Origin of the sequence: Caballeronia arationis (assembly GCF_001544975.2) — a bacterium.
Taxonomy (GTDB): domain Bacteria; phylum Pseudomonadota; class Gammaproteobacteria; order Burkholderiales; family Burkholderiaceae; genus Caballeronia; species Caballeronia arationis.
Genome location: NZ_FCOG02000021.1, coordinates 1 through 56,557, shown reverse-complemented (window position 1 = coordinate 56,557; position 56,557 = coordinate 1). Strand labels below are relative to the sequence as shown.

Annotated in this window: 48 protein-coding genes, 1 tRNA gene and 1 riboswitch (1 of these 50 cut by a window edge); of the genes, 19 read left to right on the top strand and 30 right to left on the bottom strand. The window is 65.6% G+C overall.

Features of this window, described 5'->3' with window-relative positions; translation table 11 throughout:
• From AWB81_RS15220 to AWB81_RS15195, 6 genes are all read right to left on the bottom strand, one after another.
• Nucleotides 1–2,825 carry the 5' portion of an MdtB/MuxB family multidrug efflux RND transporter permease subunit gene (locus AWB81_RS15220; protein WP_062636691.1) on the bottom strand. The gene continues 298 nt to the left of window position 1, outside the view, so only the first 2,825 of its 3,123 coding nucleotides appear in the window; its start codon is at nt 2,823–2,825; the stop codon falls past the left edge of the window.
• A 19-nt stretch (nt 2,826–2,844) separates the two neighbouring features.
• Nucleotides 2,845–4,227 (bottom strand): MdtA/MuxA family multidrug efflux RND transporter periplasmic adaptor subunit, encoded by a 1,383-nt coding sequence (locus AWB81_RS15215; RefSeq protein ID WP_062636689.1) that lies wholly within the window; start codon nt 4,225–4,227, stop codon nt 2,845–2,847.
• A 367-nt stretch (nt 4,228–4,594) separates the two neighbouring features.
• Nucleotides 4,595–5,425, bottom strand: coding sequence for an IclR family transcriptional regulator (locus AWB81_RS15210; protein WP_062636687.1), 831 nt, complete (start codon nt 5,423–5,425; stop codon nt 4,595–4,597).
• Nucleotides 5,426–6,131: 706 nt separating this feature from the next.
• Nucleotides 6,132–6,932 (bottom strand): ATP-binding cassette domain-containing protein, encoded by an 801-nt coding sequence (locus AWB81_RS15205; RefSeq protein WP_062636685.1) that lies wholly within the window; start codon nt 6,930–6,932, stop codon nt 6,132–6,134.
• Nucleotides 6,932–7,873, bottom strand: a complete 942-nt coding sequence (locus AWB81_RS15200; RefSeq protein ID WP_235025811.1) for an ABC transporter permease — start codon at nt 7,871–7,873, stop codon at nt 6,932–6,934. The genes AWB81_RS15205 and AWB81_RS15200 overlap by 1 nt, the downstream gene beginning before the upstream one ends.
• A gap of 68 nt (nt 7,874–7,941) precedes the next feature.
• Nucleotides 7,942–9,066 carry a sugar ABC transporter substrate-binding protein gene (locus tag AWB81_RS15195; RefSeq protein ID WP_062636681.1) on the bottom strand — a complete coding sequence of 375 codons (1,125 nt, stop codon included), beginning with the start codon at nt 9,064–9,066 and terminating at the stop codon, nt 7,942–7,944.
• Between the two features lie 623 nt (nt 9,067–9,689).
• Between AWB81_RS15195 and AWB81_RS15190 the strand changes: the two genes are divergently transcribed.
• On the top strand, nt 9,690–10,604 hold the full coding sequence (locus AWB81_RS15190; protein ID WP_062636679.1) for a LysR family transcriptional regulator: 915 nt from the start codon (nt 9,690–9,692) through the stop codon (nt 10,602–10,604).
• Between the two features lie 4 nt (nt 10,605–10,608).
• Here AWB81_RS15190 and mdcH read toward each other — a convergent pair whose 3' ends face one another.
• The 9 genes from mdcH to mdcA form a co-directional block, all read right to left on the bottom strand.
• Nucleotides 10,609–11,547: a malonate decarboxylase subunit epsilon gene (gene mdcH / locus AWB81_RS15185; RefSeq protein WP_062636677.1), complete on the bottom strand. Its 939-nt coding sequence runs from the start codon at nt 11,545–11,547 to the stop codon at nt 10,609–10,611.
• Nucleotides 11,544–12,194 carry a malonate decarboxylase holo-ACP synthase gene (locus tag AWB81_RS15180; RefSeq protein ID WP_235025806.1) on the bottom strand — a complete coding sequence of 217 codons (651 nt, stop codon included), beginning with the start codon at nt 12,192–12,194 and terminating at the stop codon, nt 11,544–11,546. The genes mdcH and AWB81_RS15180 overlap by 4 nt, the downstream gene beginning before the upstream one ends.
• Before the next feature lie 19 nt (nt 12,195–12,213).
• The gene (madM, locus tag AWB81_RS15175; protein ID WP_062636673.1) at nt 12,214–12,981 is read right to left on the bottom strand and encodes a malonate transporter subunit MadM; all 768 of its coding nucleotides are present in this window, start codon (nt 12,979–12,981) and stop codon (nt 12,214–12,216) included.
• Between the two features lie 14 nt (nt 12,982–12,995).
• Nucleotides 12,996–13,391, bottom strand: coding sequence for a malonate transporter subunit MadL (gene madL / locus AWB81_RS15170; RefSeq protein ID WP_062636671.1), 396 nt, complete (start codon nt 13,389–13,391; stop codon nt 12,996–12,998).
• Nucleotides 13,392–13,453: 62 nt separating this feature from the next.
• Nucleotides 13,454–14,269: a biotin-independent malonate decarboxylase subunit gamma gene (gene mdcE, locus AWB81_RS15165; RefSeq protein WP_062636669.1), complete on the bottom strand. Its 816-nt coding sequence runs from the start codon at nt 14,267–14,269 to the stop codon at nt 13,454–13,456.
• On the bottom strand, nt 14,266–15,117 hold the full coding sequence (locus AWB81_RS15160; protein WP_062636667.1) for a biotin-independent malonate decarboxylase subunit beta: 852 nt from the start codon (nt 15,115–15,117) through the stop codon (nt 14,266–14,268). The genes mdcE and AWB81_RS15160 overlap by 4 nt, the downstream gene beginning before the upstream one ends.
• A 5-nt stretch (nt 15,118–15,122) precedes the next feature.
• A complete protein-coding gene (locus AWB81_RS15155) occupies nt 15,123–15,431 on the bottom strand; it encodes a malonate decarboxylase subunit delta (protein WP_062636665.1) in 309 nt (102 codons plus the stop codon).
• A gap of 8 nt (nt 15,432–15,439) precedes the next feature.
• Complete coding sequence (locus tag AWB81_RS15150) at nt 15,440–16,330, bottom strand: triphosphoribosyl-dephospho-CoA synthase (RefSeq protein WP_062636663.1); 891 nt, start codon at nt 16,328–16,330, stop codon at nt 15,440–15,442.
• Nucleotides 16,330–17,991 (bottom strand): malonate decarboxylase subunit alpha, encoded by a 1,662-nt coding sequence (gene mdcA / locus AWB81_RS15145; RefSeq protein WP_062636661.1) that lies wholly within the window; start codon nt 17,989–17,991, stop codon nt 16,330–16,332. Before mdcA ends, AWB81_RS15150 begins: the two co-directional genes overlap by 1 nt.
• Nucleotides 17,992–18,272: 281 nt before the next feature.
• Between mdcA and AWB81_RS15140 the strand changes: the two genes are divergently transcribed.
• Nucleotides 18,273–18,563, top strand: a complete 291-nt coding sequence (locus AWB81_RS15140) for a hypothetical protein (protein WP_235025805.1) — start codon at nt 18,273–18,275, stop codon at nt 18,561–18,563.
• A gap of 116 nt (nt 18,564–18,679) precedes the next feature.
• Here AWB81_RS15140 and AWB81_RS15135 read toward each other — a convergent pair whose 3' ends face one another.
• On the bottom strand, nt 18,680–18,988 hold the full coding sequence (locus tag AWB81_RS15135; protein WP_062636657.1) for a hypothetical protein: 309 nt from the start codon (nt 18,986–18,988) through the stop codon (nt 18,680–18,682).
• A gap of 187 nt (nt 18,989–19,175) precedes the next feature.
• A complete protein-coding gene (locus AWB81_RS15130) occupies nt 19,176–19,757 on the bottom strand; it encodes a DJ-1/PfpI family protein (protein WP_062636655.1) in 582 nt (193 codons plus the stop codon).
• Nucleotides 19,758–20,055: 298 nt separating this feature from the next.
• Between AWB81_RS15130 and AWB81_RS15125 the strand changes: the two genes are divergently transcribed.
• Both AWB81_RS15125 and AWB81_RS15120 read left to right on the top strand, forming a co-directional pair.
• On the top strand, nt 20,056–20,514 hold the full coding sequence (locus AWB81_RS15125) for a BCAL1086 family glycoprotein (protein WP_062636810.1): 459 nt from the start codon (nt 20,056–20,058) through the stop codon (nt 20,512–20,514).
• Between the two features lie 204 nt (nt 20,515–20,718).
• Nucleotides 20,719–23,412: a mechanosensitive ion channel family protein gene (locus AWB81_RS15120; protein WP_087134998.1), complete on the top strand. Its 2,694-nt coding sequence runs from the start codon at nt 20,719–20,721 to the stop codon at nt 23,410–23,412.
• 4 nt (nt 23,413–23,416) lie between these two features.
• On the opposite strand, the gene AWB81_RS15115 is transcribed toward AWB81_RS15120, so the two are convergent.
• Nucleotides 23,417–23,959: a cysteine dioxygenase family protein gene (locus AWB81_RS15115; RefSeq protein ID WP_062636653.1), complete on the bottom strand. Its 543-nt coding sequence runs from the start codon at nt 23,957–23,959 to the stop codon at nt 23,417–23,419.
• A 129-nt stretch (nt 23,960–24,088) separates the two neighbouring features.
• Between AWB81_RS15115 and AWB81_RS15110 the strand changes: the two genes are divergently transcribed.
• Together AWB81_RS15110 and AWB81_RS15105 are read left to right on the top strand one after the other, a co-directional pair.
• Nucleotides 24,089–24,565, top strand: a complete 477-nt coding sequence (locus tag AWB81_RS15110; RefSeq protein WP_062636651.1) for an Lrp/AsnC family transcriptional regulator — start codon at nt 24,089–24,091, stop codon at nt 24,563–24,565.
• Nucleotides 24,566–24,661: 96 nt separating this feature from the next.
• Nucleotides 24,662–24,871, top strand: a complete 210-nt coding sequence (locus AWB81_RS15105) for a hypothetical protein (RefSeq protein WP_062636649.1) — start codon at nt 24,662–24,664, stop codon at nt 24,869–24,871.
• 15 nt (nt 24,872–24,886) lie between these two features.
• On the opposite strand, the gene AWB81_RS15100 is transcribed toward AWB81_RS15105, so the two are convergent.
• Nucleotides 24,887–27,430, bottom strand: a complete 2,544-nt coding sequence (locus tag AWB81_RS15100; RefSeq protein ID WP_062636647.1) for an FUSC family protein — start codon at nt 27,428–27,430, stop codon at nt 24,887–24,889.
• 184 nt (nt 27,431–27,614) lie between these two features.
• Between AWB81_RS15100 and recC the strand changes: the two genes are divergently transcribed.
• The 4 genes from recC to arfB are packed head-to-tail and all read left to right on the top strand — an operon-like array spanning nt 27,615 to nt 37,118.
• Nucleotides 27,615–31,001 carry an exodeoxyribonuclease V subunit gamma gene (gene recC, locus AWB81_RS15095; protein ID WP_062636645.1) on the top strand — a complete coding sequence of 1,129 codons (3,387 nt, stop codon included), beginning with the start codon at nt 27,615–27,617 and terminating at the stop codon, nt 30,999–31,001.
• Complete coding sequence (gene recB / locus AWB81_RS15090; RefSeq protein ID WP_062636805.1) at nt 31,001–34,693, top strand: exodeoxyribonuclease V subunit beta; 3,693 nt, start codon at nt 31,001–31,003, stop codon at nt 34,691–34,693. Before recC ends, recB begins: the two co-directional genes overlap by 1 nt.
• Nucleotides 34,690–36,711 (top strand): AAA family ATPase, encoded by a 2,022-nt coding sequence (locus tag AWB81_RS15085; RefSeq protein ID WP_062636643.1) that lies wholly within the window; start codon nt 34,690–34,692, stop codon nt 36,709–36,711. Before recB ends, AWB81_RS15085 begins: the two co-directional genes overlap by 4 nt.
• On the top strand, nt 36,708–37,118 hold the full coding sequence (gene arfB / locus AWB81_RS15080; RefSeq protein ID WP_062636641.1) for an alternative ribosome rescue aminoacyl-tRNA hydrolase ArfB: 411 nt from the start codon (nt 36,708–36,710) through the stop codon (nt 37,116–37,118). The genes AWB81_RS15085 and arfB overlap by 4 nt, the downstream gene beginning before the upstream one ends.
• A gap of 90 nt (nt 37,119–37,208) precedes the next feature.
• Here arfB and AWB81_RS15075 read toward each other — a convergent pair whose 3' ends face one another.
• The 4 genes from AWB81_RS15075 to thiC all read right to left on the bottom strand — a co-directional run bounded on the left by AWB81_RS15075 (nt 37,209) and on the right by thiC (nt 42,696).
• Entirely contained in the window at nt 37,209–38,810 is a 1,602-nt protein-coding gene (locus tag AWB81_RS15075; RefSeq protein WP_062636638.1) for an L-lactate permease, read from the bottom strand.
• A 689-nt stretch (nt 38,811–39,499) separates the two neighbouring features.
• Nucleotides 39,500–39,964, bottom strand: a complete 465-nt coding sequence (locus AWB81_RS15070; protein ID WP_062636636.1) for a hypothetical protein — start codon at nt 39,962–39,964, stop codon at nt 39,500–39,502.
• Between the two features lie 201 nt (nt 39,965–40,165).
• Complete coding sequence (locus tag AWB81_RS15065) at nt 40,166–40,378, bottom strand: YMGG-like glycine zipper-containing protein (protein ID WP_062636634.1); 213 nt, start codon at nt 40,376–40,378, stop codon at nt 40,166–40,168.
• 386 nt (nt 40,379–40,764) lie between these two features.
• The gene (thiC, locus tag AWB81_RS15060) at nt 40,765–42,696 is read right to left on the bottom strand and encodes a phosphomethylpyrimidine synthase ThiC (protein WP_062636632.1); all 1,932 of its coding nucleotides are present in this window, start codon (nt 42,694–42,696) and stop codon (nt 40,765–40,767) included.
• Between the two features lie 154 nt (nt 42,697–42,850).
• A riboswitch (TPP riboswitch) is annotated at nt 42,851–42,946 on the bottom strand.
• Between the two features lie 342 nt (nt 42,947–43,288).
• Between thiC and AWB81_RS15055 the strand changes: the two genes are divergently transcribed.
• Together AWB81_RS15055 and AWB81_RS15050 are read left to right on the top strand one after the other, a co-directional pair.
• Nucleotides 43,289–44,251, top strand: a complete 963-nt coding sequence (locus AWB81_RS15055) for an EamA family transporter (RefSeq protein WP_087134997.1) — start codon at nt 43,289–43,291, stop codon at nt 44,249–44,251.
• 345 nt (nt 44,252–44,596) lie between these two features.
• Nucleotides 44,597–45,379 carry a DUF4397 domain-containing protein gene (locus AWB81_RS15050; protein ID WP_062636630.1) on the top strand — a complete coding sequence of 261 codons (783 nt, stop codon included), beginning with the start codon at nt 44,597–44,599 and terminating at the stop codon, nt 45,377–45,379.
• 234 nt (nt 45,380–45,613) lie between these two features.
• Here the strand turns inward: AWB81_RS15050 and AWB81_RS15045 are convergent, their stop codons facing one another.
• Together AWB81_RS15045 and AWB81_RS15040 are read right to left on the bottom strand one after the other, a co-directional pair.
• Nucleotides 45,614–45,748, bottom strand: coding sequence for an entericidin A/B family lipoprotein (locus AWB81_RS15045; protein ID WP_062636628.1), 135 nt, complete (start codon nt 45,746–45,748; stop codon nt 45,614–45,616).
• A 223-nt stretch (nt 45,749–45,971) separates the two neighbouring features.
• Nucleotides 45,972–47,456 (bottom strand): sensor histidine kinase, encoded by a 1,485-nt coding sequence (locus AWB81_RS15040; protein WP_087134996.1) that lies wholly within the window; start codon nt 47,454–47,456, stop codon nt 45,972–45,974.
• Nucleotides 47,457–47,639: 183 nt separating this feature from the next.
• Between AWB81_RS15040 and AWB81_RS15035 the strand changes: the two genes are divergently transcribed.
• The 5 genes from AWB81_RS15035 to AWB81_RS15015 all read left to right on the top strand — a co-directional run bounded on the left by AWB81_RS15035 (nt 47,640) and on the right by AWB81_RS15015 (nt 50,064).
• The gene (locus AWB81_RS15035; protein ID WP_087134995.1) at nt 47,640–47,816 is read left to right on the top strand and encodes a DUF1328 family protein; all 177 of its coding nucleotides are present in this window, start codon (nt 47,640–47,642) and stop codon (nt 47,814–47,816) included.
• 169 nt (nt 47,817–47,985) lie between these two features.
• A complete protein-coding gene (locus AWB81_RS15030; protein ID WP_087134994.1) occupies nt 47,986–48,147 on the top strand; it encodes a DUF1328 domain-containing protein in 162 nt (53 codons plus the stop codon).
• A 155-nt stretch (nt 48,148–48,302) separates the two neighbouring features.
• Complete coding sequence (locus AWB81_RS15025) at nt 48,303–48,878, top strand: ferritin-like domain-containing protein (protein ID WP_062636626.1); 576 nt, start codon at nt 48,303–48,305, stop codon at nt 48,876–48,878.
• 84 nt (nt 48,879–48,962) lie between these two features.
• Nucleotides 48,963–49,595: a response regulator gene (locus AWB81_RS15020; RefSeq protein WP_062636624.1), complete on the top strand. Its 633-nt coding sequence runs from the start codon at nt 48,963–48,965 to the stop codon at nt 49,593–49,595.
• A 40-nt stretch (nt 49,596–49,635) separates the two neighbouring features.
• Entirely contained in the window at nt 49,636–50,064 is a 429-nt protein-coding gene (locus AWB81_RS15015; RefSeq protein WP_200822506.1) for a response regulator, read from the top strand.
• 39 nt (nt 50,065–50,103) lie between these two features.
• Here the strand turns inward: AWB81_RS15015 and AWB81_RS15010 are convergent, their stop codons facing one another.
• Nucleotides 50,104–51,348, bottom strand: a complete 1,245-nt coding sequence (locus AWB81_RS15010; RefSeq protein WP_087134993.1) for an MFS transporter — start codon at nt 51,346–51,348, stop codon at nt 50,104–50,106.
• 184 nt (nt 51,349–51,532) lie between these two features.
• A complete protein-coding gene (locus tag AWB81_RS15005) occupies nt 51,533–52,345 on the bottom strand; it encodes a phosphodiesterase (RefSeq protein WP_062636622.1) in 813 nt (270 codons plus the stop codon).
• A gap of 231 nt (nt 52,346–52,576) precedes the next feature.
• Between AWB81_RS15005 and AWB81_RS15000 the strand changes: the two genes are divergently transcribed.
• Complete coding sequence (locus AWB81_RS15000; RefSeq protein ID WP_062636621.1) at nt 52,577–52,789, top strand: hypothetical protein; 213 nt, start codon at nt 52,577–52,579, stop codon at nt 52,787–52,789.
• A gap of 67 nt (nt 52,790–52,856) precedes the next feature.
• On the opposite strand, the gene AWB81_RS14995 is transcribed toward AWB81_RS15000, so the two are convergent.
• Both AWB81_RS14995 and AWB81_RS14990 read right to left on the bottom strand, forming a co-directional pair.
• Nucleotides 52,857–52,941: transfer RNA gene (locus AWB81_RS14995), tRNA-Leu, on the bottom strand.
• A 266-nt stretch (nt 52,942–53,207) separates the two neighbouring features.
• On the bottom strand, nt 53,208–53,516 hold the full coding sequence (locus tag AWB81_RS14990; RefSeq protein ID WP_062636620.1) for a DUF4148 domain-containing protein: 309 nt from the start codon (nt 53,514–53,516) through the stop codon (nt 53,208–53,210).
• Between the two features lie 193 nt (nt 53,517–53,709).
• Between AWB81_RS14990 and AWB81_RS14985 the strand changes: the two genes are divergently transcribed.
• Entirely contained in the window at nt 53,710–54,174 is a 465-nt protein-coding gene (locus tag AWB81_RS14985; protein ID WP_062636619.1) for a metallophosphoesterase family protein, read from the top strand.
• Nucleotides 54,175–54,279: 105 nt separating this feature from the next.
• Here the strand turns inward: AWB81_RS14985 and proP are convergent, their stop codons facing one another.
• Nucleotides 54,280–55,767: a glycine betaine/L-proline transporter ProP gene (proP, locus tag AWB81_RS14980; RefSeq protein WP_062636617.1), complete on the bottom strand. Its 1,488-nt coding sequence runs from the start codon at nt 55,765–55,767 to the stop codon at nt 54,280–54,282.
• Between the last annotated feature and the right edge of the window lie 790 nt (nt 55,768–56,557).

Below are 56,557 nucleotides of genomic sequence, written 5' to 3'. Positions count from 1 at the left end.
CCCTCGCGCTCGGCTTCGAGCGCGAAGTCGATCATCATGATCGCGTTCTTCTTCACGATGCCGATCAACAGCACGATGCCGATGATCCCGATGATGTCGAGATCGTGCCCGGTGATCATCAGCGAAAGCAGCGCGCCGACGCCTGCGGAAGGCAGCGTCGAGAGGATGGTGATCGGATGGATGAAGCTCTCGTACAGCACGCCGAGCACGATATACATCGTGACGATCGCGGCGAGGATCAGGAACAGCTCGTTCGAGAGCGACGCCTGGAACGCGAGCGCTGCGCCCTGGTAGCGGATCTGGAACGACGGCGGCAGGCTGATCTCGGCCTTCGCCTGCTCGATCGCCTTGACGGCAGCGCCGAGCGACGCGCCGGGCGCGAGGTTGAACGAAACGGTGGTCGCCGGGAACTGGCCGAGGTGCGTGACCAGAAGCGGCGCGGCGCGCTCGTGGAACTTCGCGATGGCCGAGAGCGGCACCTGTCCGCCCGACGCGGTGGAGGAGGGCAGGTAGATGCCGTTCAGCGTCTCGCTGTAGTGCGCATCGGTCGGCTCGGCTTCGAGAATCACGCGGTACTGGTTCGACTGCGTGAAGATCGTCGAGATGATGCGCTGGCCGAAAGCGTCGTAGAGCGCGTTGTCCACGGTCGCGGGCGTGATGCCAAAGCGCGCGGCGGTCGCCCGGTCGATCTCCACGTACACGGACTGGCCGTTTTCCTGAAGGTCGGTCGCAACATCGGCGAGTTCAGGCGCATGCTGCAAGCGCTCGACGAGCTTCGGTACCCACTGCGCGAATTCCGTCGCGTTCGGGTCGGTCAGCATGAACTGATATTGCGTCGGGCTGACGGTCGAATCGATCGTCAGGTCCTGCACCGGCTGCATGTAAAGCCGGATGCCGGGAATGTTCGCGACGTCGTTCTGCAGCGTGCGGATGACGTCGCTCGACGTATTGTTGCGGTCGTCGCGCGGCTTCAGGTTGATGAGCATCCGGCCGCTGTTCAGCGTGATATTCGTGCCGTCCACGCCGATGAACGACGTCAGGCTCTCCACATCCGGATTTTTCAGCACCTGCTCGGCGAGCGCCTGCTGCTGCTCGGCCACCGCCTGATAGGAGGCCGCCTGCGGCGCCTGCGTGATCGCCTGAATGACGCCTGTGTCCTGCGTCGGGAAAAAGCCCTTCGGAATCAACACATAGAGCAGCGCCGTGAGCACGAGCGTGAGCAAGGCGACTACGAGCGTCGCGCGCTGCCGGTCGAGCACCCACGTGAGCGCAACCGCGTAGCGCCCGATCACGTAGTCGATGAACTGGTGCGCGCGCGCCTCGAAGCGTTTGCTTTCCTTCGGCGGCGTGTGGCGCAGAAGCTTCGCGCACAGCATCGGCACGAGCGTGAGCGACACGATCGCCGAAATCACGATGGTGACCGCAAGCGTGATCGCGAATTCATGGAACAGCCGGCCTACGACATCGCCCATGAAGAGCAGCGGAATCAGCACGGCGATCAGCGAAACCGTCAGCGAGATGATCGTGAAGCCGATCTGTTTCGAACCCTTCAGCGCGGCTTCGAGCGGCGGATCGCCTTCCTCCACGTAGCGGGCGATGTTCTCGATCATCACGATGGCGTCGTCGACCACGAAACCGGTCGCGATGGTCAGCGCCATCAGCGAAAGGTTGTCGAGCGAGAAGCCGCACAAATACATGACCGCGAGCGTGCCGACGAGCGAGAGCGGCACCGAGAGGCTCGGAATCAGGGTCGCCCAGACGTTCGCGAGGAAGAGATAGATGACGAGCACGACCAGCACCACGGAGAGCGCGAGTTCGAACTGCACGTCGCGCACGGAGGCGCGGATGGTCGTGGTGCGGTCGGTGACGATGCGCACGTCGAGCGCGGCCGGCAGCGACGCCTGCAACTGCGGCAGGAGTTTCTTGATGCCGTCGACCACCTGGATGACGTTCGCGCCCGGCTGGCGCTGCACGTTCAGGATGATCGCAGGCGTGGAATCGACCCACGCGCCGAGCTTCGTGTTCTCCGGGCCTTCGACGATCGTCGCGACATCGGTCAGCATCACCGGCCGGCCGTTCTTGTACGCGACCACCGCGCTTTGATACGCCTTCGCGTCGGTCAGCTGGTCGTTTGCGTTGATCGTGTACGCGCGGCTCGGGCCGTCGAAATTGCCCTTCGGCGTGTTGACGTTCAGATTGGAAATGGTGGTGCGCAGGTCGTCGATGTTCAGGCCGTACGACGCGAGCGCGCGCGTGTTCGCCTGAATCCGCACGGCGGGACGGTTGCCGCCGCTCACCGACACGAGGCCGACGCCCGCCACCTGCGAGATTTTTTGCGCGAGGCGCGTGTCGGCGAGATCCTGCACCTGCGTGAGCGGGAGCGTCTTCGAGCTGATCGCGAGCGTGATGATCGGCGCGTCGGCGGGGTTGACCTTCGCGTAGATCGGCGGCGCGGGCAGGTCGGAGGGCAGCAGGTTGCCCGCCGCGTTGATCGCGGCCTGCACTTCTTGCTCGGCGATGTCGAGCGGCAGATCGAGGCTGAACTGCAGCGTGATGACCGACGCGCCCGCCGAACTCTGCGACGACATCTGGTTCAGGCTCGCCATCTGCCCGAACTGCTTTTCGAGCGGCGCGGTGACGGATGAGGTCATCACGTCCGGCGACGCGCCCGGGTAGAAGGTCTGGACCTGGATGGTCGGGTAGTCGACGGCGGGCAGGGCGGAGAGCGGCAGGAAGCGCAGCGCGACCAGGCCGACCAGCATGATGGCCGCCATCAGGAGCGCCGTGCCGACCGGGCGCAGGATGAATAGACGTGATGGGTTCATGCTTTACGTCGTCCGGCGGTCATTGTGGTTGCTGCTGGCGATGACGCCCGCCGTGATGCGCACCCGAAGCGCCGGAAGCCGCGCTGGCCGCCGTTGCAGCCGAGGCACCGGAAGCACCCGAAGCACCCGAAGCACCCGAAGCACCCGAAGCACTCTTGGCCTTGTCGGCTGGAATCGTGATCTTCGCGCCTTCTTTCAGGCGATCCGAGCCGTCGATCACCACGCGCTCGCCGACCTGCAGGCCGCTCTTGATGCTGGTGCGTTCGCCGTCGACCGGACCGACTTTCACGGTGCGCACGGTCACCGTGTTGTCCGGCTTCACCACGTAGACGAACGCGCCCGACGAACCGTTGAGCACCGCCGAGGTCGGCACGATGCTCGCGTTCCTGATCACGTCGACGAGCAGCTTGGTGTTCACGAACTGGTTCGGGAACAGCATGTTCTCCTTGTTCGGGAAGGTCGCGCGCAACTTGACCGTGCCGGTCGTGGTGTCGATCTGGTTGTCGACCGTTTCGAGGTAGCCTGCTTCGAGCGCGGTTGTGTTGGCGCGGTCGTAGGCGGTCACCGACATTTTCGAGCCCGCGCGCATCGGCTTCAGGATCGCCAGCAGGTTGTCTTCGGAGGTCGTGAAGATGACGCTGATCGGCTGCAACTGGGTGATCACGACCACACCGTTGGTGTCGCCGGTCGTCACGTAGTTGCCCGGATCGACCTGCCGCAGGCCGACGCGCCCCGACACCGGCGCCGTGATGCGCGCATAGGTGAGATCGAGCTTGTAGGTATCGACGTTCGCCTGATCGGACTTCACCGCGCCTTCGTATTGCTTGACGAGCGAGGCCTGCGTGTCCACCTGCTGCTTGGCGATGGAATCCTGCGAAAGCAGCGTCTGATAGCGCTGCAAGTCGAGCCGCGCGGTCTGCAGCAGTGCCTGGTCTTTCGCGAGCGTGCCCTGCGCGTTGCGCAGCGAGATTTCATACGGACGCGGGTCGATCTGCGCGAGCAGGTCGCCCTTCTTCACCATCTGGCCTTCCTGGAACGCGACGTCCATCAGCGTGCCGTTCAGTTGGGTCTTGACCGTGACATTCGCAAGCGGCGTCACCGTGCCGAGCGAGTTGATCACGACGGGCATCTCCCCTTGCACGACCGTCGCGACATGCACCGGCTGCGGCTGGTTGGCGAGTCCCGCGCCGCCGCGCCGCCCGCCCGCCGACGAGCCCGACTGCTGCGCGTTCGAGGCGTCGTTGCGGCTCCACGGGTGCCACCATGCGATCGCCCCGGCAATGATCAGGAGCGCCACGACGAGCCACCCGAAACGGCGGCGCCGGGCGGGACGGACAGAGGTGGGATAGATCGGGGAGTCGGTCTTCTGCGGCGGCGTCGGAGAGTTTTTCTGGTCGTCCATCGTTCGGTGGCTTGGCGTTTCGGTGACTGGCGTTGAAGCGGGATTCGATGTTTGATGCGGTGCTGGATTCGTTGCGCGCCGGTCTGCGGATGGGCGCCTCGGGCTCGGGCTCGCGGACGCAAGGCGCCGGCGAGCGCCTCGGGCGAGCCGATGCATGGTGAACCCCGGATGCGCCCGGAACGGTTCTCTGGAAAGCTTTGAAAGCAGGGCCCGGTGCGCGCGAAGCATGATGCTACGTCCCGCGCTTCGTAACAGTCCAGCTATCTTTCTTTCTGTTGATTACGAGTGTTACATGGCGTGCGGCAGCGTGCCGGGCCGGGCCGGGCACGGCCGGTTGCACCGTGCGGGCGCGCCCGGTCGGCAGGGTCTAGTCGCCGATCCGCGCGGACGGCGTGCCGCCGATCTCGTCGACGATCTTCGCGATGCAATCGAGCAGCGCGGGCGCGACGGTTTCGATCAGCGTCTCGCGCGGGCACTGGTGCGCGGCGCCGCCGCAATTGACCGCGTAGCGCTGGTCGGACGGCCCGGTGAAGCCCGCCGCGACGGCGTTCAGGCCGTGATGCCATTCGCCCGTCGAGATCGCGAAACCGAGACGGCGCATGTCGTCGAGCCCCGACTGCAAGCCGCCGGCGACGGTCGGCCAGTCGTCGCCGGAAGCGGTCTGCACGCTGGCGATCAGCGTCTGCCGCTCGGCCTGCGGCAGGACCGCGAGATACGCGCGGCCGACGGCCGTCCGGCACAGGTCCATGCGCCCGCCCACTTCGAGCCGCGATACGAGAACGGCGGAGCGCGGCCGGATCGCGTCGATCACGACCATCTCCAGTCGGTCGCGCACCGCGAGATGCACGCTCAGGCCCGTCCGTTCGGCTAGATCGATGAGGAAAGGGCGCGCGCGGGCGCGGATGTCGAAGTTGCGCAGAAAGCCGTTGCTCAGTTCGAGCACCGAGGCCGTCAGGACAAAGCGCTCGCTGTCCGGCAGACGAAATAGCAGCCCGGCGCTGACGAGCGTCGCGGTGATGCGAGAGACAGTGGGCTTCGGGATGCCGGTCAGTTCCGTCAATTCGCGGTTGCTGACGGGCGCGTCGGCGGCGGCGATGCGGCGCAGCACATCGAGCCCACGGGCGAGCGCGGTGACCTCATCGCCGTCCTTTTCCCTCGGCTTTTCCCGACCGATCGGCCGATTTTCACTTTTGTTCATTGCTTTTTTAAAACATCGTTTCGTTTCTGTTTAGCAACCTTGGATGCCGCGCGAACTCTTCGCCAATCTTTGCAGGGCATGCAATGCTCGTCCAAAGGTGCATGCAATGCGACACTTTTCCATTCTTCCGGCATTCGCGCCTGGCATCGTGGGCAGATGCCCGTTGCACGAAATTTTGCTTGACTTAGGCAGCATAACCATAAAAAATGGAACCCAATTTCGAAAGTGCGATTGGGCGCTCGCTGGCGACCGGCAGTTCGAAAACGGGCTCTCAGGTTCTAGCACGGCCCTCGGAATGGCTAGAACTTTTAAGGCGCTGCGGCAACGCAGCGCCTTTTTTTCGTCGGTCATTCGGCCGCGCGACATTTGGATTTTCGCGCAAGCTAACGATCAATAGCGAAATCCTATCATTCGCTTGCGTTCGGACGGAGCGTTGCTTCCCCGCGACGTCGAGGACGGGCGGTGAGTTCGCGTGGTTTCCGGCGTGCGTGCAGGAACGCGCACCGTGCCCGAGGCGAAGAAGAGCCTGATGCCGAGTCGATACACGAACAGCGAAAACGCTTCCCGGACGCGGTTAAAAGAAAGATCTGGACCGCGTATGGATGGCACTCGATGAGGCTTCCTACAGAATAGCCGCACGCCGGTCGCCTTCATGGTGCCACCTGTACCGGCCGAACGAGGTGCCCGCCAGAACGGCGCCGGAAAATCAACGCGCGAGTGTGTCGCGCATCGCCCGGTATTCCCGCCTCACGATATCCATCAACTCCGCCACCGACGTGTTTGCGCTGCGTTGCTCGTACGTCACGCGGCCCCGTTGCATCAGCAGGATGCGGTCCGCGATGTCGAGCGTCTGCGCATAGTTGTGCATGATTATGATGATGGAAAGCCCGCCTTTTTCCTTCAGGCGCATGATCAGGTCGATGATCAGGGCGGCTTCGCGCGCGCCCATCGCCGCGAGCGGTTCGTCGAGCAGGAGGATCTTCGCGTTCGAATACACCGCGCGCGCGACAGCAATGGCCTGACGCTGCCCGCCCGACAGCCTCTCGACCGGCAGATCCACCGAAGGCACGTGCACGCCGATGTCGTCGAGACACTGCGCGGCGCGTGCGCGCATCTGCTTGTGATCGAGCAGGCGGAACGGTCCGCGTCGAACGATCTCGCGGTTGAGGAACATGTTGTGATAGATGCTCAACGAGTTCGCGAGCGCGAGGTCCTGATACACGCATTCGATGCCGAGCGCACGCGCGTGATCGACCGAGCGCAGAAGGATTTCTTCGCCGTCGACGTGGAGCGTGCCGCTCGTCTGCTGGTGAAAGCCCGTGAGGATCTTGACGAGCGTCGATTTGCCCGCGCCGTTGTCGCCGAGGATGCCGAGGATTTCTCCGCGGCCGAGCGTGAACGAGACGCCGTCGAGTGCCGTCACCGCGCCGAAGCGTTTGACGAGATTGTCGCCGCGCAACGCCAGCGCGTCCCCGGTTGCCTGCGAGGCGGCCTGCGATGCCTCCATCACCGGCTCCTCCTGCGACGGATGCGTCCGATATGGATGTTGAAGATCATCGCTGCGAGAATCGCGGCCCCGAGAATGATGTTGAACGTGAATGCGTTGATGCCGATGAGCGTGAAGCCGTCGTTGAGAATGCCGAGCACCGTGGCGCCGAGGAGCCCGCCCACGATCGTGCCGGAGCCGCCTGTGAGTGGCGTCCCGCCGATCACCGCAGCGGCCACGGCCAGAAACATGATCTGGTTGCCGCCCGCTTGAGGATCGATCGAGGTGATGCGAAAGCCTTCGAGAATGCCGGTGAAACCGGCGAGCACGGCGGCAAGAATGAAGTTGCCGAGGCGCAGCCGGTTCACGTGAATGCCGGCCTCGCTCGCGCCAAGCGGATTCGCGCCCGCCGCTTGCGTATGCAGTCCCCAGCGGGTGTGACGCAGGAGCGTATGCATGACGAACGCGATGACCACGGTCCAGATGATTTCGCTATAGCCCCACGCGCCCATGAACTCGGCGAACGTGGGAGAACCCGGCGTTGCGGCCGGCGTGCCGCGTGACAACGTGAGCGTGATGCCGTTGATGAGAAAGAGCGTGCCGAGCGTCGTCACGAAAGAGGGCAGCCGTAGCCACACGGTCACGGCGCCGTTGACGAAACCGATCACGGCGGCGGCGAGGAGACCCGCGATCACCGCGAGCCACATCGGCGCGCCCGCGTCGTTGGCGAACACCATCATGAACGGCGCGAACGCGAACACCATGCCCGCCGACAAATCGATGTCGCCACCGATCATCAGCATGATCTCGCCAAACGCGATGATCGCCACTGGCGCGATGAACTGCGAGAGGTTGACGAGACTCGCGTTCGTGAGCAGGAAGTCGTGATTGGCGAACTCGAAATACGCAGCGAGCAGCACGGCGACGAGCAGGATGCGCAACTCGGCCGCCCAGCTGGACATCCATGTGCCGCGCGGCCGCTGCGGCCGCGCGGGCGTGTCCAGCTTGCGGGGTTCGTTCGCCGCGTCCGTCACGACTTGATGGCGCCGCTCATCGGGACGATTTGCGGCTTCGCGGTCTTCCCTTCAAAGCGCGTCGACGTATTGAGGTAAGGCTCGACCGTGCTCTTCGTCACGAACTTGAGGCCCGTGTTGATGTTCGCGGGCCCGACGAGTCCGCCCGAAGCCAGGAACACGAACGCTTCCATCACCGTATAAAAGCCTTGTACATACGGCTGCTGATCGATGGTGAAATCGAGGAAGCCTTCGTGAATCAGCTGAATCGTCTGCGGCAGCAGATCGAAGCCGCCACCATGCACGCCCTTCGAAGGCAGGTTCGATTCCTTCATCACTTGCGCGACGCCTTGGGTGCTCCCCGCATCGACGGCGAACATGCCTTTCAAGTCCTGATGGCCCAGGTAGAACGACTTGATCTTCGACAGCTCTTCGTTCACCGTTGCACCCGTCGCGACGGTCTGGATGTCGATCTTCTTCCCCGACTTCTTGATCGCGTCGCTCGCGCCATCCAGACGCGGCTGGATGTTGAGCTGACCCGGCGTCGCGATGAACAGCGCAACGAGGCCGCTGTCGACGATGCTCGCGATGCGCTCGCCCATCTGATAGCCCGAGAGATAGAGGTCCTGCCCGATGTACGCGAGGCGCGGATTGCTCTTGCCACGAGGCGCGTCGGCGTTGTACGCGAACACCGGGATGCCCGCGTCGAGCGCGGCCTGGATCGGTTTGTCGAACGCCGAGGGATCGACGATGGGCACGGCGATCGCATCAGCTTTAGCTGCGATCGCGGAGTTCACCGCGCGCACCATCTCGCCAGCGTCGGACGTAGCGGAGCCGGTCCACTGGTAGTCCATGCCGAGCATGGAGCAGGCGTCCTGAATGCCGTACTGAGTCGGCACGAAGAACGGATTCGTCGTGACGTGATTGACGAACACGATCTTCCATTTCTTGTGCTGCGGGAACGCGGCTTCCGCAGCCTGCGCTGCCGGAATCAGACCGCCCGCGCCGCCGCCCACCGCGCCCAGCAGCGAGAGCGCCGCGCCCAGTCCGGCGCCCCGCATGAGGCTGCGCCGGCTCGTGTCGAGCAAACCGTTGCCGTCTCTCGCGATATTTTTCCCTGCGTCATCCCGGTCCTGCGCCATGTCACCCTCCGTGCTTGTCCTGGTTGGTCGTTCTGGTCGATTCATCGTCGATCGCGTTCAGATCCTGGGCGGCACCCGTGAATCACATCGAAGCGGCGTTCACCCGCAAAAGGCGCGAGGGACGTGCACGTCCCTCGTGATGTCGCATTGCATCGTCACGTTCCGGCGGAGCCGATATGGATTTTCTGCTGCCCGTGGTCGTCCGGGAGGGCGAGCTTGACGTCCTTCGCGTCCTTTGCACGCAGAGGCATGGTGCGAATGGGTCTGTCTGATGCGTGTATCCGATGCAGCGCGAAGTTGATTTTTTCTATTCATGGCGCTCACGCAGGTGGGGCTCGTCCCGGCCATTGCACGCGAAATGTCGTGTTATCCCATTCTCTGGACAGTGGACGCGCGCCTTGGCTAACTAGACAAACTATATGCAGCGCCTTTCCACGTTTCGATTAGCGTTTTCCCGGTGAGGCCCGGAAGCTCTAACGAAACGAGCTTGGTGCTGCCTGCTTTTGTGAAGTGTAATGACCGCGTCATCGCTGCGGTAAGGACGAGCGATGAGGGATAAACGCTATTTGCCCGGCGCAGTCGCGAGCCGATAATCGAGCGTTTCGACCGTTCCATGACTCGAGATGCGCGACCGAATCGACGATGAGATCACCTTCCGCAAGCTCGAGGTCCTGCTCGCATTCATGGAGACCGGCAACCTGGCGAAGGCGGCCGAGGCGCTGAACGTGAGCACGGTCAGCGTGCACCGCGCGCTGCATTCACTCGAGCAGGGCGTGCGCTGCGCACTGTTTCGCCATGAGGGGCGCAATCTGAAGTCGACGGAAGCGGCGCAAATGCTCGCCGATGTCGCGCAGGAGGTGATCACGCTGATGTCCGATGGCATTCGCGCGACGCGCGAAGCCGCGGGCTATTCATCGGACCGGCTGAAGATCGGCTCGCTCTACTCGCTGACCATCAAGACCGTGCCGGGTATCGTCGTCGATATCAAGGTGCGTCGGCCGACACTGCAGGTCGAACTCGTGCTCGGTCCGAATGCCGAACTGCTCGACAAGCTGAAGCGGGGCGAAATCGATGCAGCGCTGATGGCGTTACCCGACGCCGAGCCCGAGGTCGAATCCATCCCTCTGTTCGAAGACGACATTTTCTTCGCGGCACCCGCCGGTTCGCCCTACGCGAATCAGGAAGCCGTCGATCTGCGGGACTGCCGTGACGAGACGTTCGTGTCGCTCGGCGAGGGATTCGCGACGTATCACGGTTTTGTGGACGCGTTTCGCGTCGCGGACTTCACGCCCAACGTGACGATGCGAACCGGCGATATCTTCTCGCTGATGAACCTGGTAAGCGGCGGAGTGGGCTATACGCTCTTGCCCGGACGTGTGCGCGGCGTCTTCGGCGACAAGGTGCAGTTCATCCCGCTCAAGCCGCAATACCTGATGCGCCAGACTATCGGCGTCAGCTTTCTGCGCGCACGCGAGCGCGATCCGAACCTGCTCGCGTTGATGGCCGTCTGCCGTCTGCGCACGAGGAGCGCTGGCTGACGCTTCACCGCTCGTCGCGTGCCCGTTCCCTGTCGACGAGCGCGCCGAGGTCCGGCAGCGAGATCTCGCTGCAACTCACCGCGACGCCCTCCGTGAAAATCGCGCTCGCCAGCCGCGTCAGGACACTGGCGGGCGGCATCTCGATTGCGAGGCGCGCTCCCCGCTCCCACGCGAGTCTCATCGTGTCGTGCCAGCGCACCTGCCGTGCCATGTTGCCCGCAAGATCGGCGGCGATGCGCGCACCGTCGAACAGCGGCCGCGCGATGCTGCTGCTCAGATACGCGATGCGCGGCGCACGCACGTCGACCTGTCCGAACGCATCGGCGAGCGTGGCCGCGGACGCGTCGAGCAATGCGCAATGCGACGGCACCGCTACATCGAGACGCTCGCAGCGTTGCGCGCCGTGTTCGCCCGCGAGTATCGCGAGACGGTGCATCGCGGCGTCGCTGCCTGCGACGACCATCTGCGTGTCGGCGTTGATGTTGGCAAGGAAGACGGGCCCGGTTTCGCTGTTCACTTGCGCGATCAGCCGTTCGAGCGCCCGCTGCGTCATGCCGACGACCGCTGTCATGCCGTAGCCGCCCGGGTAGGCGCGCTCCATCAACTGTCCGCGCAAGGCGACGAGCCTGATGGCGTCGGAGTAGGCGAGAGCGCCCGCGATCACGGCGGCGGGATACGCGCCGACCGACAGCCCCGACACCATGTCGGGCTCGTGGCCGTAGGCCCGGATGACGCGCGCCTGAGCGACGCCCGCGATCAGCAGGCAAAGCTGCACGGCGACCGTGGAGCGAAGCGTTGCCGCATCGTCGATGGACTGGACGTCGTAGCCGAGCGTGTCACTGGCTTCTTCGAGGGTGCGGGCGGCTTCCGTGTGACCCGGCAGCGTGTGCAGCATGCCGACACGCTGCGAGCCCTGGCCGGGAAACGTGAATAACACGCTCATGATGTGCCGGGCTCCCAGGGATCGGCTACGAGCACGGGACCACGCCCCGTCTTCAGCAGAATGCGGTCCGCCTTGCCGGCCCACTCCGCCAGAGCGAAGCCGCCGTGGCCGGTGTCGACTTGCATGTCGATGCGCGAGGGCACGGTCCGCAGCAGCGACAGCAGCGCCTGCGCTTCCTCTCGCGGCAAGGGCTTCCCGGCACGCAGCAGGAGGTCGAGATCGCTGTCCTGTCGCAGCGTGCTCACGCCGCTTGCCAGCGCAAAGCCGACGCTGCCGGTAATGCCCCACGTCAAGCGGAGCCGGTCGAGTTCGGGCGCGATGCGGGCGAGGGCGCGCACGCAGGGCAGGCCCGCGAGCGCGAGGTTGGCGCGCCACCCGCGCGCCCGGGCGAGCGCCTCGGGTGTCACGCGGCGCGCGATGCGCTCGCCCGCCACGAAGGCCGCGAACCGCTCGCTGCGCGTGCGTCCTCGAAGCCCGACCGGCACGAGGCCAGGCTCGCTGACTGCCTCGCGCCGCACGACGACCGGCGCGATCGACAGCCACTCGTGCGAAGCCCACGCAGGCACATCCGATATCGAGCGGATGTCCCGCGGCGTTTCGATCCACAGGAGATCGTGCGGGCGGATGACTTCTTCGACGGTGGACATCATGTTTCTCCCCGACGCATCACGCGCCCATCAGCGCCTTGGTCGCGAAGAACAGCAGCGACGGCCCGAGCAGGCAGCCGACGCCCGTATGGAAGGTCGCGATCAGCGCGCCGTACGGAACGAGCCGCCGATCGGTTGCTGCCAGTCCCGCGCTGACGCCGCTCACCGTGCCGGCCAGTCCGCCGAAGATCATCGCGGAACGCGGCGTCTTCAGCCCCATGAAACCGGCTGCAAGGGGCGTACCGATCATCACGATGATGGCCTTGATGAGACCCGTCGCGATGCTGAGCGCGATCACGTCCGAGCTTGCGCCGATCGCCGCGCCCGTCACCGGTCCGACGATATACGTCACGGCGCCCGCGCCGATCGTGGTCATGCTGATCGCGTCGGTGTAGCCAAACGCATGCGCGATGCTCGCGCCGACAATGAACGGCAGCACGGTCCCGAGCAGCAGCGACACGACGCCGATCATTCCGGCCTTGCGCGCTTCGGTCGCCTGCACCTCGAAGGCGGTCGCGACGATGGCGAAGTCGCGCAGCATCGCGCCGCCCATCAGGCCGACGCCCGCGAAGAGCGGCAAGTCCGCGAGACCCTTTTGTCCGGCCGTGAAGGCGCCGCCGAAATAGGCGAGCACGAGGCCGATCACGATGGCGATCGCCGAGCCGTGCACGCGCCCGAACGTGAGCTTCTTCGAGATCACCGACGACACCCACATGATTAGCCCGACCAGCGCGAACGCGGTGACGAGGCCGTTGTGGATCAGAACCTTATCGATCATTTGGAACATGGCGGTCTCCGCGTTCAGACTTCTTCAAGTTTCGGGGCGTTGGCAAACGACGTACTGTCGCGGCCGGTGCGTGAGAGCACGGCAATGCAGACTGCGCAGGACGCCGCGGCGCCCAGCGCGGACAGCAGCGCGACGGGGCCGCCCTTGAGCGCGGCAACGACGTTCTGGTTCGCCGCCATCGCCACGACGACCGGGATATACATCGCGCCCCAGAAGCCCACGCCTGCTTCGGTTTCCTTCGGCAGCAAGCCCTTTCCGTGCAGATAGAGTCGCAGGAAGATCAGAAGCAGCATCGCGATGCCGACACCTCCGACATTCGTCTTGACGCCGATCGCGACCCCGAGCAGGTCGCCGAGAAAAAGTCCCGCCAGATGGCAGAACGCTAGCAACGCGGTTCCATAGATGATCATTTGATGTCTCCTGTCATAGTCTGGTTGGCTTCTGGTGAGCCGGTGTTTCGAAATACAGCGCTTTAACGCCATTCCTCCCGCAGCTTGCGGCGAACCGTCGCCGAGGCCGCGCGGTGCGCGCTGCCGAGCCGGCTTGCCAGTCCGCGCGACGTGTCGGCGCGAATGTCGTCGAAGGCGGCTTGCAGCGCCTTCTCGACCGTCGACTGATCGGCGCCGGTGGGCGCATCGGCGTTGCTCACGGAGAGCAGCTTCCAGAGCAAGCCGAGCGATGCGTAGTTGTCGATGTCGTAGGCCATCGGCGGCACGCGCGCCGTGAACGCCTCCAGTTCCGCGACCGAGCGCAGCGTGACGCGCGCGGCCGATTCCTTGCCCATCGCGTGGACCATGACCTGCGGATCGGCGAGTGCGATCAGGCGGTTGGCCTGATAGCCGTGCGCGAGAAACGCTCCGGACATCGCGCGGCCCACGATCAGCCCGATCACCGGATGGCCGGCGAGACGTGCGCTTGCGTAGGCGTCGGCGGCGCCGGCGAGCGCCTGATGGATGCCGTACGCTTCCTCGCGCCGTCCATACGCCTGGCTCGCGACATCGATCACGGCGACGATCGCGCGCTTTTCATCGCGCGTGGCATCGGCATCGACGGCTTCGCGCACCGCCCGCGCGACTTCCCACGCTTCGACGAGACCCACTTCGCCGCTGCGTGCGCGCGGAAACGGGTTGTCCGGGTCGGGCACCACGGCGATGAAGCGCGCGGGATGATCGCCGAGCCGCGCATCGGCGACGCGCACCGAAGGCGGATAGCCCGCCTGCAACGGCGCGCTGTAGGTGAGTGCGTCCAGCCAGACGGCGCCGCGCTTCGAAAGCTCTTGTGTGCTCATGACCCGAACCCCTTGCCATAGATGGCGGCCACTTGTTCCGGCGTGGCCTGCACGCCCGGATCGATTTCAGAAAGTCTTGCCAGAAAACCTGCCACGCGTTCGCTGCGGCATGCTTCGGGACGTCCGGCGCGAAACCGCTCGATGACGGCCGCGCGGATCGCATCGGTGTCGTCGGGCGTGTAGACGTCGACGAGTCCCGTGCGATGCCTTTGCTCGCATCCCGTGAAGCTCCAGATCATCGGGCGGTCCCGCGAATCGAATTCCGCGATGCCCGCCTCCTGCTCGATCACCGCCGGTCCGTTCAGCCCGAGCCGCGCTTCGCGCGTGCCGATCAGATAGCTGCAAAGCCCCGCCGCGATCGACATCCCGCCGTAGCATCCGATCGGACCGGCCGTGATGCCGATCACCGGCTGATAGCGCCGCAGATCGACGATGCCCGCGTGAATCTCCGCGATCGCGGCGAGTCCGAGGTTGGCTTCCTGCAAGCGCACGCCGCCCGTCTCGAAGAGAATGACGGCGCGCGTCGGGATGCCGTTGCGGTTGTCCTCGGCGGCGAGTTCGAGGCTGCCCGCGATCTTCGCCGCCGACACTTCGCCCATGCTGCCGCCCTGGAATCCGCCGTCGATGGCGAGCACCACGGCGGGCTGTCCGTCGATCGTGCCCTTCGCGACGACCGTGCCGTCGTCCGACTGCGTCACGATGCCCTGCCGTGCAAGCCAGGGTGAACTCACGCGCTCGAACGGATCGAGCAGTTCGCTGAAGGTGCCTTCGTCGAGCAGCTTCTTCGCGCGGCTGCGCGCGTCGAGTTCGATGAAGCTCTGGCGTTCGAGCAATTGCTGTGCGTCCATGTCGTTCACGCTCCGCCCGTGGGTTTGAGTTGTTCGAGCACCTGTCCGATGCGCATTTGCACGACACCCGGCGTCGCGCCGGAATCGTTGATTTCGAGCTTTGCCGCGGGCAGCGATCCATCGCCGAAGATGCGTTCGAGCACGGCCTGCCACAGGCGGCCCTTACCGTCGACGGACGTCGTGATGTTCACCACGGTGCGGTGTGCCGCGTTCGCTTCGAGCAGGACTTCGAGGTCCCCCGACGCGACCACGCCCGCCAGCGCGCGGCCTCTCGCGGGCGGACCCGCCGGAAATTCGAGGACAATGGTTTCCATTTGCGTTCCTATGCGTTTGTCGTGAGAGGGGCGTCGCCTTGAAGCCGGTCGAGAAAGAGCGCCGCGGCAAGCAGATCGGCGGCTCCCCCGGGCGATACGTGCAACTCGACAAGCCGCCGGTCCAGCGCTTTCAGGTGACGGCGGCCGTCGAGCCGGGCCGCGCCGCCATGCGCGAGGACGCGCCGTGCGCCGTCCTGCATCTCGGCGAGGGCGCTTCGTCCGCCGCGCGCGAGCACGCAGGTATCGTCGAGACTCGCCATCACGGCCAGCAGCGCGTTCAGCCGCGCGGCCGTCTCGCTGTCGCCGCGCTCGCGCGAGCGCCCGAGTTCGGGCAGCGCGATGTCGACGACATGCGGAAACCCCGCCTGCGCCTGCCCGCGCGCGCCGCCGACGTCGTAGTCGCGGCACGCCTGCTCGCCCTTGTTGCCGGTCTGCGCGGGCGCGTGTCGATCGGGCAGGCGCGCGATCGATCCGGCGCGAGCGGCGATTCCCCGCGGCGAGCGGTCGGCCGTATCGCGCGCCGCTGCAGTCACGAGCAGGCCGAGCGCCCAGATTGCGCCGCGATGCGTGTTCACCCCGCGCGTCGCGTCGAGCATGCGTGCTTCGCCTTCGCGGCCGATGGCGCCGATGCGTTCGCGCAGCACGGGCAAATGCCGCGTTTGCCTGCCCGCACGCGCCAGTTCCACGAAAGTCGGCTGCAGGGCGAGCGCCGATGCGCACATCAGTTTCCAGTCGAGATCGTGATGCGCTCCGCGGCTGCGGATATCGACCAGCCCCGGCTTCGGCGCGAGCGTGACTTCGTCGATCAGCGCCCCGACGACCTCTTCACCGAGACGATCGGCAAGATCCGGCGCTGCGCGCGGCGAGTGCGCGGTGCTCATTGCGAGGTTGTCGCGCATCACCAGCTCCGAAAGCGTGCGGGCGGGTCGTACAGCCCGTCCGACCAGTCCACGAGATCGGCCACGCTCTTCGCGGCCAGCAGCGACCGCGTGGCTTCGCTGCGATGAATGCCGAGATCTTCGGGCAGCGCGACGAAGCCGTCGCGGCGCAGCGCCGCGAGCTTGTCCGCGCTGCTCGCGAGGCCGACGGGCGTCACGCCCGCGACGGCCGCGATCATCTCCTTGCGATGTTCGAGCGAGCGCGCCTTGTACAGGTACGCGATGCCTTCCTCGGTCAGCACGTGGGTGACGTCGTCGCCGTAGATCATCACGGGCGCGAGCGGCATGCCCGACTCGCGGCCGACCTCCACTGCATCGATCGACTCGACGATGCTCGGCTGGCCGCCGGCCTGGAACGTCTCAACCATCTGCACGACGAGCTTGCGGCCGCGTTCGAGCGGACTGTCCGTTTGCAGCAGGTCGAGCCACGCGGGCGTCGCGTGGCGGCGGCCGTGCGGGTCGTGGCCCATGTTGGGTGCGCCGCCGAAGCCGGTCAGCCGGCCGTGCGTGACCGTCGACGAGTTGCCGGCGCCATCCATCTGCAGGGTCGAGCCGATGAACATGTCGACCGCGTATTGCCCCGCGAGCTGGCACATTGCGCGGTTGGAGCGCATCGAGCCGTCGCGGCCGGTGAAGAAGACGTCCGGACGCGCTGAGACGTAGGCTTCCATGCCGAGTTCGCCGCCGAAGCAGTGCACGCTCTCCACCCAGCCGGTTTCGATCGCGGGGATCAGCGTCGGATGCGGGTTGAGCGTCCAGTGACGGCAGATCTTGCCCTTCAGGCCGAGCTTCTCGCCGTAGGTCGGCAGGATGAGTTCGATCGCCGCCGTGTTGAACCCGATGCCGTGATTGAGAGACTGCACCTGATGCCGCTCGTAGATGCCCCGAATTGCCATCATCGCCATCAGCACCTGGATCGGCGTGACGAGGCGCGGATCGCGCGTGAAGAGCGGCTCGATGAAGAACGGCTTGTCCGACTGCACGACGAAATCGATCCACGAACCGGGGATGTCGACGCGCGGCAGGTCCTTCGGGTCATCGACTATCTCGTTGACCTGCGCGATCACGATGCCGTCGCGAAACGCCGCGGCTTCGACTAGCGCGGGCGTGTCCTCGGTGCTCGGCCCGGTGTAGAGGTTGCCGTCGCGATCGGCCTTGAAGCCGGCGATCAGCACGACGTTGGGCGTCAGGTCGACATAGAGCCGCGCATAGAGTTCGATGTAGGTATGGATCGCGCCGATTTCGAGGATGCCGTCCTGCAGGAACTGCGAGATGCGCAGGCTCTGCGCGCCTGCATAGGCGAAGTCGAGCTTTTTCGCGATGCCCCGCTCGAAGAGATCGAGATGCTCCGCGCGGCTGACGCTCGGGATGATCAGGTGCAGATCGTGGACGACGCTCGGGTCCACCTTCGCGAGCGAGCGGGACAGGAAATCCGCCTGCTTCTGGTTGTTGCCTTCGACGACCACGCGGTCGCCCGGCGCGATCAGGCTTTGCAGGACATCGACGATGCGGTCGGTGGGCAGGATCATGCCGTCCGCGATCGATGACACCCGCGCAAGCCGGCGATGTTTTTCCGCGCGGCGCGTGGCCCAGCGGGATTGGGATTGGCTTTGACTGGACATGTGTGGCTCTCGCAGAGGACTTGAGGCGAGTCTAGGGAGCGAGGGTTGTCCATTCAATCACCTTCGGGATGCGTTCGTTATCCCAAGGGTAATGAACCGTCGTGCAATGGACGGTGAGCCAAGCGGGGCGGGGCGTCTGGACGAGCCTTTCGGTCCGGGGGTTTTCCCTCGTGTCATGCCCGGATGCGCCGCAGATGTGACGCGGCTCGTCAGCGATGCACGCGACTTCTCTCCAAAAGAGCGTGACGCAGGGCACCCTTCTCAGGCGCTGTATCGGCGGCATGAGCCAGGTAGCGGAGGGGCAGTTCGTGCTCGCCGAGCGCTTCTTCTCCGACGTGCTGGCCGAGGTGGAACAGCACGGCGGAGCATACATTGGCATTGCATGCATGGCCGGGGCGTTGCTGGGCGAAGCGCTCTACGGGCTGAACGATGTCGACGCAGCATGCCGGCTCCTGGACAAGCGGATCGACGTGCTGGAACACGTCTCGATTCCGGACACCGTGTTGCGCGCGCCCATCGTGCTCGCCAGCGCGCACTGGCGGGCGCACGTATTCAGTGCGCGCACTGAGTAACCGTCGCGCTCGAATATCAGTCAGAGATTCGTTCCGGGATGGCGACGTCGAACCGTGTAAGGCGCGGTTCAACGTCGCCTTGAACGAGCGAGCGGGCCCGACTGAGCGTCGGACGCTCAGCGCCGCACGGCGAACATCCGCAATGGGCGCATGAGGCGCTTTCCGCGCACGGCCCAGTAGACGCTTGCGAGCACGAGCACGATTGCGCTGCCGAATACGAGTATCGGCGAGATGCGTTCGGGCGCGGGATGGCTCGTCGCCACCATCAGTCCGGCCGTGAGCGCCGCGCCCGCCTGGATGAACGAGCGACGCGCGCGAGAGCGGCGCGCGTTGAAACGCATGGAGCGGGAGACGGGCGCGCGTGTGAACGGTTCGAAGAGGATCATCGCGGCCACGAGTGCGACCACGAAGTTCATGAGGCTCATAGCGTCACTTCTGGATAGGGCGGGAAACAACCCGCGACTATACGAAGCGCGCTCTTCGCAGAACACTGGAAACGTCCGAAAGACGCCGGCCAGAGCGAATCAATCGACGATTACGGTGCCGCGTCCGGACGACGACGGCACCGCGTACGTTGCGAAACCTACCAGGGTGCCGAAGCAGCGCCGGACTTCACAGTTCGATGCGCGTGCCGAGCAGCGCGACGAACTGCTTGAGCCATTGCGGATGCGCGGGCCAGGCGGGCGCGGTGACGAAATTGCCGTCGGTGATGGCCTGATCGACGGGGATGTCGGCGTACTCGCCGCCCGCGAGCCGCACTTCCGGCGCGCACGCCGGATACGCCGAAATGCGCCGCCCTTCGATCACGCCGGCCGCCGCGAGCAGTTGCGCCGCATGACAGACGGCGGCGATCGGCTTCTTCGCGCCGGCGAAATGGCGCACCATCTCGATTACGCGCGGGTCGAGCCGCAGATATTCCGGCGCCCGGCCGCCCGCGATGGCGAGCGCGTCGTACTTGGCCGGATCGATGTCGTCGAAGGTGGCGTTCAGCGTGAACAGGTGGCCGGGCTTTTCGGTATAGGTCTGGTCGCCCTCGAAGTCGTGAATCGCGGTCTTGATCCGCTCGCCGCTCTTCTTGCCCGGGCAGACGGCGTCGACCTGATGGCCGATCACCTGCAGCGCCTGGAACGGCACCATCGTTTCATAGTCCTCGGCAAAATCGCCGGTCAGGAAGAGAATCTTCTTTGCAGCCATCGATAACCTCCGGGAGTGATGAGTCCGGCGTGCCGCATGGGCGTTGGGCTGTCGCGCGCGCCGGACGAGTCGAGCCGTCAACCAGTCTACACGCGCCGGCTTGACAGTTTCGGGACCGGCGCCGTCGATGCCGCCTGCCGAGACGCGGTCGATGTCGTCGGCAGCGTATGATGGGCGCGTTTTTGCGAATGGGGGCCCGCCCGAAGCCCATTGGCGCACCAATGCACCAATGTCCGGGGCGAGCCGCTTCGATCGTGCGCGTGCCTCTCGCGCATGCCTCAAGTGGATGGATACGAAGATGCAGACGAAACCGTTGAACCGAATCGCGATCGCGCTGGCCGCCCTGGCCGTGCTGGCGGCGTGCGAAAAGCACGACGCCACCGCTGGACAGGCCGCGAGCGCGCTGAACAACCTTGCGAGCCAGACGAACCAGAAGTTCGACCAGGCGGCGAGCTACGTCGGCCAGCATGTCGACGCGGCCAAGCAGGCGGCGCAGCAGAATCTGGACTCGGCGGGCTCGATGCCGAGCGTCTCGGCGAGCGGCGTAGCCGAAACGGCGCGGGCGAACCTGCAGGGCGCCGCGAGCGCGACCAATGCGGCGATCGCGAACGCGGCGAGCACGACGGGCGCCGGTCTCGAAGTCGCGGGCAAGAAACTGCAGCAGTGGGCGGCGAAGGATGGAATCGGAAATCAGGGCGCGAGCGGCGCGGCCGCCGCGACAGATTCCAGCGATGCGCGCACGGAGATGGATAAATAGCGGTTGCTCGTTCGGAGCGAGGCTTCGGTGCCTTGCGGGCTTGTCAGCAGAAACTGGCGGAAAACGCGCTTTTCCGCCAAATAATCAGACGAAAAAGCGCATGCGACGGCTAACATTCGGTTACGTCCGTGCTGAACGGTCGCGGGGGCGTAACCGCTAAACTGGCGGTCTTTCGGATTTCCCGACCGCTATGAAAAGAAGCCTATGAAGTCAAGCATTTTCGCGCTTGCCTGCGCCCTGGCGATCGTCGCGATCCTTGCGCTGACGAGGCTCGCAGGGTGGACCGCAACGTTGCGCGCGGGCCCTGCCAGTCGTCTTCTGCTCCCGCTGTGCGCCGCCTGCGCATTCGCCGGGCTCGCCCCTGCCGCGCACGCGGCCGGTCCCGCGCTAGCGCTGCCGACATTCCAGGAACTGCTGACACCGCCGCCTTCCGCGTCAGCGCCGCCGGCCGCATCGGCGAGTGCCGCCGACGACGCCGATATGGTCCGCTCGCTCGACAACATCATCTCGACGCTCGACAGCGACAAGCAGCGCAGCGCGTTCGTCGCGCAACTCAAGAAACTGCGCGACGCGAAGCGCGAAGCCGAATCGGCGCAGCCGGCCGCGAACGCGGCGAGCGCATCCGGCGGCGCCAACGGCAGCGCCGGGGCGAGCGCGCCGTCTGCGGCCACCGCGAGCGAGACCCAGGCGGCGGCTTCGTCGGTGGTCGCGACGATCGCGCAGAACGCGGGCCTGCTCGGCGCGATCGCGTCGGCGCTTTCCAACGTCGAGGCCGACATCCGCCGCGGCAAGACGCCGTTCGCCTACTGGGGCGGCCGCTTCAACGCGGCCGGCAACGAACTCTTCACGATCGTCACGAGCCACAGTCGCGAATCGTTCGGCCGGACGGTCGGCAATTTCGTCGCGGCGTTTGCGGGATGGGGCGTGTGCGCCTTCCTGCTCGTCTACCTGCAGCGCCGCGTGCACGCGCGCTACGGCATCGCGGCGGGCCTGCATCCCAACCCGACCACCCGCGAGCTGCTGCTCTTCGCGCTGCGGCGCGTCGGGCCGTACCTGGTCGCGTTCATTGCCGCGCTCACGTTTGTGCGCATCATGCCGGTGTCGCTCGGACGCACGCTCGCGATGGTGATGGCCTACGCGATCGTCGCGGGCGCGGTGTTTTCTTCGATCTGCCTGATCATGTTTTCGCTGTTCGGGTCGGCGCACCGGCGGGTGGCCGTCAACGTGCTGATCGAGGACGCGCGGCGGCTCCTGTTTTTGATCGGCACGCTCGGCGCGCTTGGCGACGCCGCCGCGAACTACGACGTCGCGCAGCAACTGGGCAGCAACCTCTCGGGGCTGATCTCGACGGTCGCCAACATGGGCGCGGCGGTCCTGACGGGCTATTTCGCGCTCACGTTCCAGCGGCCGGTCGCGCACCTGATCCGCAGCCGCTCCTACGAAGTGCGCCAGAAGCGGCGCGCGGCCACCGAGACTTTCGAAATCCTCGCGTCCTTCTGGCAGGTGCCGACGCTCCTGCTCGCGGGCGCCTCCGTGATCGCGACGCTCGCTGGCATCGGCACGTCCGAGAACGTGCTGCAGATGGCGATCGCGACCGCGGGCCTCCTCGTCGTCGCGTTCTTCCTTTCGGCGATCGTCGTGCGCGTGACGCGTCCGAAAGCGAAAAAGACGCGCCGCCAGTCGGCGTACGTGCGTCGGCTCGTGAAATTCGTCGGGACGCTGTTCGTGCTCGGCATCTGGCTCGGATTCTTCGAGCTTTCGTCGCGGCTCTGGGGCTTCTCGCTCGGCGCGCTGGCCGAGCGAAGCGTGGCCGCGCGCGGCATCACGCACGCGGTGAGCGCGATCATCACGACGTTCTTCGTCGTCTGGCTGATCTGGATCCTGATCGACACCGCGATCCAGGAAGCGCTCAACCCGAGCGCCGCGCGCGGCAAGTCGCGCGGACCGAGCATGCGCGCCCGCACGATGCTGCCGCTCGTGCGCAACGTCGTGTTCGTCGGCCTGCTGACGGTCGCCGGCATCGTCACTGCCGCGAACCTCGGGCTGAACGTGACGCCGCTCCTCGCCGGAGCAGGCGTGATCGGTCTTGCGGTGGGCTTCGGCGCACAGTCGCTCGTTGCCGACCTGATCACGGGGCTATTCATCCTCATCGAGGATACGATCTCCGTCGGCGATTCGATCGATATCGACGGCGGCCATGCCGGCATTGTCGAGAGCCTGACGATCCGGACCGTGCGCCTGCGCGACGGACAGGGCGCGATCCACGCGATCCCGTTCTCGCAGATCAAGATCGTGAAGAACCTGTCACGCGATTTCGCCTATGCGGTGTTCGAGGTGCGCGTGCCGTTCTCGGCGGACGTCGATCAGGTGACGCAGATGATCCGCGAAGTCGGCGCCGAGCTGATGGCCGACTTCCGCTACCGGCGCGAGATGCTCGGGCCGGTCGAGGTGTGGGGGCTCGACCGCTTCGACCCGAACTGGATGGTCGTGAAAGGACAGATCAAGACGCGGCCGCTGCAGCAGTGGAGCGTCGCGCGGGCGTTCAACCTGCGCATCAAGCGCAAGATGGACGAGATCGGCATGGACGTGCCGGTGCCGCAGATGAAGTTGCAGATGTCGCGGGAAAAGGTGGTGCGCGCGGGACCGCAGTCGGAAGAACTCGAATTCGAGATGCTGCACGAGAGGCAGGCGGCGCGGGAGGCTGAGCGTCAGCCCGAAAAGCAGCCTGAGGATGAACCGGCGAAACCCGCGCCCGAGCCCATGTCGCCGGTGGTGAAGAGCGGTGTGGCAAAGGCCCGCGACGTCTCCCACGAACCGCGCCCGGCGCCGCCGCCGACGGATCAGTCGGTGCAGATTCCGCCGCAGATTCCGACTGCGACCGAGCCCGGCAAGGGATAAGCCCTCAGACGGCGACCAGATCGTTGACGTGTGTCGCGATGTGCGCGGCCGCCACGCCGTAGACGTGCAGTGAAATCGCGCGCTGTCGTGCTTGTGTCGCGTTGCCCAACTGGTGGATCGCGCCGCGCCCGGCACCGGCGAACGAGACCGCGCCTCTATCGCGGGCCTGTTCGCGTACCGCATAGGCGCGGTTTTCGGCCGGGTCCCAGCGGTAAAGTGTCTCGACGAGCGAACCTTCGATGACCGCATAGCCGCACCACGTGCGGTGCGCATGAACCGGGCTCGCCTGACCCGGCGCCCAGACGAGCGCGGCGACCGCGTAGCGGCCGCGCGGATCGGCGGCGAGCAGATGCCTCGTGTACCCGTTCGCGTCGCCCTCGCGCTCGGCGGGCGCGAGCAGGCGCTCGTCCCGTGCCGCCGACGACAACGCCTCGCGCACGAGGCGCGCGAAGTCAGCGGGGGTATCGAACGCGGCGTCGAGCCGGTCGATCAGCCGGGTGAGCGTGCAGGCGTTTGGGCAACGAGCGGGAAGGGTTTCGCGGATCATGGTTTCGGCGCGTGTTGTCGTTATGGATGAGCACCATTTATACCGGTTTGCATCGGGAATTAGTTTCCATATAATTCCGTGCGATCATCCAAAAGTAGAATAATTTCCTATAAGGGGCGCAGTGTGGGAATGGACCTCATCGACCGCAAGCTGCTGGAACTGCTGCAGGCTGACGTCACGATGCCGATTGCGGAACTGGCGCAGCGCGTCAACCTTTCGCAGACGCCGTGCTGGAAACGCGTGCAGCGCCTGAAGGAGACCGGCGTGATCCGGGCGCAGGTGGCGCTGTGCGATCCGCGCAAGCTGGGTGTGGGTACGACGGTGTTCGTCGCCGTGCGCACGAACCAGCACACGCAGAGCTGGGCGGAGGACTTCACGCGCGCGGTGCGCGATATTCCGGAAGTGGTCGAGGTGTACCGGATGAGCGGCGAGACCGACTACCTGCTGCGCGTGGTGGTGTCGGATATCGACGACTACGACCGCGTCTACAAGGAACTGATTCGCGCGGTGCCGCTCTACGACGTGAGTTCGAGTTTCGCGATGGAGCAGATCAAGTACTCGACGGCGCTGCCGGTCAGGCCGCCGCTGACGGATACGGGACGCTGAGCCGAACGGCGCGTGGCACGCAACATGCAATGCTTCTGAAACCCGGCCCGGGTAACATGACGCCTCCATTCGCACGCCACACTCGAGTTTCCCTCCATGTCCGAAGACCGCAGCAAGCCTCGTCCGCAGAAAAAGAACCCGACACGCGCGATCAGCGTATTCATCGTCGTGGTCGTGCTGGCGGTGATCGGTACGCTCTTCTTCAACGCGATCCGCGAAAAACACGAATTCGAGCGGCAAAACGCGCAGCCGACGCTCGCGAGCGGCGCGGCGCCGGCGGTGCCGGCCATCGGCGCTTCGCAATAAGCTCCAGCCGGTCCTTTACGCGGGCAGCCGGATCACGCTCGCATCCTTGCGGATCAGCATCGACGCGGCGAGCATCTGCTTGCACTGATGCGCAAGCAGCTTCAGGTCGTGGAGGACGTCGCCGGGAATCTCGTCGGTGCGTTCGGCCGTCACCACCATCGAATCGAGCTCGCGCCTGAGTTCCTTCACCCGTTCGCCGTGGTCCTCGGAAGGTGCCGCGCCGGTCTGCGCCTCGGTGAGGTCCTCGCGGATCACCGCGAGCGTGCGCTGCACCGGCTCGATCGCGTAGCCTTCGACGTTCGCGAGCGACTGCAGCAGCGGCGCCGCCGCGGTGATCTGCGAGGCGAGCACATGCGACTGCACGAGCAGGTCGTTGAGTTCGGCGACAAACTTCTGCTGCGCTTTCGGTTCGAGCATCATCCGCTGGAACGCCTGCCCCAGATTCGCGAACGCGACGTGCACGTTCTTGCGCGCGAGCCGGTACCGGTAATTGCGATCGAGCGCCGTGGCGGCGACGGTCGCCGCCGCCGACGCACCGGCGCCCGTTGCCGCGGCCGTGCTCTCGCCAACGGCCACCGACGACAGTTTCGCCGCCGTCGCGTTGGCCGACTTGAGCGCGGGCGCCGGTTCGACGGCGGTCGCGGTCTCTTTCGATGGCGCGGCGACGACCGGATCGACCGTTCGAGCCTCGGGCGACGATGCGACGGCCGCGCGGGCGTTGCTGTCGGCGAATACGGCGGCGCCGGAAGTCGCCTCCGCCAGCACCTGATTCGCGACCGCTTCGCCCTTTGCGTGAGCCCGCGCGATGCCCGTCTCCGTCTTCGCGGCCTTCGCCGCACCCGCCTTCGCAGTGCCCCAGCCGCTCGCTTCGAGATAGTTGCGCATCGCCGCGATCATGTCGTTGACGAGCTTGCCCATCAGCCGGTATTCCCAGTACGGAAAGAGATGGCTCGCGGCAATCGCGATCGCGCTGCCGACGACCGTGTCGATCGCCCGCTCGCCGATGAGGCGAAGGCTCCCCGGCGCGAGCAGATGGAACATCAAGAGCACGAACGACGACGTGAACACCACGCTCGCCGTGTAGTTGAAGAGCAGGAGGCTGTAGCTCATCACCATCGACGCGAACATCACGATCAGAAGCAGGTGCGGCTCCTTCACGAGCAGAATGAGCGCGACGGTCGCCGCGCAGCCGATCGCCGTGCCGATGATCCGCTGGGTATTGCGCTGCTTGGTCAGCGAGTAGCCGGGCTTCAGGATGATGACGGTCGTCATCACGATCCAATACGCATTGGTGAGCGGCAGGAGCCGCCCGAGCCAGAAGCCCGCGCCGACCGCGATCGTCACGCGCAGCGCGTGACGGAACGAGGGCGAGGCCATCGTGAGATTCGAGAAGATCTGCATCGGCGGCACGCGGCGGCTGGAGATGAAGCGCGAGAGCGCGTTGTCGATGCGCATCTCGGTTTCGGTGACGTCGACGTCCTGGCGCGTGTGCCGGCGCATCCGTTCGATGAGGCGCGTCGCGCTCCAGAGGCGCCGGAACACGGCCGCGACGGCCGCATAGGCTTCCGGATTCTTCCCGGGCAGCCCGTGCTTGCGCATCAGTTCCAGTTCGTATTCGATCGCGCGCAACTCCGCCTTCACGCTGATCTTCGCGCGCGCTGGCTGGTTCTGCAGCACGGCGAGGCCGATTTCTTCGAGATCGAGGGCGGCCTTTCTCATCAGGTCGCGATAGAAGATCAAAAGGTCCGAGCCGCCGAACTCGCCGCGCACGAGCGGATAATCGGTGTGTGCGCCGACGAAGAACTCGTGCAGGTCGACCACGTTGATGAACAGGTTGAAGAGCTTCGCGCGGCGCGCGTCGAGCTTGCCTTTCTTCAGCTTCGGCAGGTTGCGCAGCACGATGTCGCGCGCGGCGTCCTGCCGCTCGACCGCCGCGATCTGCTTTTCGATCAGCTTGCGATAACACTCGTCGAGGTCGGCGTCGGCATCGTAGAAGTCAGCGCGCGCCATCAGGTATTCCGCGCAACTGAAGATGCTTTCCGCGAGCGCCTGCTGCTCGATGCGGTACACCTGCCAGTGGCTGATGAGCGTCGCCCAGTAGGTGTACCAGAGGCCGCCGAGCAGGATCCACGAGGCGTTGACGAGCGCCTGCATCGGCGTGAACTGCTCTTCCAGCGTGACGATCATCATGAAGAGCGTCGCGAAGCTGATCTGCGGCCAGCGGTTGCCATACACGACGATCAGCGACAGCACGAACGTCAGCGGCACGACCGTGAGCCAGAGCGTCAGCACGTTCGCGGTGGCGATGCCCGTGGCGAGCGCGGCGAAGAAGCCGATCACCGTGCACGCGAGCATTTCGTTGTGCTTGTACTTGAGCGGGCCGGGCATGTCGACGACGCAGGCGCCGAGCGCGCCCGTCGCGATCGTGAAGCCGAGTTCGCGATTGTGGAACACAGTCAGCATCAAAACGGCGGGAAGCGAAACGCCGAAAGCGATGCGCAAGCCACCGAAAAAGTACTGGCTGTAGATGAACTTCCTGATTTCGAGCGAATAGCGCATCGACTTCCTGATTTTGACGCTTATTGGTATGGGCGGGCTCCCGTGACACCCGCCTGAAACTGAATTCGAGTCTAACCCAACTGCAAACGGTTCTGACCTCATCCGATCGGCCAGGTTCTGCGTGCGAGCGGCCTTTGATATGCTGTCGCATCACTTCGGAGCCGTCCGATTCACAGCAGGATCTATGCTCGAACTTTTCTATTCGAATCGTCATGAAACGCTGTCGCAGGCGCTTTTTGACGACCTCTCGGCGTTCTCGATGCGCTCGGGCGATCCGTTCGCGAGCCAGCCCGTCATCGTGCCGAGCGCGGCCGTGCGGCGGCGGCTCGAGCTCGACATGGCCGCGCGCTTCGGCATCTGCGCGAACGTGGAGTTCGGCTATCTCGCGCAGTGGCTGTGGGCGCAGATCGGGCGCGTGATGGAGGTGCCCGTCCATTCGCCGTTCGCGCCGGACCGGCTCGCGTGGCGCTGCTACCGGCTGCTCGCCGGGCCGGCCTTCAACGAGTCGGCGCGGCTTCGTGCCTACCTCGCCGCCGCCGACGATTCGATGCGCTACGAACTCGCACGCCGCATCGCGACCGTTTTCGATCACTACCTGACCTACCGTCCCGAATGGCTCACGCAGTGGCAGCAGGGCGGTTCGATCCTGGCGTCTTCGGGCGCGGGTGAAATCGATGCGCGCGGGCCGCGCCTCGCGGGCGCGAGCGAAATCCAGCGCGAGGACGAGCGCTGGCAGGCGGCCTTGTGGCGCGCGCTCCTCGCCGACCTCGCCGCGAGCTCGAAGGAAGCCAGCTACGATCCGACGCCGCCCGCGTACCGCTTTCTCGCCGAATCCGCGAAACTCGATCTCAATGACGTGATGCAAGCCGAATGGCCGGAGCGCATCAGCGTGTTCGCGCTGCCGACGATGCCGCCGCTACACATCGCGTTGCTGCGCGAACTATCGCGCTGGATCGACGTGCGCATTTACGCGATGAATCCGTGTCAGGAGTTCTGGTACGACATCGTGAGCGTCGCGCGGGTCGAGCAACTGGAAATGAAGGGCGAGCTCGACTATCAGGAGGTCGGCAATCCGCTGCTCGCGGAGTGGGGGCGCCAGACGCAGGCGCAACTGCATATGCTGCACGAACTGACCGAGAGCGCGGCCTCGCGCGATGCGAGCCACTTCGAGCGCAACCCGGCGCCGACCTGGCTCGCGCGCGTGCAGAACGCGATCCTCGACCTGAGCGATCCCGCCGACGATGTTCCGGTGGAAGAGCCGGGCATCGAAGTGCACGTCTGCCACAGTCTCTCGCGGCAGCTCGAAGTGCTGCACGACCGTCTGCTCGGCTGGTTCGATTCGATCGAAGGGCTGGAGCCGTCGGACGTGCTCGTCGCGTTTCCCGATCTCGCTGCGGCAGGCCCCCTGATCGACGGGGTGTTCGGCACGGCGCCATCAGGCGCGGCAAATGAGCGGCGCCGCATTCCGTATCGCATCACGGGCTTGCCGCCGTCGCAGGCGAATCCCGTCGCGCGCGTGCTGCTCGACTGGCTCGCGCTACCCGAGCAGAGCGTCGGCGCGCCGGATCTGATCGAATGGCTGCGTGTCGATGCGATCGGCGCGCGCTACGGCATCGACGCCGCAGCGCTCGAAACCGCGCAGGCATGGTTTGCGGCGGCGGGCGCGCGGCGCGGCCTCGCGCCCGCCGAGATCACGGCGGAGCACGTTCCGCCCGCCCGCCACACATTCTCCGACGCGCTGACGCGTCTCTTTCTCGGCTACGCGCTGCCCGACGGCGGCGCGCCCGTCGACGAATGGCTGCCGGTGGAAGGCGCGAACGGTTCGGATGCGGAACTGCTCGGGCGTCTCACGCGCTTCATCGACGATATCGATGCCTTCGCCGAGCGCGCCACGCAACCGCGCACGCCGCGCGCGTGGGGCGAACTGATGCAGGATGCGCTCGAACGCTTCTTCGACCCGGGCCTCGCGTTCAGCGATTCGATCGCCGACGTGCGGGGCACGCTCGACGCGCTGATCGTCGCGATGAGCGAAGGCGCGGGCGACACGGAAGTGCCTGCCGCCGTGCTGCGCACTGCATTCACCGACGCCCTCGACGACCCCGCGCGCGGCGGCGTGCCGTGGGGCGGCGTGACGTTTTCGTCGCTTACCAGCCTGCGCGGCCTGCCGTATCGCGTGGTCTGCCTGCTCGGCATGGACGACGGCATGCTGCCGAGCCTCGCGCGCGCCGACGAGTTCGACTTGATGGCGAAGTTCGGCAAGCTCGGCGACCGCCAGCGCCGCGACGACGAACGCAATCTATTTCTCGACCTGCTGCTTTCAGCGCGCGACCGGCTGATGATCGCGTACACGGGTCGCAGCATTCGCGATAACGCCGCGCTGCCGCCCGCCGCGCTGATCGACGAGATGCTCGACTATCTGGCCGAGGCCGCGGCGGGCGAGCATCCGTCGCCGGATGAACTGAAACAAGCCCGCGCGCGCTTCGTCTTCGATCATCCGTTGCAGCCGTTCGCGCCCGAGTACTTCGAGCCGGGCGCACCGCTATTCACCTACGAGCCGGAGCGCGCGGAACTCGCGCGCACGCTCGCGCTCGGGCGCGCGCAAAAGCCCGTCACGTTCTTTTCGGAGCCGCTGCCGCCCGAGGACGAAACCGAGCCCGTCGCCTTCGACGACTTCGTGCGCTTCTGGCGTCATCCGGCGCGCGCGCTGTTGCGGGATCGACTCGGCATAGCGCTCTTCGACGCAGAAAGCGAACTCGGCGACACCGAACCGTTCGAGCTCGACTTCAGCGGCCGCGATGCGCTTGCCGGCCGCGTGCTGCCTTCGCTGCTCGACCTGAGCGACGATGGCGCGCGTGCCCGCCGGGTCGCGCGGGCGAGTCCCGAGATGCCGGGCGGCGCGACGGGCGGCGTATGGCAGGCGCAGGAACTGCATGCGCTGCATCATCTGGCGAAGCGCGTGCGCGACGCGCTGGAAGAGGGCGCGACGCGCCTGCCGTTTTCGCTGGAAATTGCACCGCGCTGGCCCGAGACTTCGGGCGCCGAACTCTTCAGCGTCTTCGATACGCAACTCGCCGACGACGCCTCCGCACATCCGCTGCGACTGCACGGCACGCTGAACCTGCTGACGCCGCAAGGTCAGGTGATCTATCGATACGACGCGCCGCGCGCGCGCGACTACCTCACCGCCTGGCTCGCGCATCTTGCCTACTGCGCGGCGCTGCCCGACGGTCCGCGACGAACGGTGTGGCACGGTCGCGGCGCGCAGTCGTCGAGTTTCGAGCTGACAGCGGTGGCGAATCCGCTCGCGCATCTCGCGACGCTCGCCGCGCTTTACCGCGCGGGACGCCGCATGCCGCTGCGTTTCTTCCCGAAGAGCGCGTGGCTAAAGATGACCGAAGGCGATTCGAAGGCGGAAGGTGCGTGGCTCTCGGAGCGCACTCGCAGCGAATCCGACGATCCCGCGCTGCGCATCGCGTTTCGCGGCACAAATCTCTCGCTGGACGAAACCTTCGCGGCGCTCGCGAAGCTCGTCTTCGAACCATTGATGCTGCATCTTCGGAGCGACGCATGATGAACGCTCCGCATTCATACGTCGAGGAACTCGACGTCTTCGCGTGCCCGCTCGACGGTGTGAACCAGATCGAGGCATCGGCGGGAACCGGCAAGACGTGGAACATCTGCGCGCTCTACGTGCGGCTGCTGCTGGAAAAGAAGCTCGCCGCCGACCAGATTCTGGTCGTGACCTTCACGAAGGCCGCGACCGCCGAATTGCACGAACGGATTCGCGCGCGACTTGCTGAAATCGCACACGCAATCGAGAACGGCGATAGTGCGGGCGATCCGTTCATCGAACGCCTCTTCGAAACGACGCTCGCCGAGATCGATCACGAAGAAGCGCTCAAGCGTATTCACATTGCGCTGCACACCTTCGACCAGGCCGCGATCCACACGATCCACGCGTTCTGCCAGCGCGCGTTGCAAGAGGCGCCGTTCGCAGCCGCGATGCCGTTCGCGCTGGAAATGGAGGCCGACGACAGCGCGCTGCGCTTCGAACTCGCCGCCGATTTCTGGCGTGAGCGCGTCGAGCCGGCAGCCGCGCGCGAGCGCTCGTTTGCGGCATGGCTCGTCGCGAAAGGCGCGGGGCCGGCATCGCTCGATGCACAGCTCGCGCGGCGTTTGAAGAAGCCGCTCGCGGCGCTGCGCTGGGGCGACACGGAAGCGCCGGCAACGGAAGACGCGCAGGCGATCTTCGAGACCGCATGTGCGCTCTGGCACGCCGAACGCGACACCATCGCAAAGTTGCTCTTCGATGCCGAGGACAAGCTTAGCAAGACGACGCACAAGCGCACGATCATCGATGCCGCGATCAGCGCGTGGGCCGAGTACTTCGGCAATGCCGACTGCCACGCGGCGCCACCGCAGGCCGCGTTGAAGCTCACTGCGACGGCGCTCAAGGACGGCACGAAGAAGAAGCACACGCCGCCGGAACACGCGTTCTTCGATCACGCCGAAACGCTCGCCGCCGCCGCGCAGGCCGCCGAGGCGGCGCAACGCGCGTTGTGGCTCAACATCGTGCGCGAGTGGCTCGACTACGCGCCGGCGGAGCTCGCGGCAAGAAAGCGCACGCGCCGCGTCGTGTCGTTCAACGACCTGCTCTCGAACCTGTACCACGCGCTGACGAAGCACGCGTGGCTCGCGGATGCTCTCCGCGCGCGCTATCCGGCCGCGCTCATCGACGAGTTCCAGGACACGGACCCATTGCAGTTCGCGATCTTCGATCGGGTGTTCGCGCCCGGCGGGCCGCTCTTTCTGGTCGGCGACCCGAAGCAGGCGATCTACAGCTTTCGCGCCGCCGACCTGCACACGTATCTCGCGGCGCGCGAGGCGGCGTCGGCGCGCTTCACGCTCGCGGTGAACCAGCGCTCGACGGCACCTATCATCGATGCCTGCAACCGCGTGTTCGGCGCGAATCCGTCGGCGTTCATCCTCGACGGGCTCGACTACCAGCCGGTGCGCGCGGGCACGAGACGGCGCGCGCCGTTCGTCGACCGCACGCCGGCGGCGTCGTATTCCGATTCCGCCGATTTCTGCGTGTGGATGCTGCCTCACGGCGAGTCGGCACTGACGAAGAACCGCGCGCATCGCGACGCCGCCGAAGCGTGCGCCGCCGAGATCGTGCGGCTTTTGCGCGGCGCGCAACACAACCAGGTGACGGTCGGCGACGCGCCGCTCTCGCCCGGCCAGATCGCCGTGCTCGTGCAGACGCACCGGCAGGGCAGTCTCGTGAAGCGCGTGCTCGCCGCGTGGGGCGTCGGCAGCGTGGAACTGGCGCAGGCTTCGGTGTTCGGCACGCTCGACGCCGAGCAGATCGAACGCGTGCTCGCCGCCATCGACACGCCCGGCGACCTGCGCCGCCTGCGCGCCGCGCTCGCGACCGACTGGCTCGGGCTCGACGCCGCCGCGCTCTGGCGTCTCGAACACGCCGATTCTGCCGACGCCGCGAGCGACGCGATGAGCTGGGTCGAACGCTTCTCGCGCTACCGGACGCTCTGGCACGAGCGCGGCTTCGCCGTGATGTGGCGCACGCTTGCGCGCGAGCTGAAAATCGCCGAGCGGCTCGTCGCGGGCATCGATGGCGAGCGCCGGCTGACCAATGTCAATCATCTCGCGGAACTCCTGCAGGCGCGCGGCGCCTTGCTGCCGGGCATCGCGCCGACGCTGCGCTGGCTCGCCGCTCAGCGCGCGGAAGAAGGCGGCGCCGACGAAGCGCAGTTGCGGCTCGAATCGGATCGCAACCTCGTGCAGATCGTGACGGTCCACAAGTCGAAGGGGCTGGAATACGCGGTTGTCTTCTGTCCGTTCCTGAACGACGGCTCGTTGCGCGAGCCGCCGTCGTCCGGCCTGCCCGATGCGAAGGAATATCACGACGAAGCCGGCGACGCGGTGCTCCACTACGGCATCGACGACGAAGCCGCCGACCGCGCGAAGGCGCTCATCGCCCGCGAACAGGCGGCGGAGCGCGCGCGGCTCGTGTATGTGGCGCTCACGCGCGCCGTGTACCGCTGTTATGTGGTCGGCGGCGTTTATCTCGTCGGCAAGAATTCGACGAAGGAAGCGCGGCGCAGCGTGCTCAACTGGCTCGTCGCGGGCCGCGGTCACGAGTTCGGCAACTGGCTCGCCGAGCCGCCCGCCGAGGACGATGTGATCGCCCACTGGCACGCCCTCGCGGCAGAGTCGGGCGGTTCGATTTCGACGGAGCCGTTGCCGGTCATCGAAGCGCGCGAGCCGCTCGTGAGCCGGCGCGCGTCGGAGCACGAACTCGCGGCGCGCACGAGCCGGCGTCTGTTGCGCGACAGCTGGCGCATGGCGAGCTTCAGCTCGCTGATCGCGGCGGGCGCGCGCGACGAGTCGAACCAGCCGCAGCCCGCCGACGCGCGGCCCGATCACGACGAACTCGTCGATGCGATCGACGCGCTGCAGCCGGATGTCGCCGAGCCGCGCGAGCGCGAAAAGACGCCGCTCGCAGACGACGATATCCTCGCGTTCCCGCGCGGGCCGGCGGCGGGCGAATGTCTGCACCGGATGTACGAACTGGCGGATTTCACGTCGCCGGAAACGTGGCCGAAGGCCATCGAACGGGCGCTGCGCGAACACCCGACGCCAGCGCCCGAGCCGCTTGCGCGCCAGTTGCCCGCAATGATGGCGCGCGTTCTCGCGGATACGGTCGCGACCGAACTCGTGCCCGGCATGCGGCTTGCGGCCATCGGACCGAAGCGCCGCATGAACGAGCTCGAATTCCTGTTCCCGGCAGAGGCGCTCGACTTCGCGGCGCTACGGCGGCTTCTCGCCGCGCACGGTTTTCCGGACGTCGCGCTGGAAGCGGGCACCTTGCGCGGCTTCGTCAAGGGATTCATCGACATGATCGTCGAGCACCAAGGGCGCTTCTGGATCGTCGACTGGAAGTCGAATCATCTGGGCGATACGCCCGCCGATTACGACACCGCGTCGCTCGACAAGGCAATGGCCTCGCACGCCTATCATCTCCAGGCGCTTTTCTATGTGGTCGCGCTGCATCGCTATCTGCGCGCGCGGCTCGCGGGGTACGAATTCGAGACGCATATGGGCGGCTATCTCTATCTGTTCGTTCGCGGCGTGCGGCCCGACTGGCGCAATGATGCACGAGCGGCGGGCGTGCATGTCGGACGCCCCGAACGCTCGCTCGTCGAAGCGCTCGACCGGCTGATGGCGGGAGTTCCGGCATGAACGCGCGAACGACGCCAGCTGCCATCGTCGCCGACGAAGGCATCGCGCTCGCCGAGGGTTTCGCGCGCAGGATCGGCGTGCTCGCGAAGCGCCTGACGAGCGATCCCGCGAGCATCCGCTGGGCCGAACGGGCCGCGTTCGCCGTGAGCCGAGCGACGGCGCAAGGACACGTGTGCGTGGCGCTTCCCGCGCTCGCCAGGCGCTATGGAGAGGACGTCGGGGCGGCGCGCGCCGCGCTTCTTGCGAGCGGCCTCGCGTGTGACGGAGAAGGTGCGGCGGCGGATCTGCTGCCGCTTGTCGTCGACGAAGGGCAGCGCGTGTATCTCGCGCGCTACTTCGACTACGAGCGGCGGCTCGCACGGGCGCTCGTTGCGCGAATGCGTGACGAAACGCAGCATGGCGCAGCGAGTGACCTTGCAACGCTCGCCCAGCGCCTCGCGCGCTTTTTCGGCCCGCCGCAGGACGATGACATCGACTGGCAGCGCGTCGCGGCGCTCGTCGCGCTCGGCGGGCGCCTCACCATCGTGAGCGGCGGCCCCGGCACGGGCAAGACGACGACGGTGGTCGGCGTGCTTGCGTGCCTCATCGACGAGACCCCGAACCTGCGCATCGCGCTCGCCGCGCCGACCGGCAAGGCCGCGCAGCGCATGCAGGAAGCGCTCATCGAACGCGCCGGGCAACTGCCGCCGGAACTCGCGGCGCGCCTGCCGCGCACGTCGTTCACGCTGCAGAGGCTGCTCGGCACGCTGCCGGACGGGCGCTTTCGCCATCACCGCGACAACCCGCTGCCCTACGACGTCATCGTGGTCGACGAGGCTTCGATGATCGACGTCGCGCTCGCCGCGCACCTGCTCGAAGCGGTCGCGCCCGACGCGCGGCTCGTGATGCTCGGCGACAAGGACCAGCTCGCCGCCGTCGAGGCGGGCGCCGTGTTCGCCGAGTTGAGCGCGCGGCCGGTTTTCAGCGAAGCGGGCGCCGCGCGCATCGCGGCGGGGCTCGGGGTCTCGCCGAAGCGCTTCAACGCCGCGCTGCCGGATGGCGCCGCCGAGCCGCGCGCGTTCGGCGCTATCGAAGACGACTACCTTCTGATCGACGACAGCGAAGGCTATGCCGGTCTGCATGAAGCCATCTCTGAACCGTGGCATCCGGAGCCCGTGGACGCGCCCGCATTGAACCCGCTCACCGATTGCGTCGTATGGCTCGAACGCAATTACCGCTTCGGGCTCGACTCGGACATCGGCCGGCTGTCGGTTGCGATCCGGCGTGGTTCGGTGCAGGCCGCGCTGGAAGCTTTGCGGGCGTCGGACGCCGGCGACGACGGCACGCGAGCCGCCGTTCTCGTCGACGACCACGCGCCGGCGCTTTCCGATCGCACGCTCGCGCGCCTTGCCGCGGGCTTCGCACCCTATGCGCAGTCGCTCGCCGCTGCGCTCGAAGGGCAGTCCGGTGTCGCAGCGCTCTTCGACGCGCTCAACCGCTTTCGCGTGCTGTGCGCGACACGCGAGGGCGCACGCGGCGTCGACGAGATCAATGCGCGCGTCGCGGCGAAGGTGCGCGAGCGGGCGGGTGGCGCACTTGCGTTCGGTGCGCAGTGGTTCGCCGGCCGGCCCGTGATCGTGACGCGCAATGACTACGCGCTCGGACTTTTCAACGGCGACATCGGTATCGCGATGCCCGCCGCCGACGGCGCGCTGCGCGTCGCGTTCCGCATGGCCGACGCGAGCTTGCGCTTCGTGTCGCCGGCGGCGCTCCCGCCGCACGACACTGCGTTCGCGCTGACGGTCCACAAGTCGCAAGGCTCGGAATTCGATCACGCCGCGCTGGTGCTGCCTGCCACGTTCAATCGCGTGCTGTCGCGCGAACTCGTCTACACGGCGATTACGCGCGCGAAGAAGCGCGTCGACGTGATCGGGTCGCCGGCGATCTTCGCGCAGGCCGTCGCCACGCCTACCCGGCGCGATTCCGGGCTGGCCGCGCGCATCGCCCAGGTTGCGCGCATCGCGGAGGACACGCCATGACGACGCACCGCTACGAGATCGCGCCGAACGAAGTCGAGCTGACGGCCGTCCGCGCGCAGGGCGCGGGCGGCCAGAACGTCAACAAGGTGTCGAGTGCGATCCATCTGCGCTTCGACGTTCGGGCGTCGTCGCTGCCGGAGACGATCAAGCTGCGGCTGCTCGGGCTTTCCGACAGCCGTGTCACGCGCGATGGCGTGATCGTCATCAAGGCGCAGGAGCATCGCACGCAGGACATGAACCGCGCCGCGGCGCTCGCGCGTCTCGACGAGATGATCCACAGCGTCAGCGTGACGCGCCGCGCGCGGGTTGCGACCAAGCCGACGCGCGCCTCGCAGACGAGGCGCGTCGAATCGAAGGTGCGGCGCGGCGCGATCAAGGCGGGGCGAGGGCGCGTGGAGGGGGACTAGGCGCGGGCCGCCGCGTTTCAGGTTCGCGACTCGCAGTAAACGGTTGAGCCGGGTGCGTTGTCTGGCCGCGAGGGCTCGCGGCCCGCGCCTTCAATGCGGCGGAATCATCCACGTCAGCACGTTCTGCTGCAGCCACACGAGCACGCCGAGCAGCACGGTCAGCAGAATCGAATGCTTGAACGTGCGCGAGAAGACCAGTCCCTCCTGACCCTTCAGATCGGTTGTCGCGACGCCCGTCGAAATGTTCTGCGGCGAGATCATCTTGCCCATCACGCCGCCCGACGAATTGGTCGCCGCCATCAGCACCGGATCGAGATTCAGTTGCCGCGCCGCGACCACCTGCAGGTTGCCGAAGAGCGCGTTGCCCGACGTGTCGCTGCCCGACAGGAACACCGCGACCCAGCCAAGAAACGCCGACACCAGCGGAAAGAGCGCGCCCACCGAAGCCACGCCAAGCCCCAGCGTGTAGTTCATGCCCGAGTAATTCATCAGGTAGGCGAGGCCGACGATGGTCGCGACGGTCAGGATGGCGATGCGCGTCTGCACCCACGTGTCTACGATCGCCGCGCCGTACTCCGCCGCCGGCAGCCGCACGAGGAGCGCCGTGATGATCGACGCAACGAGGATCGCAGTGCCCGTCGCGAGCGGCTGGAAGTCCCAGACTGCGCCGTAGGGTGCGTTGTACAGCGTGATGTACACGGCCTTGTCGAGACCGGGCCAGGGGATTTTCACGTCGCCGATCAGGAAGATCTTGAGCACCGTCCAGACGATCACCACCGCCGACACCACGATCCACGGCAGCCAGCCCTGCGCGCCAGAGAGCTCGCCGCGCGTCTGCCCGGCGCGGTCGACGTTGACCGCGAAAGCGTCGTCGGGGGCGGGCTTCCAGACGCGCAGGAACGCGACCGTCACGATCAGCGAGACGAGCGAGGAGAGCACGTCGGTGAGCGCATAGCTGATGTAGTTCGACGTCACGAACTGCGTGAGCGCGAACGCGCCGCCCGAGACGAGCAGCACCGGCCACACGCGCAGCATGTTGCGAAAGCCCGCGTAGATGCCGATCACGTAGAAGGGCAGCGCGAGCGCAAAAAACGGCAACTGGCGGCCGACCATCTTGGCGAGCGCGTCGGTCGGCAGGTGCGTCACCGCGCCGAGCACGGTGATCGGCACGCCGAGCGCGCCGAAGGCGACCGGCGCCGTATTGAAGATCAGCGTGAAGGTAAGCGCCTCGAGCGGCGGAAAGCCAAGCAGGATAAGTAGCGAACTGGTGATCGCGATCGGGGTGCCGAAACCGGAAATGCCTTCGAGCAGCGCGCCGAATGAGAAGCCGATCACCACGAGCACGATGCGGCGGTCGTTCGGCAGGTTGTCGATCATCCAGAGGCGAAACGCGTCGAAGCGGCCGGAGCGCAGCGACACGTTGTAGAGCAGGATCGCGGCGAACACGATCCACATCACCGGCCAGAGCGCGAAGACGGCTCCGGCGGCGATGGAGTCGAGCGCGAGACGGAGCGGAAAATGCCAGCCCGCCACCGCGATGGCGAGCCCGACGACGAGCCCCGCGAGCGACGCCTGCCACGCGGGGCGGCGCGCCCAGCCGAGCAGCACGAGTACGACGAGAATCGGCAGAGCGGCCACCGCGAACGACGCCCCGAGCGAGTTCGCGATGGGTGTGAGCAACTGATGGAACATGTCGCCTCCAGGGTGTTTGACTCTTGGTGTTGTCTTTCGAGTCGAGAACAGGCGCGCGTGGAGTGAAAACGTGTTCTATGCCGTGGCTGTGAAGGCGCCGAAACGAGCGGCCGGCGCCATTGGTTTCCTCAGCTTAAGCAGTTGCATAACGCGCAATGACTAAGCATAGAGCGGGGATCGTGCCAGTCAAGGTGAGAATGGTCGACTGCGAGGCGGTGTGCGCGTGCGCTCACCCGCCGCGCGGGCTGGCGGATTCGGTCGGCACGCGGTCCTCGCGACCTGTGAGTTAGGTCTTGGCTTCGACGGTATCGCGTTCGACGGCCGGCGTGCTGCGGAATACCCAGATCGTCAAGAGGCCGAGAGAAGCGAGCATCCACAGCAGGAAAAACGCGAAGGCCATCATGTCCGTTCCCCTTCAGGCGAGTGTGTAAGCGAGACGCATGGCGGGCTGTGCGCAGGAACGCGAGCCGCCGCGACATATAACGAGAAATCATCTAGCGAAAAGCGTGCCAGAGCAGCGCTCGCAGATCAGGGAGCCTTGCCGGCAAAGGGAAGGAAGCCGGAGGGCCGGAGCGACCCGCCAGCAGTATTAATCCGGCAGCGAAAAAACGTTACATCGACGATACAACTGCGTGCGTTTGGCCGCATTGCGTTACACGACGGCAACGCGGGGCTCGGCGTCGTACGAGTCAGTGGCTGTGTCCCATGCCGCCGCCATGCCAGCCGCTTCCGCCGCCGTGCCAGCCGCCGCCACCGCCATGCCACCCTCCGTGGCCGCCCCAGCAGCAGCCTCCGCCGCCCCAGTAGCCGAAGCCGACCGAGATCGAGGGGTAGCCGTAACCGTAATAAGCCGGATAGGCCGGATACGCCGGGTAAGCCGGATAAGGATAGGCGGGGTAGTACGCCGGATAGGTCGAGTAAGCAGCGGGCGGCTGCGCGACGACGTACTGCGTCGTCGTAGTGGTCGTGGCGGGATCGCCTGATTGCGTCGTGCTTTGCGTGCCGACTGGCACTTCCTGCTGCGTATAGGCCGCGCCGACAACCGGATAACCGGGATAGGGAGGGTAGGCCGAATAGCCGTAAGGGCCGACGTAATAACATCCGCTCAATGCGACGGCGCTCGCGAGCGCCGTCAACGAGAGTTTCGGATTCATGATGCTGCTCCTTTCTTGCTACTGCCTTGGGTACTGCATCGTTCGCGCGCTGCATCGAACGGGTCGGCGAAAAGAGCTTGGCGCATCGTCGGCTGACTGGCGTGAGAGCGGGTGCTCGAAGCTGAATTCGGATGTACCTGTTTATTTTAGACGCTGCGGCGCGCGCTCACATGCACGCAAATCCGCAGCGCAAACCCCGTCCTACTTGCCGACCTGATTGCCGATCACACCGCCGACGGCCGCGCCACCGAGCGTCGACAGCGCGCTGCCGCCGACCAATGCGCCCGCCGCCCCGCCGACCCCCGCCCCGACAGCGGTATCGCGTTGCCGTGTGGTCATGCTGTCGCACGCGGTGAGGCCGCCGAGCAATGCGACGACGAGAGCAGCAGCGCCGATCTGTTTGATATTTTTCATTTCGACTCTCCAATATGTTTATCAGGGTGATGCGGCCCGGCGCGAGCGCCTTGGCAGCGTCCCTTTTATCGGGTGCCGGGCCGCCGCAGTAGACGCGACGTGCGTGCATCCTTGCGGCTGATTCTTGTTGGAGCCATGCATCGACATCAGTTTTTGTCGGCCCATCCATGATCAAGCAGGAAAAGTGCCTGATTGCTGCGATGGTTTTGCAACCTCGCGGGCGAGCTTTCTGCACGGGCGTTCGGGCGCGATGGTTCAGAAATGAAACGGCCCGTCGCGCATCTCGCGCGACGGGCCGTTTTGGCAACTCGTTTGTCAGCTTGTCCGCCCGGCTGGTAATTTCGGCGCCGGGCGGCGCCCTTTCGACCAGCTGCGATCAGCTGCGATCAAGTGCGCTGGTAGATCTCCGCGCCTTTCTTCACGAACTCGATCGCTTTCGTCTGCATGCCTTGCGTGAGCGCTTCCGTGTCGGTCACGCCCTGCTTGGCCGCGTAGTCGCGCACGTCCTGTGTGATCTTCATCGAGCAGAAGTGCGGGCCGCACATCGAGCAGAAATGCGCGACCTTCGCCGAATCCTTCGGCAGCGTTTCGTCGTGGAATTCGCGCGCCTTGTCCGGATCGAGGCCGAGGTTGAACTGGTCTTCCCAGCGGAACTCGAAGCGCGCCTTGCTCAATGCGTTGTCGCGCACCTGCGCGCCCGGGTGGCCCTTCGCCAGATCGGCGGCGTGCGCGGCGAGCTTGTACGTGATGATGCCTTCCTTGACGTCGTCCTTGTTCGGCAGGCCGAGGTGCTCCTTCGGCGTCACGTAGCAAAGCATCGCCGTGCCGAACCAGCCGATCATCGCCGCACCGATGCCCGAGGTGATGTGGTCGTAGCCCGGCGCGATGTCGGTCGTGAGCGGTCCGAGCGTGTAGAAAGGCGCTTCGTCGCACCATTCGAGCTGCAGGTCCATGTTTTCCTTGATGAGTTGCATCGGCACGTGGCCCGGGCCTTCGATCATCACCTGCACGTCGTGCTTCCACGCGATCTGCGTGAGTTCGCCGAGCGTCTTCAGCTCGCCGAGCTGCGCTTCGTCGTTGGCGTCGTAGATCGAGCCGGGACGCAGGCCGTCGCCGAGCGAGAAGCTCACGTCGTAGGCCTTCATGATTTCGCAGATGTCCTCGAAGTGCTCGTACAGGAAGCTTTCCTTGTGATGCGCGAGACACCATTTCGCCATGATCGAGCCGCCGCGCGAGACGATGCCCGTCATGCGGTTCGCCGTCAGCGGCACGTATTGCAGGCGCACGCCGGCGTGGATCGTGAAGTAGTCGACGCCTTGCTCCGCCTGTTCGATCAGCGTGTCGCGGAAGATTTCCCAGGTCAGGTCTTCGGCCTTGCCATTGACCTTTTCGAGCGCCTGATAGATCGGAACCGTGCCGATCGGCACCGGCGAATTGCGGATGATCCACTCGCGCGTCTCGTGGATGTGCTTGCCGGTCGAGAGGTCCATGACCGTGTCGCCGCCCCAGCGGATCGCCCAGGTCATCTTGTCGACTTCCTCGCCGATGGACGACGTCACCGCCGAATTGCCGATGTTCGCGTTGATCTTCACGAGGAAGTTGCGGCCGATGACCATCGGCTCCGATTCCGGGTGATTGATGTTCGCGGGGATGATCGCGCGGCCGCGCGCCACTTCCTCGCGCACGAACTCGGGCGTGATCTCCTTCAGCGCGTTTTCGCCGAAGGCGGCGGCGCCGAACGCCTGGCCCGGATGCTGGCGGCCCATCATCTTCGCGAGCTTTTCGCCGTTCGGGCCGCTTGTGCGCAGGGTTTCCAGATATTCGGCGCGGCGCTGGTTCTCGCGGATCGCGATGTATTCCATTTCCGGCGTGACGATGCCCTGACGCGCGTAGTGCATCTGCGAGACGTTCTTGCCCGCGACGGCGCGGCGCGGCGTGCGATGCAGGCCGGGAAAGCGCAACTCGGCAGTGGCGGCGTCGGCGGCACGCTCGCGGCCGTAGTCGCTCGAGAGGCCGTCGAGGCTTTGCGTGTCGCCGCGCGCTTCGATCCAGCGCTGGCGCAGGGCGGGCAGGCCCGAGCGGATGTCGATTTCGGCTTCCGGGTCGCTGTAAGGGCCCGAGGTGTCGTAGACGTAGACCGGCGGGTTCTTCTCGCCGCCGAAGCTGTCGGGCGTATCGGACTGGGTGATTTCGCGCATCGGCACGCGGATGTCGGGCTGCGAGCCCGTCACATAGACCTTGCGCGAATTGGGCAGCGGAGCGATGGCGGCGGCGTCGACGACGGCGTTCTCGGACAGGAACTTCGGGTTGGCATTCATGTGCTGTCTCTCCTGGGGACGGTTATTTCCAGCAAGCCGACGGACGAACAGACGAACGCCCGGCGGCGACTGATTCAGGAGCTAAACAGGGAGGAACGAGACGGAAGGAGTTTCGGGCTTCGGAGGTTGCGTGAGAGTGAGAAGAACCCTGCGCGGTGAAACCCGAACGCTTCCCTGCGCTGGCATTATCCAGATCAGGTTCAAAGGGTATTTCTCACCCACGATGCGCGGGCAACCCCGTTCGGACCTTCGACGATGCGAAGTTTCGACGGATTGCGATGCGCAGCGCAGGACCCCCGCGTTAGCAGCCGCTACGTTACACCGCACCGTGGCGTCTTGGCAACCATCTGTAACACTGCGCTTCGCGCACAGAGTGCTTACTGCATAATGGCGGGCACCGCGATTTCCGTACTTTCCCTAGTACGCGCGGCGGCCACGTTTTTCGCCCGACATCCTTCCGCATTCCGCCATGTTGTCCTGTCTTGCCCGTCTTGCCGCGACGCCCCTCTCGCATGCGCGTCGTTCTCCGGCTGCCCGTCCCGACGGTGTGCCAGCGGATCTGTCTGCAATCCTGGCCGAAGCGGAGTGATGGATGTCTGTCACGCAACCGCCGCAGCTGCCGAAGCTGCCGTCCAGCCTGCCGTTCAATCTTCCCGACCGTTTTCCGTTCCGTTTGCCGCAGACGCAACAGGGCAGGGTCGCGCTGGCGCTCGCCGTCGTCTATATCGTGTGGGGATCGACGTACATGGCGGTGCATCTGTCGCTCGCGTCGTTTCCTCCGCTGATGCTGTCCGGCCTGCGTAATCTTTTCGCCGGCATCGGGCTTTTTATCTTCGCGGCGCGCAAGAAGCCGATCTGGCCGACCGGCGCCGAGATCCGCAATGCGGCGATTGTCGGGACGCTGCTCGTCGGGCTGTCGAGCGGGATGCTCGCGTTCGGCATGCGCACGGTAGAAACAGGTACGGCGGCCGTGATGGTCGCGACGGTCCCGCTCTTCGCGACGGTCATCGCCGCGCTCACGGGCCGCAAGATCGCCAGGGGCGAATGGGTCGCGGTCGGACTCGGGCTGGTCGGGATTGCGCTCCTGAATCACGGCGACACGTCGTCGGGCTCGACGGCAGGCAGCCTTGCGATCCTGTGCGGCGCGATCTTCTGGGCGGGCGGCGCGCATCTCGCCGGGAAGCTCAAGCTGCCGTCCGATCTCTTCGTTTCGACGGCCCTGCAGATCGGGCTCGGCGGCACGATTTCCACGATCGTCGCCTGGCTTTCGGGCGAGCGGATCGTTAGCGTCGGCTTCGTGCCGTTCGCTTCGTTTCTCTATCTGATGCTGATCGGGACGATGGCCGCGTATGTCGCGTATGGGTATCTGATCCGGCATACGAGCCCGATCATCGCGAGCAGTTGCATGTACGTGAATCCTGTCGTCGCGGTGGCGCTCGGTGCGCTCCTGCTCGGCGAAGTCATCACGCGCTGGACGGTCATTGCGACCGTTGTCATTTTGATCAGCGTCGGGTTGTCGTTCTGGTTTGATTATCGGCGGCGCGGAATCGTCTGAGGGGGGCCGCGCTCCGTATTGAACGACAGCCACGATGTAAGACATGGGAAATACCGCGTAAGACTTGCGAAGCCGGGTCCGATACGCCCTGCACCAATCGCCCGGTTCGAGCGAAAACTCTAAATCAGGCAAGCGCCTTATCCCACCGGGCGCGGCGTCCAAGCCACGCTCCATCCATGCCCATAGCGGCACATCGGTTGCTCTGTGTGCACCCATCCGGCGCCGTGCGAATGCGCATCCGTCGAACGGTGCCCCGGGGAAGAAAAGCGGGCCGGCCAGGCGTTCCATCGAACGCACGAAGGCCCCGAATAACGATCAACATCAATCGATAATAAAGGTGAAGACATGAAGCTCATCCGCACCGTGACCGCGCTTGCTTGTGCCGCATCGATCCTCTCCGCCTGCGGCGGCAGCTCAGACGACGTCGGCAAGGAACTCGGCGTGACGCCGCCCGAAGTCCACTTCATCCACGCGATTCCGAGCGCTCCGAACGTCGACTTCTATAACAACGGTCACATCCTGCAGGCGAACCTCGCCTACAAGGCAGTCACGAACTTCGCCACCATCAACACGGGCGCCCAGACCTTCTCGTACGCTTCCGTCAACACGACGACGCAGCTCGCCACCGACTCGACCATCAGCAACGCCGCGAAGGGCCACGAGTACACCGTGATCGCGCTGCCTGATGCGGGCTTCCTGCCGTCGATCGCCGTCATCGACGATCCGTTCGACAAGGGCCTGTTGTCGACGAGCGCGCGCGTGCGGGGCTTCAACGCGTCGGCGAATGCACAGAATCTCGACCTCTATCTCGTCGCGCCGGGTGCCAGCATCAGCACGGTCAGCCCGACGATGGCAGGCGTCGCGTACAAGAACGCCGTCCCGGCGACGACCCAGGATTCGCTGTATGTCTCGGGCGGGACCTATCAGCTGATCGCGACGCTGCCGGGATCGAAGACGCCGGTCTACAAGTCCGCTTCGTTCGACCTCGGCAACAATGCCGACTGGCTCGTGACGACACTGCCTGCCGGCAACGCGCTTTCGCAAGTGATCCCGAACAAGATCCGCTTGCTCGTCGCGCAGGGCGGCAATACGCAGACGCCGGCGATCGAATTGCCGGACACGCAGTAACGCAGGATAAGCGCGACGCGAATCGCGTGAGGGGAAGCAAAAAGGCCTTCGCGAAAGCGAAGGCCTTTGTTTTTACGGCACACGCAATCTGTCGGAAGCACGTCGGAAGCAATTCGCCGGCACATCGACGCAGCACGAAAAAAAGCCCGCCGCTGAAAGCGACGGGCCGACAGGTAACGCGCGTCACGAATCGTTGTGAACCGCGCTGCGCGGCAGTTCGCGCGGTCCTTGTCCTTACTTGTGTTCTTCGGCGGAGTTCGTAATGGCCTGGCCGCCCTTCGAAATATCCTGGCCCGCACCGGACATCGTATTGCAGCCCGCGAGGGCAGCCGTGCCAGCGATCAGCAACAAAGCGATGAGTCGAGTCATGAGTGTTCCCCTAGCAGTTGGAGATGCGTGAGCGTAGCGTCGCGCATCGTTGTTGAGTTCGCCCTGCGCGTCGCGCGGAGCTTTTCTTCCCTGGGCATCATCGACCAGAACGGGTTCGATCGACCACCGGTCCGAACCATCATAAAAAAAGCGCGATGCGCAGGCTGTAGGCGTGCATGTGTTTTTCATGTCGGCCGCTTCCGCTATTAATGTCGGCGTCCTCCTACGCGAGCGGAATTCCCGCGTCCTGCGCAGCCGTTTGCTTCGCGTCCGTGCGCGCGCGTGGCAAGGTCGCGCGGATGCTCGTGCCGTGCGGCACGCGCGGCTCGATCTCGATGCGACCGCCACGCGCGGACACACGCTGGCGCATGCCGAGCAAACCATGCGTGTGCGTGCGCTTCAGATCCTGCGGACGAATGCCCACACCGTCATCGGCGATATGCAGCGACACGCGCTCGGCGTCGAGCGTCAGCGCAATCTCGATGCCACTCGCGTGCGCATACTTCGCCGCGTTCGTGAGCGACTCCTGCGCCACCCGAAAGAGCGCGATTTCGATCTCGTCACCGAGCTTCACGTCGCTCTCCGGAAGCGCGAGTCCGACGGTCCAGCCGTTGCGCTGCGCCGCTTCGTCGGCGAGCGTGGAGAGTGCCGTGACGAGCCCGAAGTTCGCAAGCACGGTAGGCCGCATGTCTTCGATGATCCGGCGCTTGAGCGCGATTCCCTGGTCGAGGTTCGCCAGTGCGCGCGCGAGCTTCTCGGCCATCGCGGGTTCCGTGTGCTTCAGTTTGCCGTTGACCCACGCGACATCCATCTTGCTCGCGGTCAGGATCGAGCCGAGTTCGTCGTGAAGCTCGCGCGCAAGCTCGGTTTTTTCATTCTCGCTCACCGACTGCAAGTGCCACGCGAGCGCTTCGAGCTGACGCGTGCGCTCGAACACGAGCTGGTCGAGTTCCTCCTGCTGCGTGATGAGCTTTTTCTGCACGCGATCCTGCTTGTCCAGTTGAATCCCCAGATTGCGAAACAGCAGCAGGAACAACACGATATTGAGCGCGCACAGCGCGCCGACGCAGAACGTCGAGATGCGCTGGTCGGCGCGGCTCGAATCGAGTGCGTGCTGCGCGCGGCGTTCCTCCGTCAGGCGCAAAAGCGCCAGCGTGCTTTCCAGGATCTCGCCGCCTTCGGGCGTCTTGAGCGCGAGCGCACGGGCGGAATCGGCAGCGATCGCGGGGTTCGACAGCGTCGCGAGCCCGGCGGCGATCTGCGCATCGACGGCGCCGCTCACCTGCGCGAAGCTCGCGAGCGCGGTGTCGTCGGCCTTGCGGTGATAGTAGCCGTCGAGCGAGGCGATGATCCGGCGAATCCGGGCCGTCGCCTGCCCGAAATGCTCGGCGTATGCGGCACGCGACGCTTCGGGCGCGAGCACGTAGGCGCGTTCGTCGGCGGTAAGCGTCGCGATCTCGGCGGCGAGTTCGGTCAGTTGCGTGGTGGCGCCCTTGGCGTCGAGCGCGACCTCGTATTCGGCGGCGATGCGCATGCGCCCCGACTCCAGAATGACGAGCCCGCCGACCGTGATGACGATCGCAACCGTCATCGCGACCGCCCAGCTCCAGCGGCGCATGAAGTCGTTCAGGCGGGCGACGCGTCCCGGATTACCCCGCTTTTGCGCGGGCGCCCGCCGAATCGCGGCAGCCGGTATTGCTTTGTTCATTTGACTTTTTCGTCGTAGTGGGGCGTGAACCGGTCTCGCGCGCGGCGCGAAGGCTCGGGCCAGGCTCGTTGAAAGCGCGTGTCAGTGGATTCCCACAGCAAAAAAGGCGCCTGCCCGGATGCATTGTCGGACGGAGACTACTAACATCGATCAGCCAGTCAAACTTTCACACGGGGAACGATCATGTTGAAGTGGGCTTTGTTTTTCGCGATCGTGGCCGTGGTCGCCGGTCTGCTGGGCTTTACCGGCATCGCCGCGGGCGCCGCCAGCATCGCGAAGTTCCTGTTCGTGCTGTTCCTGATCCTGTGCGTGGTCTTCCTCGTGCTCGGATTCGTCGTCACCAAGAAAATAGTCGATTAGCGACGCGCTGATCGTCCGGGCGGCCCGCGCTGTCTTTCTCTTTTGCGCCGCCGCCCCCTGAATTTCCGAGTCGCCTTCTTTTCGACGCTGACGGGTTCGCCGGGTTGCGCCCGTCGCCACTGCGCGCGGGTTCTGCCGTCGGCCGTTCCACACCTCAAGGAGGGTCGCCATGCTTCATTACGCCGCCGTTTTTTTCGTGATCGCGATCATCGCGGCCGTGTTCGGTTTCACGGGCATCGCCGCGGGCGCGGCTGAAATCGCGAAGATCCTGTTTTACATTTTTCTCGTGGTGTTCGCGGTCACGCTGCTGCTCGGCGTGTTCAGGACCTGACGCGGACCGTCCCGGCGCGCTCGCGTCCGCCGGGTACCGGGCACGCCGCGTGCTCTGGACCGGACGATTGACGCGATGAATTGACGCGACAAGCTTCGTGAAGCGCCGCCGCCGGCGCCCGATGTCACTCCACACCACTTTGCCAGGAGCATTAAATGTCGAAATCGTCTGCTGCAAAAGCCGAGCCGGTTCAGTCGAAGGACCCGTTCGTCCTGGATGTCGAGAAGATCCGCGCCGACGCGCGCCAGCACATGGACGACGGTCCGGTCACGTCGACATACGGCGCCGACCGCGAAGTCGTGCTGAAGCTCCTGAACGACGCGCTCGCCACCGAAATCGTCTGCGTGTTGCGTTACAAGCGCCACTATTTCATGGCGAAGGGCATTCACTCGGAAGCCGTCGCGACCGAATTCGCCGAGCACGCCGCGGAGGAGCAGGAACACGCCGACACGCTCGCGGAACGCATCGTCCAGCTTGGCGGTGAGCCGAATTTCGCGCCTGACAGCCTGAAATCGCGCTCGCATTCGGAGTACAAGGAAGGGTCGGACCTCATCGACATGATTCGCGAGAACCTGATCGCCGAGCGCATCGCCATCGACACCTATCGCGAGATCATCCGCTATCTCGGCGATAAGGACGTGACGACGCGGCGCATGTTCGAGGAAATCCTGGCGGTCGAGGAAGAGCACGCCGACGATATGGCCGACCTGCTCGAAGGCCGCAATGGCTGACGGCGCGGCCGCCCGCGCGGCAGGCGAGTGCCGCATGCCGCCGGGCGCGGGGTTCGAGGATTCCTTCACGCGCGGACGGCGCACATGATTCGAGTGTTGATAGCGGACGATCACGCGATCGTCCGGAGCGGGTTCAGGCAGTTCGTCGCCGACGAGCCCGACATGGAAGTGGCAGCGGAAGCCGCGACCGGCGACGAAACCATCGCGCTCGTGAGGGCCGAGGCGTTCGACGTGGTGCTGCTCGACATCGCGATGCCGGACAAGAACGGCATCGACACGCTGCGCGTCATCAAGCAGCTTAGGCCGGAGCAGGGCGTGCTGATGCTCTCGGGCTTCCCCGAGAGCCAGTACGCGATCAACCTGCTGCGCGCGGGCGCGAACGGCTATCTGAACAAGGACTCGGCGCCCGACGAGATCGTGCGCGCGATCCGCACGGTGGCGCGCGGGCATCGCTATTTGTCGGAGTTCATCGCCGATGCGCTCGCGGACAAGCTGGAGAAGCCCGCGACCGAGCGGCCGCACGAAGCGCTGTCGGAACGCGAGTTCCAGATCTTCTGCAAGCTCGCCGGCGGCCGGATTCCAACCGAGATTGCCGAAGAGCTGCATCTGTCGGTGAAGACGGTCAGCACGTATCGCGCGCGGGTGCTGGAAAAGATGCGGCTGTCGAACAACGCCGATCTCACGTACTACGCGATCAAGAACGGTCTGATCGAGTAACCGGCCGCTCATTCGCCGCACACCTTAGGAGGCGCCCGCCGTGGGCCACCAGACGACCATCGACGATGCCGGCGCACGCGAGGCCAAACGGCCCCTGCGGGTGCTCCTGATCGAGGATTCGCCGCTCATCCGGCGCAGCCTCGTCGAGGCGATCGATGCGTCCGGCCAGCTGCGCGTGACCGCCTACGCCGATTCTCCCGACGAGGCCATCGCGCTGCTGTCGGCGCAATCGTTCGATGCGGTGATCGTCGACCTGCAACTGAAGCGCGGCTCGGGCGTCGAGGTGCTCGCATATCTGCAGCAACGGGGGCTCGTCGAGACGTCGTTTGCGTGCGTGCTCACGAATCACGCGCTGCCGGCCTATCGCGAACGCTGCCTGCGATACGGCGTGCGGCACTTCTTCGACAAGTCGCTCGAATTCGACCGTGTGATCGATGCGCTGCACGATTACGCGCGCGAGCGTGCGTAGTCGTTGCGTCGCGACTTGCGACGAACGCGCAGCCGCGCATTACGCGGCGTCCTGACCCGTCGCCGACGGCGCTCCGACACGCCTGCGCCGATGGCTCCATGCAGCCAGGCCCACCGCACCCAGTCCTGCAATGCAGACGCCCGTCCAGCCGAACGCGTGCCACGCGAGCGACGCCACCGCCGATCCCAGCGCCCCGCCGATGAAGTACGCGACCATGTAGACCGTGTTCACGCGGCTGCGTGCTTCGGGCGCGAGCGCGTAGATGCGCGACTGGTTGGATATCTGCGCGGCCTGCACGCCGATATCCAGCACGATCACGCCGATCACGAGCCCGGCGATGCTGCGCGCCGAAAACCCGAACACGACGAACGAAATGGCGACGAGCGCGATCGACAGCGAGATCACCGCGCGCGGGCCGCGCCGGTCGGCCGATTTGCCGGCGAGCGGCGCCGCGAGCGCGCCCGCCGCGCCGACGATGCCGAACAGGCCCGCCGCCTGCGGACCCATGTGGAACGGTTCGCCCGCGAGCAACAGCGTGAGGACCGACCAGAAGATGCTGAACGCCGCGAACATCGCGCCGCCCGTCAGCGATGCTTCGCGCAATCCGCGATGCTCGATCACGAGATGCCACATCGAGCCGAGCAGCTTCGTGTAGGGCAGGGTCGAGGTCGGCCGGCTCTTCGGCAGCCGGGCGATGACGACGACCGCCAGCACGATCGTCGCCACGACCGATGCACCGAACACCGCGCGCCAGCCGAAATACTGCGCGACGATCCCCGAGACCGTGCGCGCGAGCAGAATGCCGAGCAGAAGGCCGCTCATCACGGTGCCGACGGCGTGGCCTCGCTCGGCTGGGGGCGCGAGTTCCGCGGCAAACGGCACGGCTTGTTGCGCGATGGTCGCGACCACGCCGATCGCGAGGCTCGCTGCGATCAGCACTGCGAGCGTGGGAGCCGCCGCCGCCACGACGAGCGCGATCCCGAGCGCCGCCAGCTGCATCAGGATGAGGAGGCGCCGGTCGAAGCGGTCGCCGAGCGGCGCGAGAAAGAACATGCCGAGCGCGTAGCCGAGCTGCGTCGCCGCCGGCACCGCGCCGATCAGCCACGCGCTGCCGGGAAACGACGCGCTGAAGTTGTCGAGCAACGGCTGATTGAAGTAGATATTCGCGACCGAGATGCCCGCGATGGTCGCGAGGAGCCACAGCGTTGCGCGCGAGTAGTGCGGATGGCGCTCGTGCGCGGGGTGCTCTCTTCGGTGCTCCGATGCGGGCGTTGGTGAGGACATGGTCGTATGCGGTTCGAGTGGCGAGGCGTGCGTCCGTATCGGCGACGCGCGCGCTCGCGCGGTTCCTGGTCGACGGCTGGAGACGAAGCTGTGCGAGATCTGTCCGACGGCGGCGCGGGCGTCCCTGAAAGCGTCCGACAGCCGGCGCGCCTTCAGCCGAGCCGCCGATCATACTGGAGACGCTCTAGTCCTGCTCGTCGAAGCGCCGCGGGCCGTCGCCCTGGTCGACGCTGATGTAGTGCGTGACGAGTCCGCGCTCTTCCGTGTGCAGATGCAGCGCGAAGCCGGGCGGTTCCATCACGTAGGCGGCCGGGCCGTCGTCGCGCAGTTCGAGTGCGACCTGATGCGCGGTCGATGGCGCGCACCACGCGATCGTGCCGCCGAAGCGCGCGACGATCGTCCGGTGCATGTGCCCGCAAAGCACGCGCTCGACGTTCGGATGCGCGCGCACGAGGGCTTCGAGGCGCGCGCTGTCGGCGGGGTCGAGCCGGACGTCGTCCATGAAACGGATGCCCGTCACGAACGGCGGATGATGCAGTGCGATCAGAACCGGCATCGCGCGAGCCCGGTCGAGTTCTTCGGCTAGCCACGAAAGGCGCGCGTCGCAGAGGCGGCCGGCATCGTTGCCGGGGTTCATCGTGTCGAGCGCGATGACGCGCACGCCTTCGACGTCGAAGGCGTACTGGATGAATTCGCCGCCCCCCGACAGTTCCTTTCGCTCCGGGAAGACCGCGCGCAGGGCGTCGCGGTCGTCGTGATTGCCGACCATCGGATACCACGGCATCGCGAGCGGGGCGAGCAGTTCGCGCAGATGGCGGTAGGCGTCGGGCTGACCGTTGTCGGCGAGGTCGCCCGTGATCAGCACGGCGTCGGGGCGCCGGTCGAGCGTGTTGAGCGCGTTGACGCAGCGCGCCAGATGCGCGGCAGTATCGATCCGGCCATAGGCCAGCGTGCCCGGCGCAGTGAGATGCAGGTCGCTGATTTGCGCGAGCAGCATGGCGATGTCTCCCCGAAGTGACGCGTGCGTAGCTGCAAGCTTACCGAAACGCGGGGGAGTGCGTCGCTGGATTCCTTGCTGCGTCTGCGATGGAGCGCGGTGCGTGGCACGCGACGGCTGGACCGGCAGCGAATCGGGGGTGCGGTTCCCCCGCGCAACGGGGGTGCTCCCGCACGGGCGATCTGTCTACACTTTCGGCACCGATGGAGTCGCCGAGACAGGAGGTCCGCCATGACGCCCGTTGCGCTTTACATCACCCCCAATTACATCGCGTCCGTTCGTACGGGCAGGGGCCGCGCGTGCTTCGAAGGCACGGTGCGGTTCATCGACGTCGACGCGCTGCCGTTCAACATCGAGCATGTCTGCATCATCGATCGCGATACGGCGATTGAAGCGTTGTTCGATGCGGTTCGGGATGCGGAGAGGTTGCTCAGGGCGGTTTGATGACGCTGGGCGTTGAGGGGAAGGAGAGAGGCTGGCGCGGCTCGTCATTCGCCGTGCTTCATTCGTCTGGTGCCGGGGACCGGACTTGAACCGGCAAGCCGTGAGGCGGCGGATTTTAAGTCCGCTATGTTTACCAATTTCATCACCCCGGCAGGGCGGACGCGATTCTACCATCGCGACGCGGCCCGACAAAACGAGCCCTGGCCGGGAAGCCAGGCCAGACGACGGCCCCCGGGACTACCGATCGGCCCGTTCCGCGCACGGGGCCTCCAGACACAAAAAGAGCCCAAGGCTCCGGTGAGAACTGGGCTAATCCGCCGTCAAGGCCAGCGGAGGAGGTCCTTATTCAACGTTTCATGCCTGAGGCGGCGATCGGAACGATGCGGACCTCGACGCTTCGTTCGCCGCCTGTTTTCGATTACTGACCGAAATAAACCGGCTGCGTCGCGGCCGGCGTCGTCACGCGGCCCGACTGTGCGGAGCCGCCGGCCGATGCGCCGTAGCTCGACTGCACGACGTCGTTCTGCGCGATGACGCGTGCTTCTGCGGCCTGCAGGTTCGCGGGATAGTTCGCGTCGTTTGCGTTCGGGTTGTAGCCGGCCTTTTCCAGTTGCACGAGTTCGGCGCGGACCTGAGCGCGGGTCACCGGTGCGTTCGACTGAGCGAACGAAGCCACCGGAGCAGCGAGGACAGCAGCGACAACAACGGTTTGAATGAGCGATTTCATGATTTGTTACCTCCAAATGGTGTTTTCTTTGCTGCGAACATCCTTGTTCGCGGCCAGTGATTCCATTGTAGGTAGTTAATTAAGAACGTTTAAGCAGCTAGTTTGCGAATCATTCTTGCGGATTCCGCAAGAATTCCAGCGGCTCGACTCAGACGTGCTACGCTCAATTCCTGATCGTTCATCGGCTACCAACATGCCTTCCGCCATCCGCATCGGCCTGATCTCGGACACTCACAATCTGGTCCGCTCCGAAGCACTCGCGGCGCTCGAAGGCTGCGAGCACATCGTCCACGCGGGCGATATCTGCCGCCCGGCGGTCCTCGATACACTCGCGGCGCTCGCGCCCATGACAGTCGTGCGCGGCAACAACGATTCAGGCGAGCGCATCGACGAACTGCCGGAACACACGACGCTCGCGATCGGCGGGGCGAGGATTTTCGTCGTCCACGATATCGCCGACGTGCCGCGCGATCTCGCGGGAATCGACGTCGTCGTCACGGGGCATTCGCACAAGCCGCTCGTCGAACGCCGTGGCGGCGTGCTGTTCGTGAATCCCGGCAGCGCGGGCCCGAGGCGCTTCAAGTTGCCTGTCACAGTGGGGCTTCTAACTATCGAACGCGGCAACATCGACGCGCGCATCGTGCCGCTGATCGACTAGCAACGAAGCACGCGGAACCAGCGCCGGAACCATGTCCGGACGCAAAAAAGCCGGCGAAATTTCTTGCGCCGGCTTCCTGCCAATCAAGCTTCGATCAGGCTCCGATCATGCCCGTACCGTGCCTTCCGGAAAGCGCTGGTCGTCCATCGCGGCGGCTTCGCGTGCGCCGCGCAGCACCGCATGCGCTTCCGCGCGCGAGCCGACAGCGGGCGGCGAGCCCTTCAGCGGCTTCTTCGCCGTCTCGTGCAGCGCGAGCACCGACACGATTCCGATCACCGACGCGCCCATCAGGTAGTACGCGGGCACCATCAGGTTGCCGGTGGCGTCGACGAGCCACGCTGTCACGAGCGGCGTCGTCCCGCCGAAGAGCGACACCGACACGTTGAAGCCGATCGCGAGCGCGCCGTAGCGAATCTTGGTCGGAAAGAGCGCCGGCAGCGACGAAGGCATAACGCCCGTAAAGCACGACAGCATCAGGCCGAGAATCATCATGCCGCTGAAGATCGGCAGGATCGTGCCCATGCGGATCAGTTCGAGCGCCGGAATCGACAGCACCAGGAGGCCCACGCAACCCGCGAGCATCACGGGCTTGCGGCCGATCTTGTCCGAGAGGTGACCCGCGAACAGCGTCAGCGGCATCATCAGCACCATCACGACGAGCACGATGAACAGGCCGTGTGTCTCGTTGAACTTGAGCGTCGCCGAGAGATAGCTCGGCAGGTAAGAGAGCGCCATGTAGTCGGTCACGTTGAAGATCAGCACGAGGCCGATACATTGCAGCATCGGCTTCCACTGCTTCATCAGCGTGTCGCGGAACTGCTGCTTGGGCGTCGCGTGCGCTTCGGATTCGCGCTTGTCGGCTTCGCGCTGGAATGCGGGCGTCTCTTCGAGCTTCATCCGGATGTAGAGCCCGATCAGCCCGAGCGGCCCGGCGACGAGGAACGGAATGCGCCAGCCCCACGACAGGAGCGACTCCTGCGAGAGCGTGGCCGTCAGCACCGCGACGACGCCCGCGCCGAGCACATAGCCGACGAGCGTGCCGAATTCGAGGAAGCTCGACATGAAGCCGCGCTTTTTGTCCGGCGAGAACTCGGCGATGAAGGTCGCCGCGCCGCCGTATTCGCCGCCCGTCGAAAAGCCTTGCAGCAGGCGCGCGACGAGCAGGAGGATCGGCGCGAAGATGCCGATCGATCCGTAACTCGGAATCAGGCCGATACAGAACGTGCCGATCGCCATCATGATCATCGTCATCGCGAGGACGCGCTTCCTGCCGATGCGGTCGCCGAGCGGCCCGAACACCATGCCGCCGAGCGGACGCACGAGGAACGCGGCGGCGAACGTGCCGAAGGTGGCGAGCAACTGCGCGGTCGGATTGCTCGACGGGAAGAACACCTTGCCGAGCGTCACGGCGATGTAGCTGTACACGCCGAAATCGAACCATTCCATCGCGTTGCCGATGGCCATCGCTCCGACTGCGCGCTTCAGGAGCGATTGATCGACGATGGTGATGTCGTCGAGGGTCGGCTGGGCTTGCCGGTCGTGGTGATCGTGATGGTCGCTTTTGCGCCAGAGGCTGTCGTGTAGGGCGGACATGGGTAGGAGTTCTCCTTGTTCAATGCCGGCGGCGCGTCGTGAGCCGCGGAAAAGCGGTCAGAAACGCGGCCGGCGCGCCCGATGGGGCGCGGATTGCCAGGAAGGCGCCATTTCGAAGTGCAGTTTCGCGACGGTGCCGAAGGCGGGTCGCGGAGTCGCGGGTGTCGCCGCAGGGGCTTTGCCGCAACGCTTGCCGCGCGAAAACGCGGCGACGAAGAAAAGGGCAAAGCCGGTGCATCGCGGCGAGGGTCGCGAAAGTGCACTCGAGAAAAACAGCGCGAATTTGACGAAGCGGACGGCGAACCCGAAAGTTGCCGCGTTGTGTGCCGCCTCGTCGACGGTAAGAACCGGATACGAAAAAGGCCGGTGTTAAACCAGTGCCGATGAGCCTTTTTGTATGAAACAGTCACGAATCGCAGTTGCCGGGTATCCTGCTTGCCGAGGCGCGTGCGCGTGAATCAAGGTGAATTGCTGTTTGAACGAAGTAGATAGTATCACGATGACGGACGAAGCGCAAATCGCCGGATTTTCTGCGTATACCGAAAAGTCTTGAATCCCTTGTCTCATAAAGGATTGCGGCGATTCTTAGGCGTTCGTTTAACACCTCGTTTGCCCAAGAAAAAACCGGCCACGAAGGGCTTAATGCCGTTCAGTTAAGCACTGGACGGCATTTTAATTTTGGTACGGGAAGTGGTTGTAAACGTTGCGCCGAACTGTTAACTTTTCGGAGCGATGCTTGCCAGCCACCTCACCTACCTGATCGAAGCGCAGCAGCCGGCCGACCTGCGAC

What these genes read in the sequence shown, in the direction of transcription:
- AWB81_RS15215 (WP_062636689.1), bottom strand. Translation starts at nt 4,227, where the DNA reads ATGGACGACCAGAAAAACTCTCCGACGCCGCCGCAGAAGACCGACTCC.
- AWB81_RS15210 (WP_062636687.1), bottom strand. Translation starts at nt 5,425, where the DNA reads ATGAACAAAAGTGAAAATCGGCCGATCGGTCGGGAAAAGCCGAGGGAA.
- AWB81_RS15205 (WP_062636685.1), bottom strand. Translation starts at nt 6,932, where the DNA reads ATGGAGGCATCGCAGGCCGCCTCGCAGGCAACCGGGGACGCGCTGGCG.
- AWB81_RS15200 (WP_235025811.1), bottom strand. Translation starts at nt 7,873, where the DNA reads ATGTCCAGCTGGGCGGCCGAGTTGCGCATCCTGCTCGTCGCCGTGCTG.
- AWB81_RS15195 (WP_062636681.1), bottom strand. Translation starts at nt 9,066, where the DNA reads ATGGCGCAGGACCGGGATGACGCAGGGAAAAATATCGCGAGAGACGGC.
- AWB81_RS15190 (WP_062636679.1), top strand. Translation starts at nt 9,690, where the DNA reads ATGCGCGACCGAATCGACGATGAGATCACCTTCCGCAAGCTCGAGGTC.
- mdcH (WP_062636677.1), bottom strand. Translation starts at nt 11,547, where the DNA reads ATGAGCGTGTTATTCACGTTTCCCGGCCAGGGCTCGCAGCGTGTCGGC.
- AWB81_RS15180 (WP_235025806.1), bottom strand. Translation starts at nt 12,194, where the DNA reads ATGTCCACCGTCGAAGAAGTCATCCGCCCGCACGATCTCCTGTGGATC.
- madM (WP_062636673.1), bottom strand. Translation starts at nt 12,981, where the DNA reads ATGTTCCAAATGATCGATAAGGTTCTGATCCACAACGGCCTCGTCACC.
- madL (WP_062636671.1), bottom strand. Translation starts at nt 13,391, where the DNA reads ATGATCATCTATGGAACCGCGTTGCTAGCGTTCTGCCATCTGGCGGGA.
- mdcE (WP_062636669.1), bottom strand. Translation starts at nt 14,269, where the DNA reads ATGAGCACACAAGAGCTTTCGAAGCGCGGCGCCGTCTGGCTGGACGCA.
- AWB81_RS15160 (WP_062636667.1), bottom strand. Translation starts at nt 15,117, where the DNA reads ATGGACGCACAGCAATTGCTCGAACGCCAGAGCTTCATCGAACTCGAC.
- AWB81_RS15155 (WP_062636665.1), bottom strand. Translation starts at nt 15,431, where the DNA reads ATGGAAACCATTGTCCTCGAATTTCCGGCGGGTCCGCCCGCGAGAGGC.
- AWB81_RS15150 (WP_062636663.1), bottom strand. Translation starts at nt 16,330, where the DNA reads ATGCGCGACAACCTCGCAATGAGCACCGCGCACTCGCCGCGCGCAGCG.
- mdcA (WP_062636661.1), bottom strand. Translation starts at nt 17,991, where the DNA reads ATGTCCAGTCAAAGCCAATCCCAATCCCGCTGGGCCACGCGCCGCGCG.
- AWB81_RS15140 (WP_235025805.1), top strand. Translation starts at nt 18,273, where the DNA reads ATGAGCCAGGTAGCGGAGGGGCAGTTCGTGCTCGCCGAGCGCTTCTTC.
- AWB81_RS15135 (WP_062636657.1), bottom strand. Translation starts at nt 18,988, where the DNA reads ATGAGCCTCATGAACTTCGTGGTCGCACTCGTGGCCGCGATGATCCTC.
- AWB81_RS15130 (WP_062636655.1), bottom strand. Translation starts at nt 19,757, where the DNA reads ATGGCTGCAAAGAAGATTCTCTTCCTGACCGGCGATTTTGCCGAGGAC.
- AWB81_RS15125 (WP_062636810.1), top strand. Translation starts at nt 20,056, where the DNA reads ATGCAGACGAAACCGTTGAACCGAATCGCGATCGCGCTGGCCGCCCTG.
- AWB81_RS15120 (WP_087134998.1), top strand. Translation starts at nt 20,719, where the DNA reads ATGAAGTCAAGCATTTTCGCGCTTGCCTGCGCCCTGGCGATCGTCGCG.
- AWB81_RS15115 (WP_062636653.1), bottom strand. Translation starts at nt 23,959, where the DNA reads ATGATCCGCGAAACCCTTCCCGCTCGTTGCCCAAACGCCTGCACGCTC.
- AWB81_RS15110 (WP_062636651.1), top strand. Translation starts at nt 24,089, where the DNA reads ATGGACCTCATCGACCGCAAGCTGCTGGAACTGCTGCAGGCTGACGTC.
- AWB81_RS15105 (WP_062636649.1), top strand. Translation starts at nt 24,662, where the DNA reads ATGTCCGAAGACCGCAGCAAGCCTCGTCCGCAGAAAAAGAACCCGACA.
- AWB81_RS15100 (WP_062636647.1), bottom strand. Translation starts at nt 27,430, where the DNA reads ATGCGCTATTCGCTCGAAATCAGGAAGTTCATCTACAGCCAGTACTTT.
- recC (WP_062636645.1), top strand. Translation starts at nt 27,615, where the DNA reads ATGCTCGAACTTTTCTATTCGAATCGTCATGAAACGCTGTCGCAGGCG.
- recB (WP_062636805.1), top strand. Translation starts at nt 31,001, where the DNA reads ATGAACGCTCCGCATTCATACGTCGAGGAACTCGACGTCTTCGCGTGC.
- AWB81_RS15085 (WP_062636643.1), top strand. Translation starts at nt 34,690, where the DNA reads ATGAACGCGCGAACGACGCCAGCTGCCATCGTCGCCGACGAAGGCATC.
- arfB (WP_062636641.1), top strand. Translation starts at nt 36,708, where the DNA reads ATGACGACGCACCGCTACGAGATCGCGCCGAACGAAGTCGAGCTGACG.
- AWB81_RS15075 (WP_062636638.1), bottom strand. Translation starts at nt 38,810, where the DNA reads ATGTTCCATCAGTTGCTCACACCCATCGCGAACTCGCTCGGGGCGTCG.
- AWB81_RS15070 (WP_062636636.1), bottom strand. Translation starts at nt 39,964, where the DNA reads ATGAATCCGAAACTCTCGTTGACGGCGCTCGCGAGCGCCGTCGCATTG.
- AWB81_RS15065 (WP_062636634.1), bottom strand. Translation starts at nt 40,378, where the DNA reads ATGAAAAATATCAAACAGATCGGCGCTGCTGCTCTCGTCGTCGCATTG.
- thiC (WP_062636632.1), bottom strand. Translation starts at nt 42,696, where the DNA reads ATGAATGCCAACCCGAAGTTCCTGTCCGAGAACGCCGTCGTCGACGCC.
- AWB81_RS15055 (WP_087134997.1), top strand. Translation starts at nt 43,289, where the DNA reads ATGTCTGTCACGCAACCGCCGCAGCTGCCGAAGCTGCCGTCCAGCCTG.
- AWB81_RS15050 (WP_062636630.1), top strand. Translation starts at nt 44,597, where the DNA reads ATGAAGCTCATCCGCACCGTGACCGCGCTTGCTTGTGCCGCATCGATC.
- AWB81_RS15045 (WP_062636628.1), bottom strand. Translation starts at nt 45,748, where the DNA reads ATGACTCGACTCATCGCTTTGTTGCTGATCGCTGGCACGGCTGCCCTC.
- AWB81_RS15040 (WP_087134996.1), bottom strand. Translation starts at nt 47,456, where the DNA reads ATGAACAAAGCAATACCGGCTGCCGCGATTCGGCGGGCGCCCGCGCAA.
- AWB81_RS15035 (WP_087134995.1), top strand. Translation starts at nt 47,640, where the DNA reads ATGTTGAAGTGGGCTTTGTTTTTCGCGATCGTGGCCGTGGTCGCCGGT.
- AWB81_RS15030 (WP_087134994.1), top strand. Translation starts at nt 47,986, where the DNA reads ATGCTTCATTACGCCGCCGTTTTTTTCGTGATCGCGATCATCGCGGCC.
- AWB81_RS15025 (WP_062636626.1), top strand. Translation starts at nt 48,303, where the DNA reads ATGTCGAAATCGTCTGCTGCAAAAGCCGAGCCGGTTCAGTCGAAGGAC.
- AWB81_RS15020 (WP_062636624.1), top strand. Translation starts at nt 48,963, where the DNA reads ATGATTCGAGTGTTGATAGCGGACGATCACGCGATCGTCCGGAGCGGG.
- AWB81_RS15010 (WP_087134993.1), bottom strand. Translation starts at nt 51,348, where the DNA reads ATGTCCTCACCAACGCCCGCATCGGAGCACCGAAGAGAGCACCCCGCG.
- AWB81_RS15005 (WP_062636622.1), bottom strand. Translation starts at nt 52,345, where the DNA reads ATGCTGCTCGCGCAAATCAGCGACCTGCATCTCACTGCGCCGGGCACG.
- AWB81_RS15000 (WP_062636621.1), top strand. Translation starts at nt 52,577, where the DNA reads ATGACGCCCGTTGCGCTTTACATCACCCCCAATTACATCGCGTCCGTT.
- AWB81_RS14990 (WP_062636620.1), bottom strand. Translation starts at nt 53,516, where the DNA reads ATGAAATCGCTCATTCAAACCGTTGTTGTCGCTGCTGTCCTCGCTGCT.
- AWB81_RS14985 (WP_062636619.1), top strand. Translation starts at nt 53,710, where the DNA reads ATGCCTTCCGCCATCCGCATCGGCCTGATCTCGGACACTCACAATCTG.
- proP (WP_062636617.1), bottom strand. Translation starts at nt 55,767, where the DNA reads ATGTCCGCCCTACACGACAGCCTCTGGCGCAAAAGCGACCATCACGAT.